Annotated in this window: 53 protein-coding genes, 1 other RNA gene and 2 pseudogenes (1 of these 56 only partly in view); 39 read left to right on the plus strand and 17 right to left on the minus strand. The window is 73.6% G+C overall.

Annotation, left to right across the window (positions count from 1 at the left end; all coding sequences use genetic code 11):
• Positions 1 to 405: dihydrofolate reductase family protein (locus KBX43_RS21980; protein WP_210886916.1), on the minus strand; the 405-nt coding region annotated here is incomplete at its 3' end.
• A 92-nt stretch (positions 406 to 497) separates the two neighbouring features.
• On the opposite strand from KBX43_RS21980, the gene KBX43_RS21985 reads away from it, so the two are divergent.
• Complete coding sequence (locus KBX43_RS21985; protein WP_210886919.1) at positions 498 to 1,076, plus strand: TetR/AcrR family transcriptional regulator; 579 nt, start codon at positions 498 to 500, stop codon at positions 1,074 to 1,076.
• Between the two features lie 74 nt (positions 1,077 to 1,150).
• Positions 1,151 to 2,296: a polysaccharide pyruvyl transferase family protein gene (locus tag KBX43_RS21990; protein ID WP_064448255.1), complete on the plus strand. Its 1,146-nt coding sequence runs from the start codon at positions 1,151 to 1,153 to the stop codon at positions 2,294 to 2,296.
• A 9-nt stretch (positions 2,297 to 2,305) separates the two neighbouring features.
• Here the strand turns inward: KBX43_RS21990 and KBX43_RS21995 are convergent, their stop codons facing one another.
• Entirely contained in the window at positions 2,306 to 2,512 is a 207-nt protein-coding gene (locus KBX43_RS21995) for a hypothetical protein (protein WP_064448256.1), read from the minus strand.
• Positions 2,513 to 2,597: 85 nt separating this feature from the next.
• On the opposite strand from KBX43_RS21995, the gene KBX43_RS22000 reads away from it, so the two are divergent.
• Complete coding sequence (locus tag KBX43_RS22000; protein ID WP_069088939.1) at positions 2,598 to 3,119, plus strand: DinB family protein; 522 nt, start codon at positions 2,598 to 2,600, stop codon at positions 3,117 to 3,119.
• Positions 3,120 to 3,123: 4 nt separating this feature from the next.
• On the opposite strand, the gene KBX43_RS22005 is transcribed toward KBX43_RS22000, so the two are convergent.
• Positions 3,124 to 3,984 (minus strand): carbohydrate kinase family protein, encoded by an 861-nt coding sequence (locus tag KBX43_RS22005; protein ID WP_210886922.1) that lies wholly within the window; start codon positions 3,982 to 3,984, stop codon positions 3,124 to 3,126.
• Between the two features lie 83 nt (positions 3,985 to 4,067).
• Here KBX43_RS22005 and KBX43_RS22010 point away from each other — a divergent pair, with 83 nt between their 5' ends.
• Together KBX43_RS22010 and KBX43_RS22015 are read left to right on the plus strand one after the other, a co-directional pair.
• Entirely contained in the window at positions 4,068 to 7,409 is a 3,342-nt protein-coding gene (locus KBX43_RS22010; protein ID WP_210886925.1) for a DEAD/DEAH box helicase, read from the plus strand.
• Positions 7,406 to 8,350, plus strand: a complete 945-nt coding sequence (locus KBX43_RS22015) for an SWIM zinc finger family protein (protein ID WP_210886929.1) — start codon at positions 7,406 to 7,408, stop codon at positions 8,348 to 8,350. The genes KBX43_RS22010 and KBX43_RS22015 overlap by 4 nt, the downstream gene beginning before the upstream one ends.
• Before the next feature lie 51 nt (positions 8,351 to 8,401).
• Here the strand turns inward: KBX43_RS22015 and KBX43_RS22020 are convergent, their stop codons facing one another.
• A complete protein-coding gene (locus tag KBX43_RS22020; protein ID WP_043329246.1) occupies positions 8,402 to 8,659 on the minus strand; it encodes a DUF3040 domain-containing protein in 258 nt (85 codons plus the stop codon).
• 446 nt (positions 8,660 to 9,105) lie between these two features.
• Between KBX43_RS22020 and KBX43_RS22025 the strand changes: the two genes are divergently transcribed.
• From KBX43_RS22025 to KBX43_RS22045, 5 genes are read left to right on the plus strand one after another with little or no spacing between them, the layout of a single operon-like run.
• Entirely contained in the window at positions 9,106 to 11,172 is a 2,067-nt protein-coding gene (locus KBX43_RS22025; RefSeq protein ID WP_210886932.1) for a DUF1800 domain-containing protein, read from the plus strand.
• Between the two features lie 14 nt (positions 11,173 to 11,186).
• Complete coding sequence (locus tag KBX43_RS22030) at positions 11,187 to 12,560, plus strand: DUF1501 domain-containing protein (RefSeq protein WP_223201459.1); 1,374 nt, start codon at positions 11,187 to 11,189, stop codon at positions 12,558 to 12,560.
• Positions 12,557 to 13,972, plus strand: a complete 1,416-nt coding sequence (locus tag KBX43_RS22035; protein WP_210886934.1) for a ferric reductase-like transmembrane domain-containing protein — start codon at positions 12,557 to 12,559, stop codon at positions 13,970 to 13,972. Before KBX43_RS22030 ends, KBX43_RS22035 begins: the two co-directional genes overlap by 4 nt.
• 13 nt (positions 13,973 to 13,985) lie before the next feature.
• Complete coding sequence (locus KBX43_RS22040; RefSeq protein ID WP_209962785.1) at positions 13,986 to 14,582, plus strand: FMN-binding protein; 597 nt, start codon at positions 13,986 to 13,988, stop codon at positions 14,580 to 14,582.
• A 35-nt stretch (positions 14,583 to 14,617) separates the two neighbouring features.
• Entirely contained in the window at positions 14,618 to 15,346 is a 729-nt protein-coding gene (locus KBX43_RS22045; RefSeq protein ID WP_210887025.1) for an FAD:protein FMN transferase, read from the plus strand.
• A gap of 384 nt (positions 15,347 to 15,730) precedes the next feature.
• Here the strand turns inward: KBX43_RS22045 and KBX43_RS22050 are convergent, their stop codons facing one another.
• Positions 15,731 to 16,402, minus strand: coding sequence for a bifunctional DNA primase/polymerase (locus tag KBX43_RS22050; RefSeq protein WP_210886936.1), 672 nt, complete (start codon positions 16,400 to 16,402; stop codon positions 15,731 to 15,733).
• Positions 16,403 to 16,619: 217 nt separating this feature from the next.
• On the opposite strand from KBX43_RS22050, the gene KBX43_RS22055 reads away from it, so the two are divergent.
• The 7 genes from KBX43_RS22055 to mctP all read left to right on the plus strand — a co-directional run bounded on the left by KBX43_RS22055 (position 16,620) and on the right by mctP (position 23,265).
• Positions 16,620 to 17,849, plus strand: coding sequence for a helix-turn-helix domain-containing protein (locus KBX43_RS22055; protein WP_069088946.1), 1,230 nt, complete (start codon positions 16,620 to 16,622; stop codon positions 17,847 to 17,849).
• Positions 17,846 to 18,427 carry a flavoprotein gene (locus KBX43_RS22060; RefSeq protein ID WP_030504216.1) on the plus strand — a complete coding sequence of 194 codons (582 nt, stop codon included), beginning with the start codon at positions 17,846 to 17,848 and terminating at the stop codon, positions 18,425 to 18,427. The genes KBX43_RS22055 and KBX43_RS22060 overlap by 4 nt, the downstream gene beginning before the upstream one ends.
• 110 nt (positions 18,428 to 18,537) lie before the next feature.
• Positions 18,538 to 19,374 carry a Nif3-like dinuclear metal center hexameric protein gene (locus tag KBX43_RS22065; protein WP_064448321.1) on the plus strand — a complete coding sequence of 279 codons (837 nt, stop codon included), beginning with the start codon at positions 18,538 to 18,540 and terminating at the stop codon, positions 19,372 to 19,374.
• A complete protein-coding gene (locus tag KBX43_RS22070) occupies positions 19,364 to 20,101 on the plus strand; it encodes a zinc ribbon domain-containing protein (protein ID WP_064448265.1) in 738 nt (245 codons plus the stop codon). The genes KBX43_RS22065 and KBX43_RS22070 overlap by 11 nt, the downstream gene beginning before the upstream one ends.
• A 5-nt stretch (positions 20,102 to 20,106) precedes the next feature.
• Positions 20,107 to 21,252 (plus strand): bifunctional RNase H/acid phosphatase, encoded by a 1,146-nt coding sequence (locus tag KBX43_RS22075; RefSeq protein WP_210886939.1) that lies wholly within the window; start codon positions 20,107 to 20,109, stop codon positions 21,250 to 21,252.
• A 127-nt stretch (positions 21,253 to 21,379) separates the two neighbouring features.
• On the plus strand, positions 21,380 to 21,622 hold the full coding sequence (locus KBX43_RS22080; protein WP_043329258.1) for a DUF3311 domain-containing protein: 243 nt from the start codon (positions 21,380 to 21,382) through the stop codon (positions 21,620 to 21,622).
• Positions 21,622 to 23,265: a monocarboxylate uptake permease MctP gene (mctP, locus tag KBX43_RS22085; protein WP_069088949.1), complete on the plus strand. Its 1,644-nt coding sequence runs from the start codon at positions 21,622 to 21,624 to the stop codon at positions 23,263 to 23,265. Before KBX43_RS22080 ends, mctP begins: the two co-directional genes overlap by 1 nt.
• A 56-nt stretch (positions 23,266 to 23,321) precedes the next feature.
• Here mctP and KBX43_RS22090 read toward each other — a convergent pair whose 3' ends face one another.
• On the minus strand, positions 23,322 to 23,789 hold the full coding sequence (locus KBX43_RS22090; protein ID WP_064448268.1) for a MarR family winged helix-turn-helix transcriptional regulator: 468 nt from the start codon (positions 23,787 to 23,789) through the stop codon (positions 23,322 to 23,324).
• A 56-nt stretch (positions 23,790 to 23,845) separates the two neighbouring features.
• Here KBX43_RS22090 and KBX43_RS22095 point away from each other — a divergent pair, with 56 nt between their 5' ends.
• Positions 23,846 to 25,069, plus strand: coding sequence for an MFS transporter (locus KBX43_RS22095; RefSeq protein WP_210886942.1), 1,224 nt, complete (start codon positions 23,846 to 23,848; stop codon positions 25,067 to 25,069).
• Between the two features lie 24 nt (positions 25,070 to 25,093).
• Here KBX43_RS22095 and KBX43_RS22100 read toward each other — a convergent pair whose 3' ends face one another.
• A complete protein-coding gene (locus KBX43_RS22100) occupies positions 25,094 to 25,855 on the minus strand; it encodes a sulfite exporter TauE/SafE family protein (RefSeq protein WP_064448270.1) in 762 nt (253 codons plus the stop codon).
• A gap of 155 nt (positions 25,856 to 26,010) precedes the next feature.
• On the opposite strand from KBX43_RS22100, the gene rnpB reads away from it, so the two are divergent.
• The 3 genes from rnpB to KBX43_RS22115 all read left to right on the plus strand — a co-directional run bounded on the left by rnpB (position 26,011) and on the right by KBX43_RS22115 (position 27,767).
• Positions 26,011 to 26,419: RNase P RNA component class A (gene rnpB / locus KBX43_RS22105), an RNA gene on the plus strand.
• A 221-nt stretch (positions 26,420 to 26,640) separates the two neighbouring features.
• On the plus strand, positions 26,641 to 27,213 hold the full coding sequence (locus tag KBX43_RS22110; RefSeq protein WP_210886946.1) for a hypothetical protein: 573 nt from the start codon (positions 26,641 to 26,643) through the stop codon (positions 27,211 to 27,213).
• A gap of 119 nt (positions 27,214 to 27,332) precedes the next feature.
• Positions 27,333 to 27,767, plus strand: a complete 435-nt coding sequence (locus KBX43_RS22115; protein WP_124779027.1) for a hypothetical protein — start codon at positions 27,333 to 27,335, stop codon at positions 27,765 to 27,767.
• 64 nt (positions 27,768 to 27,831) lie between these two features.
• Here KBX43_RS22115 and KBX43_RS22120 read toward each other — a convergent pair whose 3' ends face one another.
• The gene (locus KBX43_RS22120) at positions 27,832 to 28,299 is read right to left on the minus strand and encodes a DUF3592 domain-containing protein (protein ID WP_043329270.1); all 468 of its coding nucleotides are present in this window, start codon (positions 28,297 to 28,299) and stop codon (positions 27,832 to 27,834) included.
• Positions 28,300 to 28,410: 111 nt separating this feature from the next.
• On the opposite strand from KBX43_RS22120, the gene KBX43_RS22125 reads away from it, so the two are divergent.
• Both KBX43_RS22125 and KBX43_RS22130 read left to right on the plus strand, forming a co-directional pair.
• Positions 28,411 to 28,806 (plus strand): VOC family protein, encoded by a 396-nt coding sequence (locus KBX43_RS22125; RefSeq protein WP_043329273.1) that lies wholly within the window; start codon positions 28,411 to 28,413, stop codon positions 28,804 to 28,806.
• Positions 28,807 to 29,007: 201 nt separating this feature from the next.
• On the plus strand, positions 29,008 to 29,964 hold the full coding sequence (locus KBX43_RS22130; protein ID WP_210886949.1) for a threonine/serine dehydratase: 957 nt from the start codon (positions 29,008 to 29,010) through the stop codon (positions 29,962 to 29,964).
• 131 nt (positions 29,965 to 30,095) lie between these two features.
• Here the strand turns inward: KBX43_RS22130 and KBX43_RS22135 are convergent, their stop codons facing one another.
• Together KBX43_RS22135 and KBX43_RS22140 are read right to left on the minus strand one after the other, a co-directional pair.
• On the minus strand, positions 30,096 to 30,581 hold the full coding sequence (locus KBX43_RS22135; protein ID WP_043329275.1) for a roadblock/LC7 domain-containing protein: 486 nt from the start codon (positions 30,579 to 30,581) through the stop codon (positions 30,096 to 30,098).
• Positions 30,578 to 30,949: a hypothetical protein gene (locus KBX43_RS22140; RefSeq protein ID WP_013287772.1), complete on the minus strand. Its 372-nt coding sequence runs from the start codon at positions 30,947 to 30,949 to the stop codon at positions 30,578 to 30,580. The genes KBX43_RS22135 and KBX43_RS22140 overlap by 4 nt, the downstream gene beginning before the upstream one ends.
• A 234-nt stretch (positions 30,950 to 31,183) precedes the next feature.
• On the opposite strand from KBX43_RS22140, the gene KBX43_RS22145 reads away from it, so the two are divergent.
• Positions 31,184 to 31,495, plus strand: a complete 312-nt coding sequence (locus tag KBX43_RS22145) for a PadR family transcriptional regulator (RefSeq protein ID WP_210886953.1) — start codon at positions 31,184 to 31,186, stop codon at positions 31,493 to 31,495.
• Positions 31,489 to 32,235 (plus strand): hypothetical protein, encoded by a 747-nt coding sequence (locus KBX43_RS22150; RefSeq protein WP_274479139.1) that lies wholly within the window; start codon positions 31,489 to 31,491, stop codon positions 32,233 to 32,235. Before KBX43_RS22145 ends, KBX43_RS22150 begins: the two co-directional genes overlap by 7 nt.
• A 4-nt stretch (positions 32,236 to 32,239) precedes the next feature.
• Here KBX43_RS22150 and KBX43_RS22155 read toward each other — a convergent pair whose 3' ends face one another.
• Positions 32,240 to 33,505, minus strand: coding sequence for a M48 family metallopeptidase (locus KBX43_RS22155; protein WP_210886957.1), 1,266 nt, complete (start codon positions 33,503 to 33,505; stop codon positions 32,240 to 32,242).
• A 178-nt stretch (positions 33,506 to 33,683) separates the two neighbouring features.
• Between KBX43_RS22155 and KBX43_RS22160 the strand changes: the two genes are divergently transcribed.
• The 4 genes from KBX43_RS22160 (at position 33,684) to npdG (ending at position 37,023) form a co-directional block, all read left to right on the plus strand.
• Complete coding sequence (locus tag KBX43_RS22160; RefSeq protein ID WP_018787041.1) at positions 33,684 to 33,887, plus strand: hypothetical protein; 204 nt, start codon at positions 33,684 to 33,686, stop codon at positions 33,885 to 33,887.
• Between the two features lie 78 nt (positions 33,888 to 33,965).
• Positions 33,966 to 34,736, plus strand: a complete 771-nt coding sequence (locus tag KBX43_RS22165) for a histone (RefSeq protein ID WP_083297053.1) — start codon at positions 33,966 to 33,968, stop codon at positions 34,734 to 34,736.
• A gap of 87 nt (positions 34,737 to 34,823) precedes the next feature.
• Entirely contained in the window at positions 34,824 to 36,260 is a 1,437-nt protein-coding gene (locus KBX43_RS22170; RefSeq protein WP_210886960.1) for an RNB domain-containing ribonuclease, read from the plus strand.
• Between the two features lie 64 nt (positions 36,261 to 36,324).
• The gene (npdG, locus tag KBX43_RS22175; protein WP_104114830.1) at positions 36,325 to 37,023 is read left to right on the plus strand and encodes an NADPH-dependent F420 reductase; all 699 of its coding nucleotides are present in this window, start codon (positions 36,325 to 36,327) and stop codon (positions 37,021 to 37,023) included.
• Positions 37,024 to 37,118: 95 nt separating this feature from the next.
• Here the strand turns inward: npdG and panB are convergent, their stop codons facing one another.
• Both panB and KBX43_RS22185 read right to left on the minus strand, forming a co-directional pair.
• Positions 37,119 to 37,964 (minus strand): 3-methyl-2-oxobutanoate hydroxymethyltransferase, encoded by an 846-nt coding sequence (gene panB / locus KBX43_RS22180; protein ID WP_043329285.1) that lies wholly within the window; start codon positions 37,962 to 37,964, stop codon positions 37,119 to 37,121.
• A gap of 119 nt (positions 37,965 to 38,083) precedes the next feature.
• Positions 38,084 to 39,844, minus strand: a complete 1,761-nt coding sequence (locus tag KBX43_RS22185; protein ID WP_210886963.1) for an NAD+ synthase — start codon at positions 39,842 to 39,844, stop codon at positions 38,084 to 38,086.
• A gap of 206 nt (positions 39,845 to 40,050) precedes the next feature.
• Here KBX43_RS22185 and glnA point away from each other — a divergent pair, with 206 nt between their 5' ends.
• From glnA to KBX43_RS22210, 5 genes are all read left to right on the plus strand, one after another.
• A complete protein-coding gene (gene glnA / locus KBX43_RS22190; RefSeq protein WP_036344036.1) occupies positions 40,051 to 41,400 on the plus strand; it encodes a type I glutamate--ammonia ligase in 1,350 nt (449 codons plus the stop codon).
• 80 nt (positions 41,401 to 41,480) lie between these two features.
• On the plus strand, positions 41,481 to 41,906 hold the full coding sequence (locus KBX43_RS22195; protein ID WP_043329290.1) for a DUF350 domain-containing protein: 426 nt from the start codon (positions 41,481 to 41,483) through the stop codon (positions 41,904 to 41,906).
• Between the two features lie 32 nt (positions 41,907 to 41,938).
• Positions 41,939 to 42,631, plus strand: coding sequence for a YafY family protein (locus tag KBX43_RS22200; RefSeq protein ID WP_113972568.1), 693 nt, complete (start codon positions 41,939 to 41,941; stop codon positions 42,629 to 42,631).
• Positions 42,632 to 42,728: 97 nt separating this feature from the next.
• Positions 42,729 to 43,094 carry a VOC family protein gene (locus KBX43_RS22205; RefSeq protein ID WP_064448280.1) on the plus strand — a complete coding sequence of 122 codons (366 nt, stop codon included), beginning with the start codon at positions 42,729 to 42,731 and terminating at the stop codon, positions 43,092 to 43,094.
• 251 nt (positions 43,095 to 43,345) lie between these two features.
• Positions 43,346 to 44,704 (plus strand): M28 family peptidase, encoded by a 1,359-nt coding sequence (locus KBX43_RS22210; RefSeq protein ID WP_245254797.1) that lies wholly within the window; start codon positions 43,346 to 43,348, stop codon positions 44,702 to 44,704.
• 171 nt (positions 44,705 to 44,875) lie between these two features.
• Here KBX43_RS22210 and KBX43_RS22215 read toward each other — a convergent pair whose 3' ends face one another.
• Entirely contained in the window at positions 44,876 to 45,367 is a 492-nt protein-coding gene (locus tag KBX43_RS22215) for a hypothetical protein (protein WP_043329298.1), read from the minus strand.
• A gap of 181 nt (positions 45,368 to 45,548) precedes the next feature.
• Here KBX43_RS22215 and KBX43_RS22220 point away from each other — a divergent pair, with 181 nt between their 5' ends.
• Entirely contained in the window at positions 45,549 to 46,445 is an 897-nt protein-coding gene (locus KBX43_RS22220) for a virginiamycin B lyase (RefSeq protein ID WP_210886966.1), read from the plus strand.
• Positions 46,446 to 46,524: 79 nt separating this feature from the next.
• Here KBX43_RS22220 and KBX43_RS22225 read toward each other — a convergent pair whose 3' ends face one another.
• On the minus strand, positions 46,525 to 47,400 hold the full coding sequence (locus KBX43_RS22225) for an LD-carboxypeptidase (protein WP_247677634.1): 876 nt from the start codon (positions 47,398 to 47,400) through the stop codon (positions 46,525 to 46,527).
• Between the two features lie 113 nt (positions 47,401 to 47,513).
• Between KBX43_RS22225 and KBX43_RS22230 the strand changes: the two genes are divergently transcribed.
• Complete coding sequence (locus tag KBX43_RS22230) at positions 47,514 to 48,281, plus strand: type 1 glutamine amidotransferase (RefSeq protein ID WP_210886969.1); 768 nt, start codon at positions 47,514 to 47,516, stop codon at positions 48,279 to 48,281.
• Positions 48,282 to 48,283: 2 nt separating this feature from the next.
• A complete protein-coding gene (locus tag KBX43_RS22235) occupies positions 48,284 to 51,307 on the plus strand; it encodes a bifunctional [glutamine synthetase] adenylyltransferase/[glutamine synthetase]-adenylyl-L-tyrosine phosphorylase (RefSeq protein WP_210886972.1) in 3,024 nt (1,007 codons plus the stop codon).
• A 111-nt stretch (positions 51,308 to 51,418) separates the two neighbouring features.
• On the opposite strand, the pseudogene KBX43_RS32255 reads toward KBX43_RS22235, so the two are convergent.
• Both KBX43_RS32255 and KBX43_RS32260 read right to left on the minus strand, forming a co-directional pair.
• Positions 51,419 to 52,093, minus strand: a pseudogene (locus KBX43_RS32255) (hypothetical protein); the annotation flags it as partial.
• Between the two features lie 57 nt (positions 52,094 to 52,150).
• Positions 52,151 to 53,089: pseudogene (locus KBX43_RS32260) on the minus strand (hypothetical protein); the annotation flags it as partial.
• Between the two features lie 36 nt (positions 53,090 to 53,125).
• On the opposite strand from KBX43_RS32260, the gene mptB (KBX43_RS22245) reads away from it, so the two are divergent.
• On the plus strand, positions 53,126 to 54,538 hold the full coding sequence (mptB, locus tag KBX43_RS22245; RefSeq protein ID WP_043329305.1) for a polyprenol phosphomannose-dependent alpha 1,6 mannosyltransferase MptB: 1,413 nt from the start codon (positions 53,126 to 53,128) through the stop codon (positions 54,536 to 54,538).
• Positions 54,539 to 54,549: 11 nt separating this feature from the next.
• Positions 54,550 to 55,596, plus strand: the 5' portion of a protein-coding gene (mptB, locus tag KBX43_RS22250) for a polyprenol phosphomannose-dependent alpha 1,6 mannosyltransferase MptB (protein WP_210886979.1). Its footprint extends 441 nt past the window's final position; the window shows 1,047 of its 1,488 coding nt (coding positions 1-1,047); the start codon lies at positions 54,550 to 54,552; its stop codon lies off the right edge, out of view.

Genomic DNA, 55,596 nt, shown 5'->3' on the forward strand with positions numbered 1-55,596 from the left:
GGCGAGCTGCCCGCCGCCGCAGAGCCAGATGTCGCGCCCGGGTTGTGTCTTCAGCTCGCGGACGAAGGCCACCGGGTCACCGGCGACGACGTTCACGTCCGGGTAGTCGGCAGGGGGCAGGGAGCGGCTGAACACGTACTGCTCCAGGTGGGCGTACGGGCTTGTCACGCCCATCTTCAGGCCGGGCTCGTAGCTGCCTCGGCCCATCAGCACTGTGTCGAAGCGGCCGGCGGGCGGGGAGTCGATGCCGAGCTGGGCGTGGGCGAACGTGGGCAGCGTCTGGGGCCACTCGGCCACCAGGTGGGGCGCCAGGTCGGGCGTCAGCGGGAGGAAGTCGAACGACCCGTCGGGCGCGGCGATGAAGCCGTCGAGGGTGCTGGCGACGAAATACACGAGCTTGCGCAAACCGGCTCCGATGTCCGAGGTGATCCACGACGGCTGTCGTGGTTCAGTGGCGAATCTACAACACCTGTCGTGGTTGTTGCTACTGTGTTCGCGTGGCCAGGAACCCGGAACGCCGTACCCTGCTCGCCGACGCCGGTCTGCGGGTGCTCGCCGACGCCGGCGCGCGCGGGCTGACCCACCGGGCGGTCGACGCCGAGGCGGGCGTGCCCTCCGGCACCACCTCGAACTACTTCCCGTCCCGCGCGGCGCTGCTGGCCGGCCTGGCCGAACGGATCTTCGACCGGATCGCGCCCGACCCGGCCGTGCTGGCCGACCTCGGCCGCCGCGAGCCGTCGCTCGCGCTGATGACCGACTACCTGCGCGACATCGTCGCGCGCACCACCCGCGAGCCGGGCCTCACCCGCGCGCTGTTCGAACTGCGGCTGGAGGCCGCCCGCCGCCCCGAGTTGCGGTCCGCGCTCGGCGGCGTGCTGCGCCGGGGGTACGCCGACGACGTCGCCCACCACCTCGCCGCCGGACTACCGGGCGGGGCGTACGAGGTGGCGCTGCTGCACTACGCCGTCGACGGGCTCCTGCTCGACCTGCTCACCACCTCGATCGACGCCGGGTTCGACACCGATCAGGTGGTCTCCGACCTCGTCTCCCGTCTGGTCGGCGACGCCACCCGTTGAGTCTCCTCGCCGTGCGTTAACCCGGGGCGGCCAGCGGGAACGCTGGCGCGGACACCCCTGGGAAGGAGCAACGGATGAGGGAACGCACCGGACTGACCATCGGCGTGCTCGGCTCCTACGGCGGTCGCAACCTCGGCGACGAGGCGATCCTCACGGGTCTCCTGGACGATCTGCGCCGACACGAGCCGAACGCCCGGATCATCGTCTTCTCCCGCAACCCCGCGCACACCGCGCTGGCCCACCCCGAGGTCGAGGCGGTGCCGTGGGAGGGCGTCAGCCGCGTCGACTCGTCCCCGGTGCTCAACCAGCTCGACCTGCTCATCCTCGGCGGCGGCGGGATCCTCTACGACAAGGAGGCCCGGCGCTACCTGCGGGTGGTCCGGGTCGCCCAGGAACGCGGGCTGCCGCTGCTCACGTACGCGGTGGGTGTCGGCCCGCTCAGCGACACGCTCGACAGCGGCATGGTGCGCGAGACGCTCGCGCAGGCGGTCGAGGTGACCGTCCGGGACCAGGAGTCGCGGATGGTGCTGGAGGAGGCCGGTCTGATCAATCCCATCACCGTCACCGCCGACCCGGCGTTCCTGCTGGAACCGGAGGAGTTCCCCGAGCAGTGGCTGCGTGAGGAGGGCGTGCCGGCCAACTCCCGGCTGGTCGGGCTGAGCGTGCGCGAGCCGGGCCGGGCGGCCGAACGGCTCGACGTGGACGGCTACCACCGCCTGCTCGCCCAGATCGGTGACTTCCTGGTGCACCGGATCGACGCGCACGTGCTGTTCGTGCCGATGGAACGCGACGACATCCGGCACTCGCACGGCGTGCTGTCGCACATGACCGCCGCCGACCGGGGCCGGATCCTGCACGGCGACTACCGTCCGGCGCAGATTCTCGGGTTGATGCGCCACTTCGACCTCGCGGTCGGCATGCGCCTGCACTTCCTGATCTTCGCGGCCATGATGGGCACACCGTTCCTGCCGCTGCCGTACGCCGGAAAGGTCTTCGACCTGGCCCAGCGGCTCGGCGTGCCGGCGCTGCGCGGCGTGGAACGGGAGGTCGAGGGCCCGCTGCTGGCCGAGGTGGACCGGCTGTGGGACGAGCGGGCGGCGCGGGCCGACGAGACCGCGCGCCGGGTGGCGGAGGTCTGCGAGCAGGCGCGGGGCACCTCGCAGGTGACCCGCAGCGTGCTGGACAGCATCCGGGCCCGGTCCCTGACCCCGGCGGTGTGAGCCGGGTCGTCAGACCGCCGGGCCACGCCAGGCGTAGACCCACTCCCGGCCCGGCTGGGCGTCCGACTCCAGCTCGTAGATCTGTGCCTCCGCGAGCCCGTTGGACCCGAGGTGGTGATGGGTCAGCGGGGGACGGCCGTTGCTGTCCAGCTCGACGGTGACGGTTTCGCCGTCGGCCGCGCCGCCCACCAGGGGGATCTGCACCGTGGAAGCCATGCGCCCATCCTGCCCCGGCCGGCCCGCCCGCGCAGGGGATCACGCGGGGCAGCGAACCGGGCACCGTGCGTACTAGGGTCCGGGGATGGCGCACCCGACGATCGATCCGACTCTCGGTCCGGTCCTCGCCCGTACGGGCGGCGAACGGGCGATCCTCGACGCGTTCCTCGACTTCCACCGGAGCACCGTGCTGCGCAAGGTGCGCGGCCTGACCGACGCCGACGCCGGCCGGCGTCTGGTGCCCTCGCTGACCACCCTGGCCGGGCTGCTCAAGCACCTGACGGTGGTCGAGGGGAACTGGTTCCGCCGCCTGTTCGCCCCCGAGCCGGGCGACGTCTACCTCACCTCCCAGGCCGACGCCGACGCCAGCTTCGCGCTGCGCCCCGGCGACACGGTCGAGACGCTCGCCGCCGCGTACGAGGCGGCCTGCGACGAATCCCGGCGGGTCGCCGCGCGGTTCGACCTCGATCACGTGGTGCCGCACCCGCAACTCGGCGAGGTGTCGCTGCGCTGGGTGCTGGTGCACCTGATCGAGGAGACCGCCCGGCACGCCGGGCACGCCGACATCCTGCGCGAGCTGACCGACGGCGAGACCGGCGCGATCTGACGCCTCAGGCCCGGGGGAGCAGCCCGTCCGGATACTCCATCCCGTCGTGCGTACAGGCCGCGGCGGCCACCCGGGCGGCGTACCGGGCCGCGTCGAGCACGTCCGCGCCGCGCAGCCGGGCGGCGATCACCCCGGCCGCGAACGCGTCCCCGGCGCCGTTGGTGTCCACCACCGGCCCCGGCGGGGTGGCGGCGGGCACGTGTGCGGGCGGCGCGCCGGGGGTGTGCAGCGTCGCGCCGGCCGCGCCGCCGGTGACCAGCACCGTGCGCGGCGCCAGCTCGGCCGCCTCCTTTGCGGCCCGCTCGCCGAGCCGGCTGTCGCTGACGAAGACCAGGTCCGCGATCCGGGCGAACGGACGGTGGTAGTCGTTCTCGCCGTCCCAGTCGTGCAGGTCGGTGGAGACCGACGTGGCGGCGCGCAGCACCGGCAGCGAGTCCCGGGCCCAATCCATGATCGACAGGTGGACGTGGGTCGCCTCGGCCACGAGCGCGGCCAGCTCCGCGTCGGCGAACGGCGCCGGCCCCGACCACGGGCGCGGGTCGTGCAGCGACATCCGCCGCCCGGCCGGGTCGACCAGGTTCACCGAGCGGCGGGTGCCGGCCGGCGCGTCCGCGAGCGTGGACCGCACCGAGGTACGCGCCAGCGCCGCCCGCACCACGTCACCTGCCGGGTCGGCGCCCAGCACGTCGACGAGCGCCACCCGCAGGCCGAGCGCGTGCGCGGCCAGCGCCACCCCGGCGCCGGTGTTGCCGATCCGCATGTCGATCGGCGGCACCAGCAGCGAGTCGGCGACGGGCGGCGGCAGCGCGGGCACCTGGACGCGGACGTCCACACCGAGCCCGCCGAGCACGAGAAGGTCGACCATGGCGCCGACGATAGCGACGCCCGGCGGCCTATCCTGACTCCCCGGGCGCCGTCTTCCGGCCCCGGCGTCGGCGAGGGGGAGCAGTGCTGGTCATCCACGGGCTGTGGCTGCCCGGTAGCGGGCTCGCCCTGTGGGCCGAGGACAGCACGCGCCCGGCGCGCGGGCCCCGCCGGCCCGGCCGCGTCCCGCGCGAGCGCCCGCACCCGTTCGCCGCCGACCACGCCACGCTCGCCGCCGCGCTCGACGGCATGCCGGGCGAGCCGGTCTCCGTCCTGCTGGACCTGCCGACCCGCGCCGGCTCGCCGGTGGACTCGCCGGAACTGATCCGGGCCACCGTCGGGGAACCGGTCCGCGGCCCGGTCACCCGCGCCGGATGGCGGGTCCCGGCCCTGGGGTACGCCCCGGACGCCGCGTACGAGCTGCTGCGCGTGCCGGCGCCGGGCCCGGTCGGGGCGAGCCTGCGTCACCTGTGCGAGCTGGCCGACTTCGCCACCGACCTGGTCGCACGCGGCCGGCTGCTGCCGGTCGCGCTCGACGCGTACCCCGGTGGTGGTGGACCCGACGGCGGGCCGGCCGCGACCGGCCGGCGTGCCTCGGCGCGGCGGTCACCGGCGGCCTCCGGCGCGAGGGCCGGGCGGCGGTTGCGGGCCGTCGGGGCGGACGACGTGGCGACCGGGTGGGCGCTCTGGCGGCCGCTGCTCACCGGCACCGACGCGGGCTGGGCGCGCGACCTGGCGACGGCGTTGCCGCCGGCGGCCCGCGCCGCCCGGGAATGGCGGCCCGAGCCGTGGGGCCCGGCAGCGGCGTCGGTCGGTGCGGGCGAAGGCCCTGGCGGGGCCGCCGCCCCGGCGTCGGCGGATGTGCGGACGGACGCCGCCGAGCCCATGCCGGGCGGGCGCTCGCCGAGCGGGTCCGTCCGGGACAGCAGCCGGGCGGGCGAACCGACGGGCGGCGCGTGGGCCGGGCGATCCGGCGACATCGGGGCCGGTGAGCTGGTCGCCGAGGCGCTGGACGCGCTGGTCGACGCCGCCGCCCGGGTGGCGCTGGCCGACACCCGGCTGCACCGGGGAATGCGCCCGGTCGGCGCGGTGCCGCGCTGGCTGGCCGCGCTGACCGGCCCGGAGCGGGCGTTCCCCGCCGAGCCGGACGCGCTGGCGACGCTGCGCGACGAACTGGACGCCTGGCAGCGCGACGCCGCGGGCGGCGCGGTACGGGCCACGTTCCGCCTGGTCGAGCCGGACGTCGACCCGGTCGCCGAGCTGGTCGAGGACGCCGTCTGGCGGGTCGAGTTCGGCCTGCACCCGGCCGACGAGCCGGGGCTCGTGGTGGACGCCGCGCACATCTGGCAGCGGCCCGCGCCGGCGCTGGCCGCCCGGGGCGTGGAGCCGCAGGAGACGCTCCTGGCCGAGCTGGGCCGGGCCAGCCGGCTGTGGCCCGAGGTGGACGCCGCGTTGCGTACCGCCGCGCCGGAAGGCATGGAACTGGACGCCGACGGCGCGCACCGGTTCCTGCGTGAGGGCGCGCCGGTGCTGCACGCGGCCGGGTTCGGGGTGCTGCTGCCGTCGTGGTGGCGGCGTTCCTCGTCGCGGCTCGGCGCGCGGCTGCGGGCGCGCAGCCGGAGCGCGCCGGGAGCGGTGGCCACAAGCGCCGGGAAGCTGGGGCTGGACGCACTCGTCGACTACCGCTGGGAGCTGGCGCTCGGCGACCAGCCGCTGACCGCCGAGGAACTGGCGTCGCTGGCCGACCTGAAGTCGCCGCTGGTCCGGCTGCGCGGCCGGTGGGTCGAGCTGGACCCGCAGCGGCTGGAGGCCGGGCTGAAGCTGCTGCGCTCCTCCGGCGAGCTGACGGTGGCCGACCTGCTGCGGATGGGACTGTCCGGTGACGACAGTGCCGGTGAGCTGCCGGTGCTGGACGTGGTCGCCGACGGCGCGCTCGGCGAACTGCTCGCCGGTGAGGCGGAACGGCGGCTCACCCCGGCCGACCCGCCGCCGGGTTTCACCGGGACGCTGCGGCCGTACCAGCGGCGCGGGCTGGCCTGGCTGGCGTTCCTCCAGTCGCTCGGGCTCGGCGGCATCCTCGCCGACGACATGGGGCTGGGGAAGACCGTCCAACTGCTCGCGCTGCTCGCCGGTGACCCGCCGGAGGCCGGGCCCACGCTGCTGGTCTGCCCGATGTCGCTCGTCGGCAACTGGCAGCGGGAGGCGGCGAAGTTCGCGCCCGGCCTGCGCGTACACGTGCACCACGGCGCCGAGCGCGCCCGGGGCGAGGGCTTCGCCACCGCGGTGGGCGAGGCGGACCTGGTGCTCACCACGTACTCGGTGGCTGCCCGGGACGCGTTCGAGCTGGCCGGTGTCGACTGGCACCGGGTGGTGGTGGACGAGGCGCAGGCGATCAAGAACGCCGCCACCCGGCAGGCCGAGGCGGTCCGGTCACTGCCCGCGCGGCACCGGGTCGCGGTCACCGGTACGCCGGTGGAGAACCGGCTCGCCGACCTCTGGTCGATCATGCAGTTCGCGAATCCGGGGCTGCTCGGCCCGGCCGCGACGTTCCGCAAGCGCTTCGCCGAACCGATCGAGCGGCACGGCGACGCCGAGGTCGCCGAGCGGCTGCGCCGGATCACCGGCCCGTTCGTGCTGCGCCGCCTCAAGACCGACCCGACGATCATCACCGACCTGCCGGAGAAGCTGGAGATGGAGGTGGTCTGCAACCTCACCGCCGAGCAGGCCGCGCTCTACCAGGCCGTGGTCGACGACATGATGGCGAAGATCGAGTCCAGCGACGGCATCGAACGACGCGGGCTGGTGCTGGCCACCATGACCCGCCTCAAGCAGGTCTGCAACCACCCCGCCCAGCTGCTGCACGACGGCTCCGCGCTGGACGGCCGCTCCGGCAAGCTGGAACGCCTCGACGAGATCGTCGACGAGGTGCTCGCCGCGGAGGAGAAGGCGCTGCTGTTCACCCAGTACGCCGAGTTCGGCGGCATGCTGCGCGGGCACCTGTCGGCGCGTACCGGCCGGGAGGTGCTGCTGCTGCACGGCGGCGTCGGCAAGGCCGACCGGGACGCCATGGTGACCCGCTTCCAGTCGCCGCAGGGGCCGCCGCTGTTCGTGCTGTCGCTCAAGGCTGGCGGCACCGGTCTCACGCTGACCGCCGCCAACCACGTGGTGCACGTGGACCGGTGGTGGAACCCGGCCGTCGAGGACCAGGCCACCGACCGGGCGTTCCGCATCGGACAGCGCCGCCGCGTGCAGGTACGCAAGTTCGTCTGCGCCGGCACCGTCGAGGAGAAGGTGGCCGCGATGATCGCGGACAAGCGCAGCCTGGCCCGGTCCGTGGTGGGCAGCGGCGAGCAGTGGATCACCGAGCTGTCCACCGACACGCTGCGGGACCTGTTCACGTTGGAGTCCGGGGCGGTGGTCGAGTGAGCCCCCGCTTTGACGACTACCGGCCGCCGCTGCGGGTCGAGGGTGGCCTGCGGGCGCGCAGCACCAGAGGCGCGATCGGGCAGTCCTGGTGGTCCCGGCGGTTCGTGGAGGTGCTGGAGTCGTTCGCGCTCGGCTCCCGGCTCACCCGCGGCCGGGCGTACGCGCGCCGGGGGCAGGTGCTCCGGCTGGACGTGTCGCCCGGCAAGGTCACCGCCGAGGTGCAGGGCTCCCGGCCGCGCCCCTACCCGGTGCGGATCGGGTTGGCCGCGTACCCGGAGAAGGTGTGGCGGCGGCTGGAGTCGGAGCTGGCCGGGCAGGCGTTCTTCAGCGCCCGGCTGCTCGCCGGTGACCTGCCGGCCGAACTGGAGGAGCTGTTCGCCGGGGCGGGCGCGCCGCTGTTCCCGGCCGAGATCGACGAGCTGGACCAGAGCTGCGGCTGCCCCGACTTCGCGGTGCCGTGCAAACACCTGGCGGCCACGTTCTACCTGCTCGCCGAGGCGTTCGACGCCGACCCGTTCCACCTGCTGCACTGGCGTGGCCGGTCCCGCGCCGAACTGCTCGACCGGCTGCGTACGCTGCGCGGCGCCGTGGCGGACGGCGGTGTGCTCGGCGCGGGCGCGGCATCGGTCCCGGGCGCCGGGCCGGACCCGGCGGCGACGACGGGTGTGCCGGTGGTCGGCGCGGCGCGGGCCCTGGCCGGGCTGCCGGCGGTCGAGCCGGACGAGGAGCTGGACCGGTTCTGGCTGGCGCCGGTGGCGCTGCCGGACCGGCCGCCCACGCTCGCCACCGGCCCGGAGCTGCTGCTGCGCCAGCTCGGGTCGCCCGGTGCCGCGATCGGCGGGCCTGGCCTGGCCGAGCGGCTGCGCCGGGCGTACCGGGAGTTCGGCAGCGCCGAGGGCGCGTCGCCCACGGAGTTCGGTCGCGCCGAAGGCGCGCGTTAAGAAGGGGCCCTTCCTCTACCGGAGGCGTTAAGAAGGGGCCCTTCCTTACGCCTACAGCAATCGGCGGCGGAAACGCCACATCACGGCGGCGTTGGCGACCAGCACCACCGCGCAGATCGCCCCGGCCAGCCGTCCGACCAGTACTGTCATCGCCGGTAGCGAGGCCCACAGCACGATCGTCAGCAGCATCATGTACCGGCCCCGGCGTCCCTTTATCCGGCTGTCCAACCGGGCGAAGAACCGAGGGTCGCTCTCCCGCAGACGGCGGGTGATCTGTTCGAACCTGCGCTGATCCTCTTGGCTGAGCATGGCGGTGCCTTCCCCTCACGGCTTCAGCGGTTCGGCGGCATACCCGGATCGGAGGGCGGTCACGCGCCGCCGCTGCTGCTGTTTCGCCGGACCGGACAGGCGGAACGAGGTTCTCAGCGCAGGCTTATCCGTACCTTAAGTTTCGGTGAGGCGGTGAACGCCCCCGGCGGCGTCGCCGGGCTGCGAAACCTCGCGTTCGGGCGGTGCGTGACCGGATCGGCCCTGCTCCGGACGTCGCCGCGCACTCGCCGCCCCGCCGGGTCCTCCGCGGCGGGCCTGAGCACCGTCTTAAGTGCGCTCACGGGCGCGTCCGGCGTGCCTTGAGCGGCCGGGACGGCCTGGCTACTTTCCCGTAGGCAACTTCTCCGGCAACCGTCGCCGCCCCTGCGCCACCCGACCCCCCGGGTGGCAGGCGTGCCGGCACTCGAAGAAAACGGGATAGGTACATGGCCGACCTGAACGTGCCACCGCGTCGACCCCGGGACGACCGCGGCTGGGACGGATACCAGCACCCCCATCCGGACGGGTACCGCGACCCGCACGCCGCGCCGTACGCCGGCGCTCACCCCGCCCCCGCGCCGGGCCCGCAGTGGGTCGGACCGGACGGCTTCGCCCCCGCCGCCGGTGGCTACCCGCCGCAGGGCGGCTTCCCCCAGCAGGGCGGCTACGCCCAGCCCGCCGGCGGGTACGGCCCGCCGCCCGGCCCGGGACTGCCCACGCTGGACGACGACGGCGACGAGCCGCCGAACCGGGGTCGCCGCCGCGCGCTGGCCACCCTCGGTGGGGCCGCGGTCGTCGCCGGTGGCGCCGCCTTCGCGCTGTCTCCGCAGGTACGCGGACTGTTCACCGGTGACGCAGCGGCCGGTGACGCCACCGGCACCGTCACCACCGACGGCAACGCGGCGCGGCCGAGCGGCCAGCAGCCCAGCACCGTGCGGACCTACACCGAGCAGAACGAGAGCTACATGGGCTCCCGGGCGGGCGAGGCGCTCAAGCGCAACGCGCCCACCGGCGGCCGGCTCTACGGCAGCCCGGCCGCCGCCGCCGAGGCGACCAAGGTGACTGTGAAGACGGTGCTCGCCAAGGATCCGATCCGGCACCTCGCCACCCGCACCACGTTCGGCGCGACCCCGAAGATGCTCGCCGACATCAAGCGGCTCGGCATCGACGACTGGCTGCGCCAGCAGCTCGAACCGGAGAAGATCGCCCCGACGAAGGCCGAGCTGAAGCTGGCCGAGCTGCAGTCACTCAAGCTCAGCCCGACGCAGCTGCGCGACCAGCGCGAGCAGCTCAACGAGAAGGGCGTCGACCCGGCCCGGGAGACGGTGGACGCCACCATCGCCCGGCAGATCTGGTCGGACCGGCAGCTGTTCGAGGTGATGGTCGACTTCTGGAACGACTTCCTGCACGTCGCCGCCGACTTCGACGGCGGGGAGAACTACCGCAACGCGTTCGACCGGGACGTCATCCGCAAGCACGCGCTCGGCAGCTACCCGGAGATGCTCGTCGCCGCGAACAAGCACCCGGCGCTGCTGCTCTACCTGAACCAGGTCGACTCGCGCAAGGACGCGGTCAACGAGAACCTGGCCCGGGAGAACCTGGAGCTGTACTCCGTCGGCGTCGACGGTGGCTACACCGAGAAGGACGTACGCCAGGCCGCGCTGCTGCAGACCGGACGCGGTGTCGCCGACGGCAAGTACAAGTTCTTCGCCGAGCGGCACTACCTCGGCAAGGTGAAGATCCTCGGGTTCAGCCACGCCAACAACTCCGACGATCCGGTGGCCGCCGACAAGGTCATCGACTCGTACATCCGTTACATCGCGACGCACCCGTCGACCGCCCGGTACGTGGCGCAGAACCTCGCCACCCGGTTCGTCTCCGACACCCCGCCGAAGTCCGTGGTGGACCGGCTCGCCAAGGCGTACACCACGAACAAGGGGCAGATCCGCCCGGTGCTGGCGACGCTGTTCAGCTCCTCGGAGTTCTGGGCCGCGGTCGGCCAGAAGGTACGCCGCCCGATGGAGTACCTGGTCGCCACGTACCGGGCGCTCGGCGTCTCGCCGGACGCGGCCCCCGGCTACTCCGGCGACAATCGGCGGACCCCGTTCGCGCAGGGCCTGCGGCAGATCCAGGACAAGATGCGCGAACTCGGCCAGTACCCGATGGGCAAGCCCACCCCGGACGGCTACGCCGACGTCTACCTGGCCTGGACCTCGGCCGGCACGATGATCGACGGCTGGAACGAGGCGGGCGACCTGATCGCCGGCTACCGCAAGCAGTTCACGTTCGCCAAGCCGGAGAAGCTGGTGGCGAAGCCGCCGACCACCGCCGGGGCGTACGTGGACGCGCTGGCCCAGCGGCTGGTGCACCAGAAGCTCAGCGCCAAGGAGAAGAAGCTCGTGCTCGCCGTGGCCGGGGTCGCCGAGAGCGCCAAGGTCGACGCCACCTTCAACGGGGCCATCGCCGCTGTCGCGCGGACGATCCTCGCGTCCCCCCAGCACCACCTCCGGTGAGGCATTCGATGGAGATGACCGTGAACCCGTACCCCCTGCACCCCGAATGCCCCGACCTGCGGCGGCTGGCCGACAACCCGGCCGAGGCGCTGCTGCGCGCGGAGGCGGACATCGTCGCGGCCGAGAGCGCGGCCGAGGCCGACCGGTACCGCCGGCTGGAGGAGATCGAGGAGGCACAGCAGGACGGCCGGGGCGTCACCCGCCGTACCTTCGTCGCGGGCGCCGCGGCCACCGCGACCGCGCTGGCGACGGCCCAGTTCGTCACCACGTCGGCGTCGTTCGCCGCGACCAAGACCGGCACGCTGATCCACGTCTTCCTCTACGGCGGGCTGGACGGGCTGAGCCTGGTCGCCCCGGCGAGCGACCCGGTGCTCACCAAGGCCCGCCCGGACCTGCTGCTCGGCGAGGACTCGCTGGCGCTGGCCCGCGGCTTCAAGCTGACCAGCGCGTTCGCGCCGCTGGAGAAGTGGCTCAAGGCCGGTCAGCTCGGCTTCGTGCCGGCCGCGTCCGACCCGCGGCTGTCCCGCAGCCACTTCCAGGCCGCCGACGCCTGCAACCTGGGCGGCCTGCCCGGCGAGACCGGCGGCCGGGGCTGGCTGGACAGCCTGGTCGACGCGCTCGGCAAGGGCACCGCGTTCCGCAGCGTCGGCATCGGCAGCACGCTGCCGCGCTCGCTCGTCGGCGTGAACGGCGCGATCTCCCTCAACAGCGTCGGCGACCTGCGGCTCAACGGCGACGACAAGTTCCGCGCGGCCACCGAGAAGGCGATCCGCGGCCTGTTCACCGGCATCAACCACCCGGTGGAGGAGGCGGTCATCGAGGGCATGGGCGCGCTCGCCACCGCCCAGAAGCTCGCTGCCAAGCCGTACGCCGCCGCCGAGGGCGTCGAGTACCGGGGCGTCGGCAACTCGTTCAAGCAGCTCGCCCAGCTCATCAAGGGCGGCGCGAACGTGCGGGTGGCCACCGTCGGCATGGGCGGCTACGACACCCACGAGAACCAGGGCACCCGCGAGGGCGGCCAGCTCTGGCGGCGGCTCAACGAGCTGGCCGCCGCGATGGCCGCGTTCTTCACCGACCTGGGCGACCAGGCGGCGGACGTGACGATCATGGTGTCCAGCGAGTTCGGCCGCCGGGTCGCCTCGAACGGCGGCGGCACCGACCACGGCCACGGCGGCGTGGTCACCGTGCTGTCCGGCCGCAAACTGGCCAGCTCGCTGCTCGGCACCTGGAACGGGCTGGACAAGTTGGACAGCGGCGACGTGCCGGAGTACAACAACATGTTCAACGTCTACGGATCGGTCGCGCAGGGCCGCTTCGGCCTGACAAACGCCGAGGTGGACAAGATCTTCCCCCGGCAGAAGTTCACCCCGGTCAAGATCTACGCGTGACGTACCAGGAAACCCGCGCCGCCGGCCGTCGTACCGGGCACTCCGCCCCGTACGGCGGCCGTCCGGCTGCTCCCGTACCCCCGGCTCGTCCGCGCCGCGGACCCGGCGCCCGGCGGACGCTCGCCGCGCTCTTCTGGCTCGGGCTGGTCGCCGCAGTGGTGCCGTGGTGGCTGGACACCCCGGCCGGGTCGCTCACCGACACCGCCGACCTGCTCACCGCGGGCGGCCGGATCACCGGCCTGATCGCCGGCTACCTGCTGCTGGTCCAGGTGCTGATGATGAGCCGGCTCGGCGTGCTGGAACGCGCGCTCGGCGGCGAGCGGATCTCCCGGCTGCACCGGGACCTCGGCGCGACGCTGCTGGTGGCGGTGCTCACGCACATGTCGCTGCTGGTGGTCGGCTACTCCCGGCAGGAGCGCAACTCGGTGCTCGCCGAGGTCGGCGTGCTGCTGACCGACTACGAGGACATGATCACCGCGTTCGCCGCGGCCGGCGTGCTGGTCACCGTCGCGGTCACCGCGGTACGCGCGGTGCGCCGCCGCCTGCCGTACGAGCTGTGGCACCTGCTGCACGCGGCCAGCTACCTCACGCTGCTGCTCGGCTACGCGCACCAGTTCAGCAACGGCGCGCAGCTGCACCAGCCGGGCCTGGTGCGTACCGGCTGGATCGCCGGATACGTGCTGGTGGTGGCCGCGCTGGTGTGGGGCCGGGTGCTCGCGCCGCTGGCGTTCAACCTGCGGCACCGGCTGCGCGTCGCCGACGTCGTGGCGGAGAGCCAGGACACCGTGTCGGTATACCTGACCGGGCAGCGGCTCAACCAGATCGACCTGCTCGGCGGGCAGTTCTTCCGCTGGAGGTTCCTCAACCCCGGCTGCTGGTGGCAGTCGCACCCGTTCTCCGTCTCCGCCGCCGGCAACGACAGGTGGCTGCGGATCACGGTGAAGGTCGTCGGCGGGTACACCGCCGAGCTGCGCGACCTGACGCCGGGCACCCGGGTCTGGGCGCAGGGTCCCTCCGGCACGTTCACGGCCGCGCACCGCACCCGGGAGCGGACGCTGCTCATCGCCGGCGGCAGCGGCATCGCCCCGCTGCGGGCCATGCTGGAGGAGCTGCCGCCCGGCGCGGCGCTGATCTACCGCGCGAGCACCCCGGCCGACGTGCTGCTGCACCAGGAGCTGGACTGGCTCGCGCAGGCCCGGCAGACCTCCGTCTGGTACGTCGTCGGCCGCCGTGACGACCCCGGCCCCCGCCAGGTGATGAACCCGGAGGGGCTGCGCCGCCTGGTGCCCGACCTGACCCGGCGCGACGTCTACCTGTGCGGCCCGGGCGGCCTGGTCGACGAGGCGGTCGCCGCGCTGCGCGCGGCCGGCGTGCCCCGCCGCCAGATCCACCTGACCGCGTTCGAGCTGTAGGAAAGGCACCACCATGCGTCGCGCGCTCCTCGCGATCACCGGACTGGCCGCCGGCACCACCGCGCTCGTGGTGCTCAAGGGCGCGCCGGGCAGTGGGCAGACCCTGCCGGACGCGCCGGTGGCGCTGGCTCCGGTCGCCCCGGGCGGCTCGGCCGCGCCCGAGCCGCCGTCGCCCACCGCCGCCGCGTCCGGCAGCGCCACGCCGTCGTCGCGCGCCTCGGCGAAGCCCACCCCGAAGGCGTCCGCCGACCGCAGCCCGGCCAGCCGGGGCGGCACCCGTACCAGCACCGCACCCGCCGCGCCGCGGACCACCACCAGCGCGCCGAAGGTCACCACCCGCACGGTGACCGGGCCGTCGGTCACCTACGAGTACGGCTCACTGCAGGTGCGGATCACGCTCAGCGGCAGCCGGATCGTCGACGCCACGGCGATCGGACTGCCGCTGGGCGGGCAGTCCGGGCAGCGCAGCGACGACGTGCAGGCCCGCTACAGCGGCACGTCCGGTGAGGTGGTGGCCCGGCAGAGCGCCAACCTGAGCACCGTCTCCGGGGCCACGTACACCAGCACCGCGTACAAGCAGTCGTTGCAGGCCGCGCTGGACAAGGCGTGACGGTTCGTTCCGGCCTGCGCCGGGTCGAGCACGTCATGGGTACGGCGATCAGCCTGGACCTGGCCGACGACCTGCCCCCGGGGACCCTGCACGAGCTGGCCGAGGACACGTTCGGCTGGCTGCGCGAGGTGGACGCGCGGTTCAGCACGTACCGGGACGACAGCGAGGTGTGCCGGGTCGACCGGGGCGAGCTGCGGCCCGCCGACGCCTCGGCCGACCTGCGTGCCGTGCTGGCGGCCTGCGCCGACCTGTGGACCGCCACCGACGGGTTCTTCGACGCGTACGCGACGGGCCGGCTCGACCCGTCCGGCTACGTGAAGGGCTGGGCGGCGCAGGTCGCCTCGGACCGGCTGGTGGCCGCCGGTGCCCCGAACCACTGTGTGAACGCGGGCGGCGACGTGCGGGTACGCGGCCACGACGCGGCGGGGGAGCCGTGGCGCATCGGGGTGCGGCATCCCTGGGACGCGGCGGCGACCTGTCTGGTGCTGACCGGCACCGACCTGGCGGTCGCCACCTCCGGCGTGTACGAGCGCGGGCACCACGTGCTGGACCCGCGCCGGGGCGTACCGGCGAAGGGCTTGCGGTCGGTCACGGTGGCGGGCCCGGACCTGGGCGTGGCGGACGCGTACGCGACAGCCGCGGTGGCCATGGGCGAGCCGGGCCTGGCCTGGCTGGACCACCTGCCGTCCCCCTGGCAGCACGCCGTGGTCACGGAGACCGCCCACCTCCACCACTCCCGAACCCTCCCCACCCTCCCCACCTGACCCCGCTCCTGACCCCGCCGATCATGAAGTTAGCGGCACCGGAGCCCGGCGTGTCGCACCGCTAACTTCATGATCAACGGTGCGTTGGAAAGGGTGCGTCCGTGCGGACGGGGCGTCGGGGGTCAGCGGAGGGGGCGGTGGAGGATGGCGGGGCGGGAGCCGGTGGGGCGGGGGCGGCCGGGGCGTACGCCCAGGGGGCGGGTGAAGGCCCACGGGTGCACACGGCGGCGGGGCCGTGCCGGCTCGGTGCCGCCGGTGTGGCGGGCAGCGTCGTCCCTGGACATCCTCAAACCCCCGCTCTGGCGCGCACGCGCCCTCGCCAGGTCCAACGACTCCGGTGCCGGGGAGGTCGCTGTCGGCCACCCGTCCGGGCGTAGCCGGGGGTCAGCGGCCCCGGCGGGGCAGCGGGAGGTGGCCGGGGAACAGGTCCGCGCCGAGCGTCACGCCCGCCGCCCGTAACGCGGCGATCAGCGCGTTCTGCACCAGGTAGGAGTCGGGCAGCTGCCAGCGGGCCTGTTCCGGGGCGACCACCCAGCGCACCGTGCCCTCGGGCAGCCGGGTCGGCGGCGCGGGGATCCACGAGCCGGGTCCGTGCCGCACCACGTGAAAACAGTGCTCCAGCTCCGGGCGCAGCGGGTCACCGGGGCGGACCAGGAACATCCAGCGACCGGTCGGGGTGACCAGCGCCGGTCCGCGTACGCCGAAGCCGGCGGGATGGGTGGCGACCGCGTCCAGCACCTGCCGGCCCAGGTGGGCGGCGACCTCCAGGACGTCGAACGCACGCCCGGTGGGCAGCAGGACCCCGTGCGGGCGGCTGCGCCACCAGGTGGCCACCCGGGCCGGGTCGGTGCTGGCGGCGTGCTCCCAGTCCTCCAGGGCGGGGTGGCAGCCCACCGTGGGGCAGCCGGCCCGGCCGCAGACGAAGCGGCTGTTGGCCAGGCAGGCGCCGGGCGTGACCGGCCAGCCGTGCAGCGCGTACCGCACCGCGACGCGGCGCAGGCGGACCCGTTCCAGCGGGGACAGATGAGCGACGCGCGGCCGGACATTCCTCCACATGTCTGACATCCCCTCTCGTCCCGCGAAACCGTCCACATGCCACACGTCGAAAGCCGTCACTGCCGAAACTCACGCTCGTTGTGGTGACTAACGGTCGGTGCAACTTGCACGAAAACTACGAGAACTGGCTGGTCGGTGGACGCACAACCTGTGCGATCGGGGCAAGCCTGGGGGACGTGGGGGGACCGGCCGGCGCCGTGAGGGGGAGGGAGCAGGGATGGACGAACTACCCATAGGCCGGCGGGTGGCGTACTGGCGGAGCCGGCGCAAGATGTCCCAGCAGGTCTTCGCCGACCGGCTCGGCAAGTCCAAGAGCTGGGTGGACAAGGTGGAGCGTGGCGTCCGCCGGCTGGACAAGTTCTCCGTCCTCTACGAGATCGCCGACATCCTCCAGATCGACGTGCAGCTGCTGCACGGCAAGGACCCGGAACGGCGTACCGACGCGCTCAACTGCATCGACCAGGTCGAGGTGGAGGAGATCCGCACCGCCCTGGAACGGTACGACTCGATGAGCGCCTACTTCGACGCGGCGCCCTTCCCGCCGCCACTGGCCGACATGCGCAAGGCCGTCAACCACGCCTGGCTGACCTACCAGTACGGCCGGTACGGCATGCTCACCCGCGCGCTGCCGAAGCTGCTGCGCGACGCCCAGGCGGCGGACGCCGGCTACGCCGCCGACGAGCAGGTACGCGAGGCCGCCCACCTGCTCGGGCAGGTCTACCAGATCGCCTCCTCGGTGCTGCGCAAGCTCGGCGAGTGCGACCTCGCCTGGCTGGCCGCCGACCGGTCGATGGCGGTGGCCCAGCGGGCCGACGACCCGCTGCTGGCCGGGATCGCCACCACGAGGGTCTGCAACGCGCTCGTCGCGATGGGCCGTCCCCGCCCCGCGCTGGAGCTCAACGTGCGCATCGCCGGCCGGCTCGCGCCCGGCGGCGACAACGACGTCCGGCCCGAACGGCTCTCCGTCTACGGCATGCTGCTGCTGCAGGGCGCGATGGCGGCCGCCCGGATCGGCGACTCGGCGACGGTGGACGACCTGCTCGCCGGCGCCGACGAGGCGGCCAAGCTGCTCGGCGGCGACCACAACCACTACTGGACCTCCTTCGGCCCGACCAACCTGGAGCTGCACCGCGCCGCCGCGGCCGTCGAGCTGGGTGACGGCGGCCGGGCGGTGGAGACGCACCTGCGGCTGTCCGAGCCCGCGTTCAACGCGCTGCTGCCGGAGCGGCGCGCGCACCACCTGCTCGACCTGGCCCGGGGCTACTCGCAGATCGGCGACGTGGCGAGCGCGGGGGACATGTTGCTGCGCGGCGACCGGCTCGCGCCGTCCGAGATCCGGTGCCGGCCGATAGCGCACGAATTGATGTCCGAGATTCTCCGTCGCACACGTGGTGCGCCGCCTCAGCCGATCGCGGAGTTGGCTGAGCACATGGGAGTCGGAGTATGAGCGGTCCGGAGACCGCGAGCGAGCACCGGCGGGTGCTCTACGTCATCGCCTGCGGTTCGCCGCTGGCCCGTCACGTCGGCCGGCTGGTCGACCTCGCCCAGCGGGAGGAGTGGACGGTCTGCGTGGTCACCACGCCCGACGGCGCGAAGTTCGTCGACCGGGCGGCCCTGGCCCGGCAGACCGGCCACCCGGTCCGTACGCACTACAAGAACCCGGGTGACCTGGACGTGCTGCCACCGGCGGACGCCATGCTGGTGTGCCCGGCGACGGTCAACACGATCAACAAGTGGGCGGTCGGCATCACCGACACCCTCGCGCTCGGCCTGCTGGTCGAGGCGCAGGGGATGGGGGTGCCGATCGCTGCCGTCCCGTACACGAACGAGGCGATGGCCGGGCACCCGGCGTTCCGGGCCAGCCTCGACCGGCTGGCCGGGTGGGGCGTCCGGGTGGTCTTCGGGGACCACGTCGTACGCCTGCATCCGCCCGGCACGGGGGAGCGGCGCGCAGACGCCTTCCCCTGGGACGCCGGCCTGGCCGCCCTGCGCGGCGCGGACCGGCCGGTCGCCCCGGTCGGCTGACGGTGTGAGCGTGGCTCCCGGCGCGCCCGGGAGCCACGCCCGACGGCGGTCGGCGTGTAGCGGCCCGGACGCCGGTAAGCTGGCCGCCCGTGAGCACAACCGTCGCCGACGTGGTGGCCGCCCTGGACCGCCGTTACCCGCCCGCCTGGGCCGAGGAGTGGGACCGGGTCGGCCTGGTGGTGGGTGAGCCCGACCACCCGGTACGCCGGATCGCCTGCGTGGTGGACGTGGTCCCGGAAACCGTGGACGAGGCCCTCGAAGCCGGCGCGGACATGATCGTCGCGCACCACCCGCTGCTGCTGCGGGGCGTCTCCTCGGTGGCCGCCACCACGTACAAGGGCCGGATCGTGCACCGGTTGATCAAGGCGGACGTCGCGCTGTACGTGGCGCACACGAACGCCGACGTGGCCGATCCCGGCGTGTCCGACGCGCTCGCCGCCCGGTTCGGGCTGACCGGGCTGCGCCCGTTGCACCCGCCCCGCCCCGGCTCGCCCGCCGCCGGGCCCGGCCGGGGCATCGGCCGCATCGGCGAGCTGCCCAGCCCGATGACGCTCGCCGAGCTGACCCGGCTGGCCGCCGCCGTGCTCCCGGTCACCGCCTGGGGAGTTCGCGCCGCCGGGGATCCCGGGCGTATGGTTCGTACCCTCGCCGTCAGCGGCGGCTCGGGGGACGGCTTCCTCGCCGAGGCGACCGCGGCCGGGGTGGACGCGTTCCTCACCGCGGACCTGCGTCACCACCCGGCCGGGGAACACCTCGCCGCGGGCGGCCCGGCGCTACTGGACGCCGCCCACTGGGCGACGGAGCGACCCTGGCTGGACGACCTGGCCGCCCACCTGGCCGGCGCGCTGGGCGTCGAGACCGTGGTGTCCGACCTGGACACCGACCCGTGGACCGTGCACGCCGCCGCGCCCCGGCCGGACGACAAGGAGCCCCGACGTGAAGGCTGACCCGAAGGTGCAGCGCCGCCTGCTCGACCTCCAGGCGATCGACACCGCGCTGGCGCAGCTCGCGCACCGCCGCCGCAGCCTGCCGGAACGCGCCGAGCTGGAGGCCCTGGCGCGTGAGCTGTCCGCGCTGGAGGACGAGCGGGTCCGCGCCCAGGTGGCGGTCGACGACCTGGACCGGGACATCGCCCGGATCGAGAAGGACGTCGACCAGGTGCGGGCGCGCAAGAGCAAGGACGAGGCCCGGCTGGCCTCGGGCAGCGGCCCGGCCCGCGAGCTGGAGGCCCTCCAGCACGAGCTGGTCTCGCTGAACCGCCGGCAGAGCGACCTGGAGGACGCCGAGCTGGAGCTGATGGAGCAGCGGGAGACCGCGCAGGGCGTGCTCGACGGCATCGAGAGCCGGCTCGCCGAGGCCCGCGAGCGCCGCGCCGCGACCGAGCAGCGCCGCGACGAGGCCCTGGCCGAGATCGCCAAGGAGGAGGAGTTCAAGCGCACCGCCCGCCAGCCGCTCGCCGGTGACCTCCCGGCGGACCTGGTCGGCCTCTACGACAAGATCCGTGAGGACACCGGGCTGGGCGCCGCGCTGCTGACCGGGGGCCGCTGCGGCGGCTGCCGGCTGGACCTGTCCGGCGCCGACCTGGCTCGTATCCGCAAGGCCGACCCGGACGACGTGGTCCGCTGCGAGGACTGCCGGCGGATCATGGTCCGGACCAACGAGTCGGGGCTGTAGCCGCCGTGGCGGTGCGCGCGGTAGTGATCGAGGCCGACGGCGGCTCCCGGGGCAACCCGGGCCCGGCCGGTTACGGCGCCGTGGTCCGGGACCCGGAGACCGGCGAGGTGCTGGCCGAGCGGTCCGAGTCGATCGGCACCGCCACGAACAACGTGGCCGAGTACCGGGGCCTGATCGCCGGGCTGGAGGCCGCCGCCGAACTGGGCGCGGCCGAGGTCGAGGCGCGGATGGACTCCAAGCTGGTGGTCGAGCAGATGTGCGGCCGCTGGCAGATCAAGCACCCCGGGCTGCGCCCGCTCGCCGCCCAGGCCGCCGGGCTGGTCGGCCGGTTCACCGCCGTACGCTTCACCTGGATCCCCCGGGAGCGCAACCGGCACGCCGACGCGCTCGCCAACGCGGCCATGGACGCCGCCGCGTCCGGCGCCGCGCCGGAAGCGGCGGCCGAGGCGCGGGAGGCGGCGCTCGTCCGGGCCACCGGCACCGACCCGGCCACCACGCCCGCCTCCTGGGAGCCGCGCCCGACCGAGGAGGCCACCCGGCTGATCCTGGTCCGGCACGGCGAGACCGAGCGCACCGTGCGCAAGCACTACTCCGGCCGGGGCGACGTGCCGCTGACCGAGCGGGGCCGGGCCCAGGCCCGGGCCACCGCAGCCCGGGTGGCCGCCCTGGCGCCGTCCGTCGCGGCGGTGGTCAGTTCCCCGCTGTCGAGGTGTACGGCCACCGCCGAGGCGATCGCCGCGCGGGTCGGCAACCCGCCGGTACGCACCGACGACGACCTGATCGAGTGCGACTTCGGCGTCTGGGAGGGGCACACGTTCGCCGAGGTACGCGAGCGCTGGGCGGCGGAACTGGACGCCTGGCTCGCCTCCACCCGGGTCGCCCCGCCGCAGGGCGAGTCGTTCGTGGCGGTCGCCGAGCGGACCGGGCGGGCCGTCGACCGGCTGCGGTCGGCGTACCCGGGGGAGACCGTCGTGGTGGTCTCCCACGTCTCGCCGATCAAGCTGGTGCTGCGCGACGCGCTCGCCGCCGGCGACGCGTTCCTGCACCGGCTCTACCTGGACACGGCGGGCATCTCGGTGCTGGACCTGTACCCGGACGGCGGCGTCGCGGTCCGCTCGGTGAACGACACCTCGCACCTCACGGACGTCTGACGGCCGTTCGGCGCATGCCGGCGGCCGTTTGGCGCATCGACATCACCCGATCGGACGTGACCCCCGTCACAGGGTCGTAGCCTCCGGCCGTCACATGGCCCGCTACGAATGCCCGGAGGGGTGTCACATGTCCGAACCGGAACCGGAGGCGCTCGACACGGCGCGATCCAGGGCGAAGGACAAGAGTCCCTGGAACTGGTTGCTCTTCATCCCGATCGTGGTGCCGCTGATCCCGGCGCTGTTCAACGCCGACTCACCCCGGCTGTTCGGGTTCCCGCGGTTCTACTGGCTGCAACTGGCCTGGATCCTGCTGGGCGTCGGCACCACCACGCTGGTCTACCAGATGACCAAGAAGCGGGGTGACCACTGATGTGGCGGGACCACCTCACCGAGATCATCGTCTTCACGCTTCTGTTCCTGCTGGTCAGCGCCATGGGTTTCGTGGCGGCCCGGTGGCGCAGACCGACCGACATGGCCCACCTCGACGAATGGGGGCTGGGCGGGCGCAGCTTCGGCGGCTGGATCACCTGGTTCCTGGTCGGCGGTGACCTCTACACCGCGTACACGTTCGTCGCCGTCCCGGCGCTGATCTTCGGGGCCGGGGCGGCCGGCTTCTTCGCGGTGCCCTACACGATCGTCATCTACCCGCTGGTGTTCCTGGTGCTGTGCCGGCTCTGGTCGGTCTCGCACCGGCACGGCTTCGTCACCCCCGCCGACTTCGTCCGCAACCGGTTCGGCTCGCCGATCCTGGCGCTGCTGGTCGCGATCACCGGCATCGTCGCCACCATGCCGTACATCGCGCTGCAACTGGTCGGCATCGAGGCGGTGCTCAAGACCATGGGCGTGACCGGGGACAGCGCGCTGGCCCGGCACCTGCCGATCATCATCGCGTTCGCGATCCTGGCCGCGTACACGTACCAGTCGGGGCTGCGCGCGCCGGCGCTGATCGCGTTCGTCAAGGACTCGCTGATCTACATCGTGATCCTGGTCGCGGTGATCTGGCTGCCGTACAAGCTCGGCGGCTGGGGCGCCATCTTCGACGCCGCCGACGCGAAGTTCCAGGCGTCACCAGCGCCCGGCGACGGCATCCTGCTCAACCAGAACAACCAGATCCAGTACGTGACGCTGGCGTTCGGCTCGGCGCTGGCGCTGTTCCTCTACCCGCACAGCATCACCGGTGTCCTGGCCAGCCGGAACCGCGACGTGATCAAGCGGAACATGTCCGCGCTGCCCGCGTACAGCCTGCTGCTGGGGTTGATCGCGCTGCTCGGCTACATGGCCATCGCGGCGAACGTGAAGCCGCTGCCGGGCGCGAAGGAGGGCACCACCGACGGCAACACAGTCGTGCCGCTGCTGTTCGACCAGCAGTTCCCGGACTGGTTCGCCGGGGTGGCGTACGCCGCCATCGGCATCGGCGCGCTGGTCCCGGCGGCGATCATGTCGATCGCGGCGGCGAACCTGTTCACCCGCAACATCTACAAGGAGTACCTGAAGCGCGACGCCACCCCGGCGCAGGAGGCGAACGTCTCGAAGATCACCTCGCTGGTGGTGAAGGTCGGCGCGGTGGCCTGCATCGTCTTCCTCGACCCGCAGTTCTCCATCGACCTGCAGCTCATCGGCGGCGTGATCATTCTGCAGACGCTGCCGGCGGTGGCGCTGGGCCTCTACACCCGCTGGTTCCACAGGGGCGCGCTGATCGCCGGCTGGGCCGCCGGCATGGGCCTGGGCATGTGGATGCTCTACCAGATCGGCAACCCGGCGACCGGCAAGAAGCACTTCGCCGGGTCGGCGTTCCCGCTGGAGAAGTTCGGCTTCGACACGCCGAAGACCATCTACGTGGGCATCGTGGCGGTGCTGGTGAACCTGGTGGTGGCCGCGCTGCTCACGCTGGTGCTGCGCGCCGCGAAGGTGGCCGACGGCCCCGACCACACCACGCCGGACGACTACTTCGCCGACGAGGATGACCCGCGCGTCACGCCCTCCGCCGACGCCGCCCGCGAGCCCGTGGCATGAAAGGAAGGGCCCCTTATTAACGCCTCGTGCATTGAAAGGGGCCCTTCCTAACACCCTCAGCGGCGGCGGGTGCGCGCGTCGAGCGCCTCGTTGAGGCGGTGCAACATGTCCGCGAGCGTCTCCCGGTCCGCCTCGGGCCAGGCGGCGAGGATGTCGCCGTACAGCCGGGTGCGGGCCGCCCGGACGGCGGCCATCCGCTGGAGCCCGGCCGCCGTCGCGGAGATCACCGTGCCGCGCCCGTCGGCCGGGTCGGGGGTACGCGAGATCAGGCCGTCGCGCTGGAGCGCGGAGACCTGCCGGGTGACTGTGGAGCCGTCCAGGCTCAGCCGTGCGGCGAGCGCCGAGACGTTCTGCGGGCCGGCCGCGTCCAGGTGGCGCAGGATCACGTACGCGGCGCGGTCGAGCAGCCGGTGCTCCATCGTGCCGGTGCCCCGGCGGGTGGCCTCGCCGAGCCGCATCAGCAACGCGACCTCGGTTTCGATCCGGCCGAGGGTGACTTCGGTGCCGTGGACGTCCTCGCTCATAGCTGTATGATACAAGAAAATTACCTGTACGATACAGCTATCTGGGAGGTTGCGGAGTGGATCGCCGATCCGAGCCCAACCGCAGTGCCATCTACGCCACCACGCTCGTCGCGTTCCTCGCCATCGCCGGCATCGCCGTCGTCGACCCGATCCTGCCCGCCATCGGCGAGGCGATCGGCGTCACCGCCTGGCAGGTCGAGCTGCTCTTCACCGCGTACATCGCGGTCATGGCCGTCGGCATGATCCCGGCTACGCTGGCCAGCGGGCGGTTCGGTTTCAAACCGGTGCTCGTCACCGGCGTCTCCGTCGTCGGCCTCGCCGCGATCCTCGCCTCCTTCAGCAACGACATCGTGCAGCTCTCAGTGCTGCGCGGCGTCTGGGGCCTGGGCAACGCGATGTTCTTCGCCACCGCCATGGTGGTGCTGGTCAACCTCGCCAACGACAGGGAATGGGTGGTCGGCCTGTTCGAGACCGCCCTCGGGCTCGGCTTCGCCGTCGGCCCGCTCATCGGCGGCCTGCTCGGCGAGGTGAGCTGGCGGCTGCCGTTCTTCGTCTGCGGCGTGTTCATGGTGCTGGCGCTCGGCGTAGCCGCCCGCAAGCTGCGCGAACCGGCGAACAAGCAACCACCGGTACGCGTCGGCCAGATCTTCGCCACCTACCGCAAACCCGCGTTCGTGACGCTGTGCGTGGTCACCGCCGCGTACAACTTCGTCTTCTTCGTCGTACTCGGCTACACGCCGCTGTTCCTGCGCCTCGACGTCATCCCGCTCGGCCTGGCGTTCACCGGCTGGGGCCTCGGCCTCGCCGCCGGCATCCTGCTCATCGGGCACCGGCTGGCCCACCGCATCGGCGCGGTGCAGACCGTCGGCGTCGCCCTGCTCGGCCTGCTGGCCTGCATGGTCGCGTTTGCCACCTCCACCGGCACCGCCATGTCGCTCGTCGTACTCGTCGTCGCCGGCCTGTTCATGGGCCTCGCCAACGCCAACCTGACCGACCTGGCACTCGGGCTCGGCTCCGCCGACCGGCGCGTCGCCACGGGGGCATTCAACCTGGTCCGCTGGGGCGCCGCCGCACCCGCGCCGATCATCTCCGGCAAGCTGGCCGAACACGGCCTCGCGCTGCCGTTCTGGGTCGGCTTCGCGGTGCTCGCCGCCGGTGTGCTGGTCTACCTGGCGTTCGGTCACCTGATGGCGGCCGGCTACGGCGAACGGGTCATCTGGAACCGGGCCGCCCGCCGTGCCGAGCACGCCCCGGAGGAGCCGGTGGGGGAGGCGTACTGACGCTCCGGTCTTGCCCGGGCGGCGTCAGGTCAACGCGCGCCACAGCAGGTAGCACCCGATGGCCGTGCCGAACACCACGATCACCGTCTTCAACACCACCTGCGGAAGCCGGCGGGCCAGCCGCGCGCCCGCGTACCCGCCGAACAGCGTGGCCGGCGCAACCACCGCGACCGCCGCCCAGTTCACCGGGCCGAACAGGGCGAACACCACCAGCGTGGTCAACCCCACCACGGCCGAGAGCAGGTTCTTCACCGCCGACACCCGGGCCAGCGTCGCGTCCAGCACCAGCGCCAGCCCGGCCACCAGCATCACCCCGAGGGCCGCGCCGAAGTAGCCTCCGTACACAGTGCCGAGCGCGACCATGGTCTGCACCGTGACGGTACGGCGGCGCGCGCCCAGCCGTTCCGGATGGCCGACCAGCCGGCGCAGCGGACCCTGGAACGCGAGTACGGCGGTAGCGCCGAGCACCAGGAACGGCACCACCAGCTCGAACGCCCGAGCCGGGGTGGCCAGCAGCAGCGCGCACCCGGCGATCGTGCCGAGCACGGCGGTCGGCAGCAGCGACCACAGCTGCCGCCCGCGCGGCAGGTCCATCCGGCTGCCCGCCACGCTTGCCACGTACCCGGGAAAGACCGACACCGAGTTGGAGACGTTCGCCGCCACCGGCGGCAGACCGGTGGCGATCATCGCCGGGAACGTGATCAGCGAGCCACCTCCGGCCACCGCGTTGACTGTGCCCGCGGCGAGACCGGCGGCGAGCAGGAGCGCGGCGTCGGAGAGATCCATGGTCCCCCGAGGCTAGTCGGTCGGGCGGGCGAACGCGCATCGCGCCGGTTCGGGGAGGTGGCTGTATCGAGAGCCGGTTGATGCCGGCACCTCCCCGAGGTGGTGGGCGGGAAATGGGCGCGGCGGGTGCGTCGTTAGGATGAGAGCGCGACGGACGAGTCGACCGGGCGGTCGCGTCGACGGGCTCCGGCCCGTCGCCGAGGAACGTCCGGACTCCACAGGGCAGGGTGGTTGCTAACGGCAACCCGGGGTGACCCGCGGGACAGTGCCACAGAAAACAGACCGCCGGCCCGTAACGGGACGGTAAGGGTGAAACGGTGGGGTAAGAGCCCACCAGCACCCCGGGTGACCGGGGTGGCTCGGTAAACCCCACCCGGAGCAAGGCCAAGAAAGGGCCGTCACCGCAAGATGACGACCCGCGCAGACGCTTGAGGGCTGCCCGCCCGATGTCTGCGGGTAGGCCGCTGGAGCCTGCCGGCAACGGCAGGCCGAGATGGATGGCCGCCGCCGGTGCGTCTACGGGCGTGCCGGGCACAGAATCCGGCGTACAGGTCGACTCGTCCGTCGCCCACCAGTTCGCAGCTTCGATTAAGGCTGCGACCTCGGCGTATGCCGGGATATCGATCGGTGTTGGTGATTGTCGTTGGTCCCGCGATGTCAGTCTGTCCGTCGTTTTCGGGCTTGATTGACGTCTGCGGATGGCCTTGGCTCTAGGGCGGCTCTACGGCCGGGCGACCTGCTGGCGTGAGGAGACCTAGGCTGACGTCCATGTCGCGGAGCATGCAGTGATCGACCTGGACGAGCACAATCACCAGTCGGCGGAGTCGGGTACCACCGTCCACGACCGTCTCGTGGTCAGACAGAAGATGACCCTGCGGCTCGTCGCCGCTTTCGTGGTCGGCGTTGTGCTTGGCGGCTTCGGTGTCAGCCAACTGCGGGACTCGCGTGATCAGCGGGAGCGGAACGCCGTGGTCGCATTCGTGGCCTTCCCTCAATCGGCCGACTCTGGAAGCGCGGCCTCCGCGGGACCCGTCCGACTGTCCGGGTATTTGGCGTTGGCCAACGCCGGCCCCGGGCCGATCACCGTTCGTCGGGTTCACGCAAAGAGGCCGGGCGTCGTGATACACAGCATCGGATCGCCCCGGTTGTTACCGCCTGGCAGCACCGGTCAGCTCGCGGTCGAGCTGTGGTTCGATTGCTCGGTCGCACGCCTCCAGCGAGAGCCGCTGCCGCTAGGGTTGTCGGTCGAGACCGATGACAAGCAAGGCAGAAGGGTCAGCTACCCCGTCGCTCTCGTAGGAAGCGACTGGGAGCGCGAGGCTCTGAGCAAGTGTTCACGCATAGGCACGGTGGGCTGACGCGTAACGAACCAAGGCCAAGCGCTGAAGCGGATCTCTGCGCGGCTGCCCCTCGTGCCCGCTGCGCACTCCGCTACTGCCCCTCACCGCCCCTGAAGTTCTCGCCTACAGTGCCGGCTGTGGATCTCGCTGACTGCGTGGGGCGTGTGCTCGAACTGCGGACGCTCGACCTCGCAACGCAACCTCCACCCAGTCCCGGGCCCGCTGCTCTACCCGTGGTGGGATACGACTTCCTGGCTCTGTATCTGAGTGTCACCGAAGAGTTCGACGACAACGTGCAGGTTCTTGAGGTCCTGGAGCGCTTCGAACAGGACTGCGCCTCTCTCGAAGAGGCGTTGAGCCGGCTGTGGGGACCAGCCGAGAGCGTGGACCTACGGCCGTACATGGATCTCATGGTGCGGGGAGAGAGCGTTCCGGAACTTCCCGGGTTCCTTCTCGGCGTCATGTCGGATGTGGCTGTGTGGCGCTTTGCAGATCGGAGCATCTGTGTCGGCGTCGGGGTGTCGGACACCCACGGCCCGGTGGTCCTGGTAGCCGCAGCGGGCGAGCTGTAGCGGGAGCGTGCTTCGGGGCGTTTGTGCTGGTAGTAGTTCCGGTTCCGCCCATCGGGATCCGTGCTCAGCGAGGATATTCGTGGGGTGGGGGATCTCTTCTGAGCAGCGCGAGCGAGATCGCGATCACGGCGAGGCCCAGGCCTGCCAGCACGGTCGGCGCCTGCAGGAGAAGATCCTCCGTCGCGTACCCGTCAGGCGTGGCAGCCCTGGTCGGATCCGTCCGGTCGACGCGTACATCGAGTACGTCCCCGACGTGGAACTCACTCTCGTCGAGTTCGCTGGAGAACCGCTTCCGGTGCCGTATGCCGTCGAACGTGTAGTCCACAGTCAGCCTCGTGGCGGCGAACGATCGGCTGATCTTGAACCGTTCGACGTGAACCACCTGGCCGGTCGTCTCGGCGCCGGCGAGTACCCGCTCGTCGATCGCCGTGCTCAGCCGATCGTGGAGCAGCATCCCGCCGCCGACCAGAAGGGTGCCCAGGACAACCGCCAGGACCAACTTGAGTTCCCGTCGGCCGAACGGGCTCGCCATTGCCGGTCCTCCCAGCATCCTCGGGATGAGTGCGTTGTAGCACGTCCTCGCTCGTCGCCAACCGCCATGGCCGCCAGTGCTGCAACCCGTGCCACTCTGCGATGATCAGGTGTGACCTCCTACGTGTCCCACACCACCGTGGACTGTGCCGACGCCTACGCCCTGTCCCGCTGGTGGGCATCGGTTCTGGACTACCGCGAGGACCCGGACGACCCGAACGAGCCGGGCCACGAGGAGTGCATGATCTACTCGCGGGGCGGGCGGCACCGCCTGCTGTTCATCGAGGTGCCGGACGCGAAGCAGGTCAAGAACCGCATCCACCTCGACCTGCGCCCGGTCGATGGGACGCGCGACGAGGAACTGGCCCGGCTGACCGGGCTGGGTGCGGCGGTGGTGGCCGACCGGCGGGAGACCGACGGCACCGGCTGGGTGGTGCTCGCCGACCCGGAGGGCAACGAGTTCTGCATCCTGCGCAGCGACGCCGAGGTGGCCGCCACCCGCCCGTGACAGTGATCGAGCCCAGGTGCTCGACCTGGCTCCCACCGATCTTGGAGTTGTGGCGCCCACAACGCCCCGTTTCGCGAAGTTCGGCAGGCACCACAACTCCAAGATCGACGGGGAGAGCGAGAGGTGGGGGGACGGGGAGGGCGGGGAGAGCGGGCAAGGGCGGGGGGAAAGCCGGCGGGTTGCTTGTGGCACGCTGCGGTGGTGATCGAGCTTGCGGACATCCAGGCGGCCGCCGACCGGATCGCCGACGTCGTGGTGCACACGCCGACCCTGCCCAGCCCGGGACTGACCGAGCTGCTCGGCGTACCTGTGACCGCCAAGCTGGAGCTGCTGCAACGTACCGGATCGTTCAAGGCCCGGGGCGCGGCGGCGAAGCTGCTCGCGCTCGACGACGCCGAACGGGCGGCCGGAGTGGTGGCGGTCAGCGGCGGCAACCATGGCATCGCGGTCGCGGTGATGGCCGGCGCCCTCGGGGTGGCGGCGACAGTGGTGATGCCGCGCAGCGCGCCTGCCCGCGCGGTCGAGATTGCCCGCGCGGCCGGGGCGGACGTGCGGCTGACCGAGGACATGGCCGGCGCGTTCGCGCTGATGAACCGGCTGCGGGACGAGGGTGTGACGCTGCTGCACCCGTTCGACGACCCGATCGTGCTGGCCGGGCAGGGCACTGTCGGGCTGGAGCTGGCCGAGGATGCCGGTGAGCTGACCGACGTGCTGGTCAGCATCGGCGGGGGCGCGCTGATCTCGGGCGTGGCGGCGGCGCTGCGGGCGCGCCGGCCGGGGGTACGCGTCTGGGGCGTGGAGACCGAGGGCGCGCAGGCGATGTCGCAGGCCCTGGCGAAGGGCGGCCCGGTCGAGGTGCCGTTGTCGTCGATCGTCACCACGCTCAGCGCGCCGACCGTCTCCCAGCTCACCTACGACCACGTGACCGCGCTGGTCAGCGACGTCCTCGTGGTCTCCGACGCCGAGGCGGTGCGGGGCACGCTGGAGTTGGCCGAGCACGCCAAGGTGTGGGCCGAGCCGGCCGCCGGTTGTCTGCTTCCTGCCGCCCGCCGGGTGGTCGAGCGGGTGGGCGGTGACGCCCGGCTGGGCCTGGTGGTCTGCGGCGGCAACGCCACGGTGGCCGACGTGACCACGTGGGCCGGCCGCTTCGGCGTCTGACCCGCCGAGCACGGGACCGCCGCGCACGGGACGGCCGCGCCGGAGCGGGCGACCACCGCGCACAAGCTACCGAACCTGGGGTACGCCGGCCGGCTCGGTTCGGACGGGTGGGACCGAGCGGCCGGCGTACGTCAGGACGTGGTCGGACTGACCCCGTCGAGCAGCTCGGCGAGCTTGGCCGCGGTGGTCGGGGCGTGCAGGTGCAGGCGCGCCACGTTGATGCTGTCCGTGCCGACCACGGCGAGCAGGGCCTGGCCGTTGATCGCGTACACGCTGAGGTAGCCGCCCGCGTTGCGGACCGTGGACTGCTGGAAGTCGCCCTGTCCGAGCCGGAGCCCGACCTGGCGGCCGAGCCCGTACGTGGTGGCGGCGAGCGCGGCCAGGTCGTCCGGGTCGGCGCCGTTCTGCAGGTTGTGCGTGACGAGCAGGCCGTCGACGCCGCCGAGGACGCACCCGTGCACGCCGGGGATCTGCAACCGCAGCGCGGACAGTTCCTGGGCGATGGCCGGGTACGGCAGGGTCGGGTTGCCGGCCAGCGAGGGCGGAAGCGCGCGTGGTGGCGGCAGGGTGCCGGTCTGGGGGCGCGTACGGCGGGGGAGGTCGTCCACCCGGCTCACAGTTCCAGGCTCTCCTCGATCGTGCGCAGTTGGTGCCGCGCCATCGCGAGGTTGGCCCGGCTCTTGCTGACCATCAGGTAGAGGAACAGGCCCTTGCCGGTGCGGTTGCTCAGCGGGCGGATCAGGTGGTACTGGCTGCCGAGCGTGATCAGGATGTCCTCGATCTCGTCGTCGAGCTTGAGCATCTCGATGGTGCGCAGCTTGGCGCGTACGACGTCGGTGTTGCCGGCGGCGGCGACGGTCAGGTCGATCTCGCCGGTGCCACCGGCGACGCCGAGGGTCATGCCACTGGTGTAGTCGACGAGCGCGGCGCCGATCGCGCCGTCGATGTTCATCGCGTTCTTCAGCGCGATGTCAAGGTTGCCCACGATTTCTCTCCCCAACTCGGGCCGCTGTCCGCTGGAAGCGCGACAGCGGATTCGTCCGTCGAGGCTCGCATATGGAGGCGCGAGGTGCACACGGACCACCGGTGATCCACCTGAGCGGGCCCTCCGGACGGGCCACCGGTCCCGCGGGAGGGACCACGCCGTCCATCGCCGATCGCCGTCCGTCCCGGCAAGACGGTGCATCCATGCTATGTAGAGTTCCGATAGAGTGCCGCTGTGCGACTGACCATCCCGGTGGCGAAGGTGCTCTCGGCGCTGCTCGCCGAACCCGAGGCGCCGCGCTACGGCCTCGACCTGATGCGGCTCACCGGCCTGCCCAGCGGGACGCTCTACCCGGTGCTGCACCGCCTCCAGGCGGCCGGCTGGCTCACCGCCGACTGGGAGGCCGTCGACCCGGTCGCCGCCGGCCGCCCGGCCCGCCGCTACTACCGCCTCACCAGGGAGGGCATCCGCTCGGCCCGGCTGGCGCTGGCCGAGCTGCGTGCCCTCGTACCCGCCGAACGTGCCGGCGCGGACCCGGCGTGGTGACCCGGCGGGTGGCGCGTACCGCCGGGGTGTTGCTGTTCGCGCCGCCGGCCTGCCTCGCGGTCCTCGTGGCCGCGGCCGCGGCGATGGCCCTGGCGCACGGGTGGCTGGAGATGCGCGCCGCCGCGCAACTGCCGGCCTGGTCGGCGCTCACCGCGCTGCTCGGCGTGGCGCTCGCGCTCGTCGTCGCCCGGGCCGCGCGCCGGACCGTACGCGTGGGGGCGCTGCCCACCGCGCTCGGCGTGGTGCTGCCGATCGCCGCGACGGTGACCGCCACGTCGGCGCTGCTCGCCGCCCGGGGCGAGAGCCGGGTGGGGGAGAAGGTGCCCGGGGTGCTGCTCTGGCTGGCGCTGCTGGTCGCGGCGCTGTGGGCCGCCGGGGCGCTGGCACGCCGGGGCCGGGTCCGGGCCGCGTGGCTGGCCGGGCTGCTCGGCGCGCTGGTGGCGGCCGACGCGGCGGTGGTGCTCGCGGTGGTCACCTCGATCCCGGCCGGCGCGCCTGTGGCGGACGGCCTGCCGCCGGACTCGGTGGACCGGATCTCCGCGCCGCTGTGGCTGTTCACCTGCTGGACCGACTCGTCGTTCGGGCTGCCCCGGCCGACCGGCTGGGAACGGTTCCTCATCACCGACCGGGTGCTCGTCGAGCCGATGTTCTACCTGGCGTGCACGCCCTACGTCCTGGCGTACGCGATCGCGGCGGCCCGGCCGGCGGCGGCCGCCGCGCCCGTCCCGGCTCTCGCCTGAAGGGTCAGGAGTTCCAGCTCAGCGCCCGGCCCGCCCGCTCGTAGTGCCGTGCCAGCTCGGCGTCGATCCGCGCGGCCCGTTCCTCGGTGAGCGTCACGGCCGGATCCTGCCAGGGCCGCGCGCCGAGCATCCGGTGCCGCAGGCCGTTCGGCGGGTGGGTGGCGAACAGCGAGGTGTCCTCCCGGACGGTGAGCTGGCGTTCCAGCGACAGCCGTTCGGTAGCGGCGTCCAGCGCGCGCCCCGTCTCCACCCGCCAGGTGTCCGGCCCGTGTCCGCCGCGTACCGCGTTGCGCACCACGGTGGCCACCGTGTCGGTACGCAGCAGCGTGTCCAGCAGGCGGGTCGCACCAGCGGTGCCACCGGCGCGGGCGGCCATCTCGTCGGCCAGGTACTCGGCCCGCTGGCTCTCCCGCAGCGCGGTGGCGACCAGCACGACGTGCCCGGCGAACAGCAGCCGGGACAGCGTCCAGGACGCCAGGCGCCCGAGCCATTCGCCGACCATCACCAGCAGCCCGCCGCCGTCGGAGCCGCCCCGGGGCCGGAACAGGTCGGCGGCGTTGCCCAGCATGGTCAGCGCCGGCTGGGTGACCGGCCCGCGCCGTACGTCGCCGTTGACGAAATGGCCCAGCTCGTGCCCCAACAGCGCCACCCGCGCGGGCCCGTCCAGGGCGCCCCACAACGGCAGCCCGAGGCCGAGCACGCGCCGCCGGCGCAGCCCGACCGCTGTCGCGTACGCGTTGATGCCGCCGTCGACGCCGATCACGTGCGGCATCGGCGCGCCCACCGCGGACGCCACCTCGCGGACCAGGGCGTGCAGCTCCGGCGCCTCCTGCGCGGTGAGCACGTCCAGGTCGCCGTCGGCCCGGCCGAAGCGCGGGCGCAGCGCCACCGCCAGCGCGATCAGCGCCACGCCGCCGACCACGGCGAGGTTCGGGAAGGGGTACGCGAACAGCAGCCACACGCCGGCCACCGCGAGCCCGGCCACACCGAGCAGGAGCAGCACCGAGATGCCGGTGACGAGGAGGCCGGCGAACCCCGGCCCGGTCGACTTCAGCGACCGGGCGACCAGGGTGGCGTACTGCTGACGGGTGAGCCGCGCGGCGAGCCGGTGGGTCCGCCGGTCGACAGGCGACCAGCCGAACTCGGGCGCCTGGCGGCGCGCGTCGTAGGTGTCGAGGTTCCAGTCGCATCCGGGGCACCACGGCAACGCCCCGTCCAGCGACACCGGCGTCGTGCCGCAGCGCGGACAGGCCCCCGTGCCCGTCGTCATGGTGATCACGAGCGCCGATCCTGTCCGGTTCGCACCACTGGCGGTACCCGCCGTTCGGACGAGGACGGGCTTGCGCGGTTCCCCACCGCAACCGTCCCGACCAGGTCTAATGTGGAGAAGCGTGACTATTTGGGCCGTTCCGGTGGCGGACGGGCGGTTACCAGTGCACAGTGATCGCATGAGCGACGACGGAAGTGGTGGGCACTACTACTGGTGCACGCGACACCACCGGGTCGAGACCGATGCCGACGTGTGTCCCGCACGGCACGTTCTCGGACCGTACGCCTCAGCCGCCGACGCGGACAACGCCCTGCAGACGGTGCGGGAGCGGAACGACGCGTGGGACGCCGAGGACGCCCGTTGGGCCGGGGAGGGCCGCTAGACGGCGCGGGAGGGCCCGCGTCGAGGTGATCCGTGCTCCCGCGAGGGCGGGAGCACGTCCCCAGGAAAGGGAACCGAGATGGCCGAAGCACAGCAGGCCACCCGCCCGGCCGCGAAACGGACGACCGCGAAGAGGACCGCCGCGGGCAGGTCGACGACGGTCACCAAGGCGTCGCCGAACGCCTCGGGCGCCGGCGCCGGACGGACGCCGGCGAAGAAGGCGGTGGCGAAGAAGGCGGCCGCCAAGAAGGTCGTGTCGGCGGTCCGCGGGGCGCCGGCCACGAAGGCCACCACCAGGACGACCGCCAAGAAGACGGCCGCGAAGAAGGCTGGTACCCGGACGGCGCCGGCCGGCCGGGCCACCGCCAAGAGCGCGCCCGCCAAGAAGGCCACCGCGAAGAAGACGACGGCGAAGAAGACCACCGCGGCGAAGAAGACGACGGCCGCGAAGAAGACCACCGCCGCCCGTAAGACCACGGCGGCGAAGTCGACTGTCACCGCGCGCAAGAGCACCACCGCGAAGAAGGCGCCGGCCCGCAAGACGACCGCGAAGAAGACGGCGGCGGCGACGAAGGCGACCGGAGCGCGGAAGGTCACCGCGGCGGCGAAGAAGACCACCGCCGCCAAGAAGACCACAGCGGCGAAGAAGGCTCCGGCGAAGAAGGCCACCGCCTCGACCCGCCCCACGGCGCGCAAGACGGCGGCGAAGAAGGCGCCCGCGCGCAAGACCACCACCGCGCGCAAGACCACCACCACGGCGAAGAAGACCACGGCGGCCAAGAAGGCGCCCGCCCGCAAGACCACCACCGCCAAGAGCACCGCCCGGAAGGCGCCGGCCCGCCGCGCCTGACCCCCGCCGCCCTCCCGCGGGGCGCCGCACGGACACGGCGCTCGCCCCGAAGGGCGGAACGAGCGGGGCGCTGTCAGGATTGACCACGTGGTGATCCGACGCGTACTGGCGCCCCGTATCGACTTCGGCGCGCTGCGCCGCGAGCTGGGACTGCCCGAGAGTTTCCCGGCCGCGGCGCAGCGCGAGGCCGACGCGGCCGCAGCCGCGCCGCCACCGGCCGTCGCCGACCGGACCGACGTCCCGTTCGTCACCGTCGACCCGGCGACCTCGCGCGACCTCGACCAGGCCATGCACCTCGCCCGCCGTCCCGGCGGCGGCTACCGCGTCCGGTACGCGATCGCGGACGTGCTGACCCACGTACGCCTCGGCGGTGACCTGGAGGCCGAGACGTGGCGCCGGGGGCAGACGGTCTACCTGCCCGACGGCAACGTGCCGCTGCACCCGCACACGCTCAGCGAAGGGGCGGCCAGCCTGCTGCCCGACGCCGACCGGGCCGCGGTGCTCTGGACCGTCGACCTGGACGCCGACGGCGCGACCGTCGCGGTCACGCTGGAGCGGGCGCTGGTGCGCAGCCGGGCCAAGCTCGACTACGGCGGCGTGCAGCGCGACGCCGACGCCGGCCGGCTGCCCGAGCCGATCGCCCTGCTGCCCGAGATCGGGGCGCTGCTCACCGCCCGTGGCCTGAGCCGGGGCGCGATCAACCTGCCGCTGCCGGAGCAGGACGTCGAGCCCGACGGCGACGGGTGGCGGCTGGTGCTGCGCGGCCCCGGCCCGATGGAGGAGCACAACGCCCAGATCTCGCTGCTGACCGGGATGGCGGCGGCCGACATCATGCTGGCCGGCCGGATCGGGCTGCTGCGCACCATGCCGCGTCCCCGCGCGGAGGCGGTGCAGCGGCTGCGGCTGGCCGCCGGACCGCTCGGCGTGCCCTGGCCGGACGGCACCCCCGTCGGTCAGGTGCTCGACGGGCTGGACACCTCCCAGCCCCGGGTGGCCGCCTTCGTCGACCAGGCCGCCGAGCTGATGCGCGGCGCCGCGTACACCGCGTTCGACGGTGAGCTGCCCGAGCAGCCCGAGCACGGCGGGGTGGCGGCCGCGTACGCGCACGTCACGGCGCCGCTGCGGCGGCTGGCCGACCGCTACGCCACCGAGGTCTGCCTGGCGCTGCACGAGGGCCGGGAGGTGCCCGAGCAGGTCCGGGCCGCGCTGCCGAAGCTGCCCGAGGTGATGGCCACGACCGACCGGACCGCCGGCGCGGCCAGCCGCGGCGCCGTGGAACTGGCCGAGGCGGTGCTGCTCGCGCACCGGGTGGGGGAGACGTTCGAGGCGGCCGTGCTCGACGTCGACGAGCCGCGCCCGGCGGGCAACGGCCGGCCCGGCCGACCGCCCGGCGGCACGATCGCGCTGGACGAGCCGCCGGTCCGCGCCCGCTGCACCGGCGAGCTGCCGCTGGGCGAGCGCGTCCGGGTACGCCTCACCGTCGCCGACCCGGCCCAGCGCCGGGTCGCCTTCGAACGGGCCTGACCAGCGGCCATTGTCACAGCACCGGGATGCACCGCACGCCGCCCCGCTTTGCGAGGATGAGCCCATGGCTTACGACGCGACCACGCTGCCCGACGTCTCCGGGCTGACCGTCGGCATCATCGGTGGCACCGGCGACCAGGGACGAGGTCTCGCCTACCGGTTGGCCCGCGCCGGGCAGAGCGTGCTGATCGGCTCCCGCACCGCGGAGCGGGCCTCCCAGGCCGCCGCCGAGATCGCCGCCCTGCCCGGAGTGCCCGAGGGCGCCGTCGTCTCCGGCGGCGACAACGAGGACGTGGCCCGGCGCAGCGACGTGGTGATCGTCGCGGTGCCGTGGGACGGGCACGCGGCCACCGTCGCCGCGCTCGCCGAGCCGCTGGCCGGCAAGATCGTGGTGGACTGCGTCAACCCGCTCGGCTTCGACAAGCAGGGCCCGTACGCACTCGACGTACCAGAGGGCAGCGCGGTGCAGCAGGCCGCCGGGCTGCTGCCCGAGTCCCGGGTGTGCGCCGCGTTCAACCACGTCAGCGCGCCGCTGCTGGCCGACCCGCAGATCGACCGGATCGACCTCGACGTGCTGATCTGCACCGAGGACCGGGAGGTGGCCGGCGTGGTGGCCGCGCTGGCCGCGCGGATCCCCGGGATGCGGGGCATCTACGCCGGCCGGCTGCGCAACGCCCACCAGATCGAGGCGTTCACCGCCAACCTGATCGCGATCAACAAGCGCTACAAGGCGCACGCCGGCATCCGCGTCACCGACCTCTGAACTGCCGCGCGCCGCGCGCCGCGCGGCGCGCGTGCGTGTTAAGAAGGGGCCCCTCCTCTACGCCAGGCGTTAAGAAGGGGCCCTTCCTTACACCCTCAGAAGGTGTGCTCGGCCGCGGGGAAATCGCCGCCGCGCACCTCGTCGGCGAAGCGGCGGGTGGCGTCGGTGAGCGCGCCCGCCAGGTCGGCGTAGCGCTTCACGAAGCGGGGCGCCCGGCCGGTCCGCAGCCCGGCCATGTCCTGCCACACCAGCACCTGCCCGTCGGTGTCCGGGCCGGCCCCGATGCCGACGGTGGGGATGGCCAGCTCGGCGGTGACCCGCTTGGCGACCTCGCCCGGCACCATCTCCAGCACCACCGCGAACGCGCCCGCCTCGGCCACCGCCCGCGCGTCGGCGAGCACCTCCTCGGCCGCCTCGCCCCGGCCCTGCACCCGGTAGCCGCCGAGCGTGTGCTCGCTCTGCGGGGTGAAGCCGATGTGTGCCATCACCGGGATGCCGGCGCCGGTGATGGCCTCGATCTGGGCCGCGCAGCGGCGTCCGCCCTCCAGCTTCACCGCGTGGCAGCCGCCCTCCTTCATGAACCGCACCGCGGTGCGCAGCGCCTGCGCCGGGCCTTCCTCGTACGAGCCGAACGGCAGGTCGCCGACGATCAGCGACTGCTTCGTGGCCCGCACCACGGCGCGGACCAGCGGCAGCAGCTCCTCGGCGGTCACCGGCAGCGTGGTCTCGTAGCCGAACACGTTGTTCGCCGCCGAGTCGCCGACCAGCAGCACCGGGATGCCCGCCTGGTCGAAGATCGAGGCGGTGTACTGGTCGTACGAGGTGAGCATCGCCCAGCGCTCGCCGCGCTCCTTGGCGGCGATCAGGTCGCGGGTGCGTACCCGCCGGGTGGCCGGGCCGCCGTAGAGCGCCGTCACCTCGGCCGGGGTGGACTCCACCATGACAATCTCCTTCCTCGAGGCCGCGCACGCGGTCCCCGGGTTCCCCGCGATCGTCGCACCGGGCGACGGCCCGCGGGCAGATCGGAGTGGAGGATGTCACTCCCCGGCCGGGGGAGCGGTCAGCCGTCCTCGCGCCACCGGTTGGTGATCGGCAGCCGCCGGTCCCGCCCGAACGCCTTCATGGAGATCTTGGTGCCGGGCGCGGACTGCCGCCGCTTGTACTCGGCGGTATCCACCATCCGCAGCACCTTGTCCACCACGGCCGGGTCGTGGCCGGACTCGACCAGGCCGTCGCGGCCCAGGTCGCCGTCGACGTAGCCGATGAGGATCGGGTCGAGCACGTCGTAGTCGGGCAGCGTGTCGCTGTCGAGCTGGCCGGGGCTCAGCTCGGCCGACGGCGGCTTGCCGATCGAGTTCTCCGGGATCGGCGGCGTCTGCCCGCGCCGTGCCGCGTCGGCGTTGCGCCACTTCGCCAGCCGCCACACCAGCGTCTTCCAGACGTCCTTGACCGGGTTGTAGCCGCCCACCGAGTCGCCGTACAGCGTCGAGTAGCCCACCGCCAGCTCGCTCTTGTTGCCGGTGGTGAGCACCAGGTGGCCCTCCTGGTTCGACAGCGCCATGAGGATCACGCCGCGTACCCGGGCCTGGAGGTTCTCCACCGCCACCCCGGACAGCGACATGTTCGCCAGGAACGTGTCCACCATCGGCTGGATCGGCTCGACCCGGTAGTCCAGGCCGGTGCGCTTGGCCAGGTCCTCGGCGTCGGTGCGGGAGTGCTCGGAGGAGTGCTGGCTGGGCATCGAGACGCCGACGACCCGCTCCGGGCCGACCGCGTCCACGGCGATGGCCGCCGCCACCGCCGAGTCGATGCCGCCGGACAGGCCGAGCACCACCGACGGGAAGCGGTTCTTGTCGACGTAGTCGCGCAGGCCCAGCACCAGCGCGTGCCACACCTCGGCCTCGTCGGCGACCGGCTCGATGATGCCGCCGTCCGCAGCCGGTCCGGGCGGCGTGGCCGGGATCGTCGCCACCTCGCCGCGGACCACCCGCATGCCGTCACTGAGCCCACCGGCCTCGCCGGGCGTCCCGGCCGCCGCCGGCAGCTCCAGGTCGTGCACCAGCAGGTGCTCGACGAACTGCGGCGCCCGGGCCAGCAGCGTGCCGTCCGCGGCGACGATCATCGAGTCGCCGTCGTAGACCAGTTCGTCCTGGCCGCCGACCATGTTCACGTACGCGATGGCGGCCCCGGCCTCGGCGGCGCGCCGGCGCACCAGCGGCAGCCGCACGTCGTCCTTGTTCAGCTCGTACGGCGAGCCGTTGATGCTCAGCACCAGCCCGACGCCGGCCTGCCGCGCCGCCGCGAACGGCCCACCGGCCTGCCACAGGTCCTCGCAGATGGTCAGCGCCACGTCCACCCCGCCGACGCGCACCACGGTGAGCGTGTCACCGGGGACGAAGTAGCGGTCCTCGTCGAACACGCCGTAGTTGGGCAGGTGGTGCTTGAAGTAGGTGGCGACGACCTCGCCCCGGTGCAGCAGCGCCGCCGCGTTGCGGGCGCCCTTGCCCGGCTCCGCGTCGGAGCTGACCTGCGGCGGGCCGTCGGCGTCCAGGTAGCCGACCAGGACCGGCAGGTCACCGTGGCCGTCGGCGGCGAGGTCGGCGGCGAGCCGGTGCAGCGCGGCCCGGGACGCGGCCACGAACGAGCGGCGGAAGACCAGGTCCTCGACCGGGTAGCCGGTCAGCATCAGCTCCGGGAACAGGACGAGCTGGGCGCCGGAGCCGGCCGCCTGGCGGGTCCACTCGCGGACCAGGCCGGCGTTGCCGGTGAGGTCGCCTACCGTCGGGTTGACCTGGCACAGGGCGAGACGCAGGGTGGGCATGTCCTCATCTTCCCCCAGCCCTCCCGGCCGAATCCGACCGGTTGGGGCAGACAGGCGTGCCGGCCCGTGCGTCCCAGCGCGGCGGACACGGCGGGACGGCCGGCCGGGGAGGGCGTAACGTCGGCGTAACGAGCCCGGTGGAGACTGGGCGGTCAGGCCGAGCCGGCCCGGCGCCGGTGCGGACGTACGTGTAACGAGGGGTGGAAGTGGACCGTCAGCAGGAGTTCGTCCTCCGTACGCTGGAAGAGCGGGACATCCGTTTCGTCCGGCTGTGGTTCACCGATGTGCTCGGCACGCTCAAGAGCGTCTCGGTGGCCCCGGCGGAGCTGGAGGCGGCCTTCGACGAGGGCATCGGTTTCGACGGCTCCGCGATCGAGGGCTTCGCCCGGGTCTTCGAGTCGGACATGGTCGCCATGCCGGACCCGACGACGTTCCAGGTCTTCCCGTTCGAGGGCGGCGTCAGCGGCGAGAGCGCCCGGATGTTCTGCGACATCTCGCTGCCCGACGGCAGCCCGTCCTGGGCCGACCCGAGGCACGTGCTGCGCCGCATGCTCTCCCGCGCCGCGGACAAGGGCTTCACGTTCTACACCCACCCGGAGATCGAGTTCTTCCTGCTGGAGAACGGCCCGCAGGACGGCTCGGTGCCGATCCCGGTGGACACCGGCGGCTACTTCGAGCACACCACGCACGCCGTCGCGCGGGACTTCCGCCGCCAGGCGGTGCTGGCGCTGGAGCGGATCGGCATCTCGGTGGAGTACAGCCACCACGAGGTCGCCCCCGGCCAGCAGGAGATCGACCTGCGCTACGCCGACGCGCTCACCACCGCCGACAACATCATGACCTTCCGGCACGTGGTGAAGGAGGTCGCGCTCTCCACCGGTGTGCAGGCCAGCTTCATGCCGAAGCCGTTCACCGACCAGCCCGGCAACGGCATGCACACCCACCTGTCGCTGTTCGAGGGGGAGCGCAACGCGTTCCACGACGCCGGTGACCCGATGAAGCTGTCGAAGGTCGCCAAGTCGTTCATCGCCGGGCTGCTCACCCACGCGCGGGAGTACACCGCGGTGACGAACCAGTGGGTCAACTCGTACAAGCGGCTGTTCCCGCAGGCGCTGCCGGACCGGATCACCGAGAGCCCCGCGTACGTCTGCTGGGGTCACCTGAACCGGTCCGCGCTGGTGCGGGTGCCCGCGTACGGCAAGCCGAACTCGGCCCGGGTCGAGGTCCGCTCGCTGGACTCCGCGACCAACCCCTACCTGGCGTTCGCGGTGATGCTCGGCGCCGGCCTCAAGGGCATCGAGGAGGGCTACGAGCTGCCGCCGGGCGCCGAGGACGACGTCTGGTCGCTGAGCAGCGCGGAGCGCCGCGCCATGGGCTACGAGGCGCTGCCGGAGAACCTGGCCGAGGCGATCGACGTGATGGCCGGCTCCGAGCTGGTCGCCGAGGTGCTCGGCGAGCACGTCTTCGACTTCTTCCTGCGCAACAAGCGGGCCGAGTGGGAGCAGTACCGCCGCGAGGTCACCCCGTACGAGCGGCAGCGCTACCTGTCTCTCTAGATCATCCTGGCGCGGTGCCGCTATCGTCTGCGGCACCGTCCCGGCACCTTCGCCGGGCGGGTGAGCCGGGGAGGCGTTGGGTGCTGGGAGACCTGCTCGACGGGGCGTGGCAGAGCATCGTGTTCGGGATCGTCGGGGTGGCGCTGATGGCCGCCGGATTCCTGCTCGTGGATGTGCTCACCCCGGGCAAGCTGCGGGAGCTGATCTGGGTACGCCGCAACGGCAACGCCGCGCTGCTGCTCGCCGCGAACCAGCTCGGCATCGCCGGCATCGTCTTCACCGCCGTGCTGACCAGCTACAGCTCGTTCACCAAGGGGCTCGCCTCCACTGTGGTCTTCGGGCTGGTCGGCCTGCTGGTGATGGCGCTGGCGTTCCTGGTGCTGGACCTGCTCACCCCGGGTCGGCTGGGCGACGTGATCGCCGCCGAGGAGCCGCACCCGGCCGCCAAGGTCAGCGCCGCCACCCACTTCGGCGCCGCGCTGATCGTCTGCGCCTGCATCGCCTGAGCGGTGTCGTACCCCCGGGTTAGCGTCCGGGGGTGAACCGCACCGATCGCCTCTACGCCCTGGTCGAGGAGCTGCGGGCGGTGTCGCCGCGCCCGCGCAGCGCGAGCTGGCTGGCCCGCCGCTTCGAGGTCAGCACCCGCACCGTCGAGCGGGACATCTCCGCGTTGCAGGGCGCGGGCGTGCCGATCTGGGCCGAGCCGGGCCGCACCGGCGGCTACGTCGTCGACCGGGCGCGCACGCTCCCGCCGGTCAACCTGACGGCGGCCGAGGCGGTGGCGATGGCCGTCGCGCTGCACCGGCTCGGCGGCTCCCCGTTCGCCGCGGCGGCCGGCGCCGCGCTGCGCAAGCTGGTCGCGGTGATGCCACCGGCCGCGGTGGCCGAGGCGCACCGGCTCGCCGGCCGGGTGCACCTGGTGGGCGACGGGCCGGGCACGCCCGTCCCGGCCGTCGTCGCCGACGCGGTCGCCGCCGGGCGGGTGCTGCGCCTGCGGTACGCCGACCGCGACGGCGCCGATTCGGCACGTGACGTGGAGCCGCTGGCCTACCTGGGCAACTCGGTGCACTGGTATCTGGTCGCCTGGTGCCGGCTGCGCGACGGTGTGCGCTGCTTTCGCACCGACCGGATCCGCTCGGTGCGCCCGCTCGCCGAGCCGGTGACCCGGGAGTGGTGTGCTGACGACCTCGATGTGCCGGTCGACCGGGTGCGCCCGCTCACGCTGGTCTGATCCCTGTGGAAACACCGACAGGACGCTGTCGTGTCCCGGTACCACGCTGATTCCTGACGACGCCGGCCGACCGCCGGCGCGAACCTCAGGAGGAAGCATGTCCAGCACGCCCGTGACCTGGTTCGAGATCAGCTCCGACCGCCCGGACGAGGCGCAGCGGTTCTACGCCGACCTGTTCGGCTGGAGTTTCGAGGAGCAGGGCGGCCCGGCCGGGTCGTACCGGCAGACGACCGCCGGCGGTGAGCGGGGGATCGGCGGCGCGATCCGGGGCACCGACGCCGGCAACTACGCGATCTTCTACGCCGAGGTGGCGGACGTCGCGGAGATCTGCCGCCGGGCCGAGGCGACCGGCGGCGTCGTGGTGACGGGGCCGGTGACCACGCCGGCCGGTCTGGTGCGGGCCCTGTTGCGCGACCCGTCGGGCAACCTGCTCGGCGTCTTCACCCCGCCGGCCGGCGGCTGACCCCGGTCCGTCCACCCGTGGCGGCCGGCCACCGTGGAGCGACGGCGGGCGAGAGACCGGTCGATGTCGGGTCCGGTGATCGCCGGAGAGGATCTTGGATGCGCCCCCTACCTCGGGTTATGTTCAAGATCCTCCGAGTCGGACGGCCAACGCCGGTCGGCTCGCACAGTCAGGAGAAGCGTATGACCAACGACGGCCACCCCTCTTCCCCCGCCACGGACATCACCGGATCCACTGTGAACCGACGCCGCATGCTGACCATCGCTCTCGGTGGCGCCGCCACCGTGGCCCTGCCCGCGCCGGCCTGGGCGGCCGACGACAAGCGCCCCGGATCCAGCCGGAAGCCGGCGCTCACGTCGGACGATCGCAAGATCATCGCCCAGGTCTCGGCCGAGCGGGCGCTGGCGCACCTGCGCGTCCTCAGCGAGGAGATCGGGCCGCGTATCGGCGGGACCGCCTCGGAGCGGCGTGCCGCCGACTACATCGCCAAGCAGCTCGACCGCCTCGGCTACCAGGTTCGGCTGGAGCCGTTCGCGGTGGCGGACAAGTTCCTCGCCCAGCTCGCCTCGCCGGCCGGGCTGCCCACCGACCTGAACTGGCAGGCCGGCGCCTCCCCGCAGGCCGCGCTGGACACCACAGTCCAGGGTGACGTGGTGGACGTGGGCGCGGGTGCTGAAGAGAACTACCCGGCGAGCGTCACCGGCCAGATCGTGCTCGTCGACTACGTGGCCGCCCGGCGCGAGCAGTTGGTCGCCACCGCTGTGGCGCGCGGCGCGGCCGCCGTGGTGTTCCTCGCCGCCGACGGGGTGCCGCCCCGGCGCAGCAGCGCGTTCTCGCCGACCCTGCCGGGCTCGGCGGGCACGCCGGTGCCGATCCCGGTGGTCGGCGTCGCGCAGGCGCAGAAGGAGCGGCTGCGTGCCCTGCTCGCGGCCGGGCGGCTCACGCTCACGATCTCCACCGTCGCGCACCGCAACCTGACGTCCCACAACGTCGTCGCGGAGCGGGTCGGGCGGTCCGGCGCGAACGGGCCGGTCGTCATGGTCAGCGCCCACTACGACACTGTCATCGGCGCCCCCGGCGCCAACGACGACGGTTCCGGCACGGTGCTCTGCCTCGAACTGGCCCGGGTGATGAAGGCGATCCCGGTCGACGCCACCCTGCGGTTCGCGCTGTGGGGCTCGGAGGAGCAGGGCCTGCTCGGCTCGCGTCACCACGTCCGGCAGCTCCCGCAGGCCGAGCGGGACCGCTTCCTGGCGGTGTACCAGAACGACATGGTCGCCACGAGCTGGGACCCGGCCACCCTCTACTGGCTGCTGTCCTTCACCGGCCAGTCCAACCGGGCCACCGACGAGGTGGCCGCCGCCGGTGTACGCCTGGGCTACGACCCGCGGATGTCGCCGGTGACGCAGCGCGGCTCCAGCGACCACCAGTCCTTCCAGGAGGTCGGCATCGCCAGCGCCAACTTCTCCTGGCGGGGTGAGACGAGCCCGGCGCTGCTGGAGCCGCCATACCACACCCCGGAGGACACCATCGCCAAGAACATCAGCCTCGAGCGACTCCAGGTCTCCCTCGAACTGATCGGTTGTGCGGCGTACGCGACCGCTCGCTGATTTACTGCCGTCCCCGTGCCGCCGGCCGCGGTGTCACGGGGACGGCGACCGGCGCCGCACCGGGGAGTCCCGGTGCGGCGCCTCTGTCCCGCCCGCCTGGTGTCAGGCGGTGGCCTCGCCGGCGCCGGTCACGAGGAGGGCCGGCCGGCGGGAAACGGCGTGGCCGTGCGGTCACTTGCCGTCCGGGCCGCCCTTGCCGCGCTCGCCGTGCGGGCCGCCCTTGCCGTCGTGGCCGGGGCCACCCGGGAACACGCCCGCCTCGGCGGCCTTGAGCACCGCGTCGGCCTGCTCCTGGGTGAGCTTGCCGTCGGTGACGGCCTGGTCCAGGCGCTCCTTCAGCGCGGCCTGCCGGTCCTCGGTCGACGGCCGCTCCGGCCGCTCCGGGCGGTCGCCCTGCCGCTGCTCGTGCAGCTTCTCCAGCGCCGCGGTGACCTTGTCGGTCGACACGCCCAGCTCCTTGGCGAGCGCCTCGGCGAACTCGGCCTGCCGGTCGGCGTGCTTCTGGCGGCGTTCGTCACCCTGGTCGGTGCTGCTGGCGCTCGAGGACGGCTTCGGGTTCTTGTCGTCGGCGAGCGCCACCGTCGGGGCGGCGATCCCGACGCCGAGCACGCCGGCAGCGGCCAGGCCGGCCAGCAGGTGCTTCTTCGACATCGTGCGGATCATGCGATTCTCCTGTTCGGTGGTGGTGCGATGACGTCACCGACAGTGAGCCCCGGAACTGAGGGCAACCCGTGGCGAACCTGTCAGCAGGCTGGCAATCCCGTCTGGAAGGCCCGTTTTATTCGTGTTGCAGGTGTGCCGGAGCGCCCGCGAGGCTGGGCGAAACCCGACGAAAGGCCACGCCATGACACAGCCTGCCATCCGCGAGATCCCGCTCACCGGGCCGGGCTCCGGCCCGTACTCGATCACGGTCGGGTCCGACGGCGCGCTCTGGCTGGCGCTGGCCGGCTCCGGCGGCGTCGCCCGGCTCGGCCCCGACGGTGAGGTGCGGACCTACCGCGACGACCCACCCGGCAGCCGCCCGCTGATCATCGTCGGCGGCCCCGACGGCGCGCTCTGGTACACCCGCTCGGGCGACGACCGGCTCGGCCGGATCGCCGTCGACGGCGAGACCGGCTCGGTGGCGCTGCCGCCCGGCTGCGGCCCGTGCGGGCTGGCGGTGGGCCCGGACGGCGCGTTCTGGTACGCCGGCATGAACGACGACACGGTCGGCCGGGTGAGCGTCGACGGGGAGGTGACGTCCGTCCCGCTGCCGGTCGAGAAGGGCTTCCCGTCGATGCTCGCGGCCGGGCCGGACGACGCGCTCTGGCTCACGCTCAACCAGGCGAACGCGATCGCCCGGATCGACCTGGACGGATCGGTGACGCTGCATCCGCTGCCCACCGAGGCGGCCGGGCCGGTCGGCATCACCCGGGGTGTCGACGGCGCGCTCTGGTTCGTCGAGATCGCGGCCGGGCAGGTCGGCCGGATCACGCCGGACGGGCGGATCGACGAGTTCCCGCTGCCGGACCGCGCGGCACGCCCGCACGCGATCGTCGCCGACCCGGCCGGCGGCTGCTGGTTCACCGAGTGGGGCGCCAACCGCATCGCCCACCTCGACCCCGACGGCCACATCACCGCCCACGATCTGCCCACCCCCGCGTCGGAGCCCCATGGCCTCACGGTCACCCCCGACGGCACGGTCTGGGCGGCCTTGGAGATCGGCGCGGTAGCCCACCTCACCCCGCCCGCGCCGCGTTGATCATGAGGTTGGCGGCAGTTGTGGATCTCTGAACTGCCGCTAACTTCATGATCGCCGGGCCTCGGCCTCGGCCTCGGCTTCAGCGGACGGCGGCGGTCACCGTCAGGGTGCCTGTGGTGGCGTCCAGGACCGCGGGGGTGTTCACCGGGACGGTGAGCTGGTCGGGGCCGTGGCCGATCGGCAGGCCGCCGAGCACCGGCACGCCCAGGTCGCCCAGGCGGTCGGTGAGCACGTCCACGACAGTGGTGTCCCAGCCGTCCGCGCACTCGGTGAACTGGCCCACCGCCACCCCGGCGATCCCGTCCAGCGCGCCGCAGCGACGCAGGTGGGTGAGCATCCGGTCGATCTTGTACGGCGGCTCCTGCACCTCCTCGACCAGCAGGATCGCACCGGTCAGGTCCGGCATGTCCGGCGTGCCGATCGACGCGGTGATCAGGCACAGGTTGCCGCCGATCAGCCGGCCCTCGGCCCGGCCGGGCACCCGCACCGGGTACGTCTCCTCCGCCTCGACCGCCGCCACCGTCACCGGCTCGGCGCTGGTCAGCGCGGCGTGCAGCGACTCCGCCGAGCGGAGCGGGGTGCGCTCGTCCCGCCACGCCGCCCCCGGGCCGTGCACCCCGGCCAGGCGGGCGCCCCGCCAGAGCGCGAACTGCAACGCGGTGATGTCGGAGAACCCGGCCACCACCTTCGGGTCCCGGCGTACCGCCGCCATGTCGATCAGGTCCACCACCCGCTGCGCGCCGTAGCCGCCCCGCGTGCAGATCACCCCACGGATCTCCGGGTCGGCGAACGCCGCGTTCAGGTCCGCGGCCCGCAGCGCGTCGTCGCCGGCCAGGTAACCCCGCCGGGCGTACGCGTTCGGCGCGGGCACCGGACGCAGCCCCCAGCCGGTGAGCAGTTCGATGCCACGGGCCACCCGCTCGGGACGGGTCGGTCCGGACGGGGACACCAGCATCACCGCGTCGCCGGGACGCAGGGCCGGTGGGCGCAGGCAGTCGTCGGGCACGATCGCGAGCCTAGGGCCTGCCGGACCGTGCCCTGTCGGCCGCACCGGTTAGCCTCGACGTCGTGGCGACCGCGCTGGTGATCGAGAACGACCCGACCGACGACCTCCGCCGCCTGGGGGAGTGGCTCACCGAAGGGGGCCTGGAACTGCGCGTGCTGCGTCCGCACGCCGGTGACGCGCTCCCCGCCGACCTGGGGGGATACGCCGCGCTGGTGGTGCTCGGCGGCGACCAGCAGGCGTACCCGGGGTCCGACGGCGCCCCCGGCGCGCCCTGGTTCCCGGCGCTGGAGGGGCTGCTGCGCAAGGCGGTCCGCCAGCGGGTGCCCACGCTCGCGATCTGTCTCGGCGCGCAACTGCTCGCCACCGCGCACGCCGGCCTGGTCGAGCGCAGCCCGTCCGGGCCGGAGATCGGCCCGGCGCTGGTGGGCCGGCGCGACGCCGCCGAGGACGATCCGCTGTTCCGGTACGTGCCGCTGATGCCCGACGTGCTCCAGTGGCACGCCGACGAGATCACCGAGCTGCCGCACGGCGCGACGCTGCTGGCCGCGTCCACCCGCTACCCGCACCAGGCGTTCCGCCTCGGTGACCGGGCCTGGGGCCTGCAGTTCCACATCGAGTGCGACACCGCGATGATCGCCGAGTGGTCCCGCGACTCGGCGGTGCTGGCCGAGCTGGACTACGACCCGGAACTGGTGGTGGCCGCCTGCGACCGGGTGATGGCCGACGTCGAGGAGGCGTGGCAGCCGTTCGCGATCCGGTTCGCCGCGCTCGCGCTCGGCGAACTGGGCGACGACAACCCGCGCCGCAGCCTGCCGCTGCTCGGGGCCTGACGGTGACCCGGCCGGCCCGCGGGCGCCTGGCCCGCTACGGATTCGCCGAGGGGGACGGCGCCACGCGCGCCGCCGACCTGCTCGGCCCGGACGGGCTCGACCTGTGGCGGCCCGAGACGCAGGAGCCGGCCGACGAACGCGCCGCCGAACTGCTCGCCGCGCTGTCCCGCGCCGCCGACCCGGACCTGGCGCTGCGTCAGCTGCACCGGCTGGTCGAGTCCGAGCGGCGCTCCGGCGACGAGGTGGCCGTACGCGACGCGCTGGCCGCCGACCCCGGGCTGCGCCGCCGCCTGATCGCGGTGCTCGGCGCCTCCTCCGCGCTCGGCGACCACCTGGTCGCCAACCCGGGGCAGTGGGCGGTGCTGGCCACCGAGCCGGACGGGCTCGCCCCCACCGCGGACGGGCGGCTCGACCTGAGCGTGGCCGCCCGGCTCACCACCATGACCGGCGCGGTCCCGCTGCTGCGGCAGGCGTACCGGCTCGCGCTGCTACGGATCGCGGCGGCCGACCTGACCGGCGGGCGCGGCCTGGAGCAGACCATGGCGGCGCTGTCCGGGCTGGCCGACGCCACGCTGGCCGCCGCCTACGACATCGCCGCCGACGAGCTGCCCGAGGGCACGCCGCGCCCCCGCCTGGCAGTGGTGGCGATGGGCAAGTGCGGTGGCGACGAGCTGAACTACGTCTCCGACGTCGACGTCATCTTCGTCTCCGCCACCGACGACGACCTGCCCGCCGCCACCCAGATCGCCACCCGGCTGATCCAGATCTGCGGGCTGGTGGCCTGGCCGGTCGACGCGGCGCTGCGCCCCGAGGGCAACCGGGGCCCGCTGGTCCGCACGCTTGCCAGCCACCTCGCCTACTACAAGCGCTGGGCCCGCACCTGGGAGTTCCAGGCGCTGCTCAAGGCCCGCCCGGCCGCCGGTGACCTGGAGCTGGCCCGGGAGTGGATCGAGGCGCTCGCCCCGCTCGTCTGGACCGCCGCCGAACGCCCCGAGGCGGTCGAGGACGTCCGGTCCATGCGCCGCAAGATCCTCGACAACGTGCCGCCGAAGGAGCTGGAACGCGAGATCAAGCGCGGTCCGGGCGGGCTGCGCGACATCGAGTTCGCCGTCCAGCTGCTCCAGCTCGTACACGGCCGGGGCGACGAGTCGCTGCGGGTGCCGGGCACCGTGCCGGCGCTGCGCGCGCTCGTGGCCGGCGGCTACGTGGGCCGCGCCGACGGGGAGGCGCTGCTGCGCGGCTACCGCTTCCTGCGCGCCGTCGAGCACCGGCTCCAGCTCCAGGCCCTGCGCCGCACGCACACCGTGCCGACCGAACCGGCCGCGCTGCGCTGGCTCGCCGCCGCGCTCGGCTACGTGGCCACGCCGGGCCGCAGCGCCGTCGAGGAGTTCCGCGCCGAGTGGGTCACCCACGCCACCGAGGTACGCCGGCTGCACGCCAAACTGCTCTACCGGCCGCTGCTGGAATCCGTGGCCCGGGTCCCGGCCGAAGGGCTGCGGCTCACGCCCGAGGCGGCCCGGCACCGGCTGGAGGTGCTCGGCTTCGCCGACCCGGCCGGCGCGCTGCGGCACCTGCAGGCGCTCACCGGCGGCGTCAGCCGTACCGCCGCGATCCAGCGCACGCTGCTGCCGGTGCTGCTCGACGAGTTCGCCGACGCCCCCGAGCCGGACCGCGGCCTGCTCAACTACCGGCAGGTGTCCGACAAGCTCGGCAGCACCCCGTGGTACCTGCGCCTGCTGCGCGACTCCGGCCCGGTGGCGCGCCGCCTGGCCCGGGTGCTCTCCTCGTCCCGGTACGCGGCCGACATGCTGTCCCGCGAGCCGGAGGCGCTGCGGCTGCTCGCCGAGGACAGCGAACTGACCCCGCGCCCGCGCGAGACGCTCGTCGACGGGTTCGCCGCGGCCGCTGCCCGGCACGACGACCCGGTCGAGGCGATCCGGGCGGTCCGTGCGCTGCGCCGCCGGGAACTGGTCCGCATCGCCGCCGCCGACGTGCTCAGCCGCGCCGGCTCACTCGCGCCGCTCACCCCGCGCCCGGTCGGCGGCGGCGAGCGGCGGCCCACAGTGGTCGACGTGACGGCGGTGGGCACCGCGCTGTCCCACGTCACCGACGCCACGCTGGCCGCCGCGCTGCGCGCCGCCCGTACCGTCCATCCCGGACCGCCCGGCCTGCGCTTCGCGGTGATCGGCATGGGCCGGCTCGGGGGGTACGAGTCCAACTACCTCTCCGACGCCGACGTGCTGTTCGTCTACGACCCGCCGCCCGGCGTGGACGAGAGCACCGCGAGCGCGGCGGCGCAGGCCATCGCCGAGGAGCTGCGCCGGCTGCTGTCCGCGCCCGCCCCCGACCCGCCGCTCGGTGTGGACGCCGACCTGCGCCCCGAGGGCCGGCAGGGCCCGCTGGTACGCAGCCTCGCCGCGTACGCGCAGTACTACGCGCGCTGGTCGCGGGTGTGGGAGGCGCAGGCGCTGCTGCGGGCCCGGTTCGTCTGCGGCGACGCCGACCTGGGCGCCGAGTTCGAGGCGATGATCGAGCCGGTGCGCTACCCGGCCGACGGGCTGACCCGCGAGCAGGTCATCGAGATCCGCCGGATCAAGGCGCGGGTGGAAACCGAGCGGCTGCCCCGGGGCGCCGACCCGGCCACCCACACCAAGCTGGGCCGGGGCGGGCTCGCCGACGTCGAGTGGGCCGTGCAGCTGCTCCAGCTCCGGTACGCCGGCCGGATACCCGAGCTGCGCGGCACCCGTACGCTCGACGCCCTGACCGCCGCCCGCGACGCCGGCCTGCTCGACGCCACCGACGCCGCCGAGCTGGCTGCCGGCTGGACGCTCGCCGCCGAGGTGCGCGACGCGTTGATGCTGGTACGCGGCCGGGCGGGGGACCAGTTGCCCCGGCACGGGGTGGAGCTGGCCGGGGTGGTGCGGCTGCTGGGGCGCGAGGACCAGGGCGAGTTCCTCGACGAGTACCTGCGCACCGGCCGCCACTCCCGCACGGTCGTCCAGCGCATCCTGGAGTCCCCCCTCTAGCCCTCCCGTCCCACCTCCCCTGGGCGTTGATCTTGCACTTACGGCCCCGGCGAAAGGGGCATATCCGGCTCTTGAGGGGCCGTAACCGCAAGATCGACGGTGATCAAGGGGTCAGCTGGTGAGGGTGTAGGTGCCGGCTCGGGGGACCGTCACGGTGGTCCACTTGCCGTCTCGGGTGACTGTGGCGTTGTGGGAGGCGGTGAGCCAGGGAGTGTGGCGGACCCGGATCGGGATCGGGCCGGGGCCGGGGGCGCGGAACGTGATCGAGGCGCCGTCCTGGCTGATCAGCTCACCCGGCGCGCCGACGATCGGGGTGGGCTCGGCCACCGCGTACAGCTTCCAGTGCCGGTCCGACCAGACCTCGGTCAGGTACGGCAGGCCCGTCTCCACCAGCTCCGCCTCGGATCGCCCCACCCAGGAGAACTCGGCGTCGGGCACTGCCACGTACTGCACCGCGTTGTCGGCCAGCCAATCCCGGTAGGTGACGGGGGTCAGCGGAATGCCGGTGCCGTCCGCGCCGGGCACGGTGGTGAAGAACAGCGGATTGCGGTCGATGTCGGCCTGGCGTAGCCAGCCCCGGGCCAGCGGCACCTCGCCCATCCGGGCGGCTTCCCAGTAGTTGCGGGTCGGCGGCACCTCCACCCGTCCGGTGAGCCCGCGCCGGGCCAGTTCCGCGCGCAACGGCGCGAAGTACGCCGGCTCGGCCGTCGGATCGTCGGCGCTGCGCAGGTCGGCGGTGACCACCGGCGGCTGCCACCAGCAGACGACAGCGAGCAGCGCGGCCAGCCCGGCCGCACCGGCGGTCCGGGGCAACCGGGGGATGCCCAGCCTCGCCGGTGGCGTCGCCGCGGCGGCCAGCAGCGGCAGCGCGAACATCACCACCAGGCGGGTGGCGTTCAGCCCGACCGGGGTGGGCAGCAACGCCGACGCCAGCACCCCGGCCGCGGACAGCAGCGCGCCCACCCGCACCGGCCGGTACGTCACGAGCGCCGCGACCAGCAGGCTCGTCACCACGGCGTGCACGGTGTCGGTGCGGCTGATGTTCATCCAGCCACCCTCGCCGAACAGCAGCCCGGTCACGGCGAGCGGTCCGGCCGCGGGTACGGCGAGCAGCAGGCCGTCGGCGTACCGGCGGCTCAGGAGCAGCGCGACGCCGGCGAGCCCGACGAACAGCCCGGCCACCGGGCTGGCCGCGGAGGCGAGCAGCGCGGCGACAACGGCGGCGACGGCCGCCCAGACGCTCCGGCCCGCCCAGATGCCGACGGGGGAGGCCGGCGCGCCGGGGCCGGCAGGACCAGCAGCGGCATCGGCCGCACCGGCACCGGTGCCGGAGGCGTCGACGGCGGCAGCACGTCGGGCGGGCACGGTGAGCGCGAGCAGCGCGGCCAGGCCGAACGCGACGCCGAGGGCGTACGTGACCCGGCCGGAGACCAGGTTGCCGGCGATCGTGACCACGCCGACCAGGCTGCCGAGCAGCGGTCGGGGCACCCGGGTCCGCACCAGCAGGGCGGCGAACGCGGTGGCGGAGGCGAGCAGGGCCAGCGCGCCGGTGACGCGTACGCCGAGCAGCGCCATCAGCGGCGGCGAGACGAGGCTGTAGCCCCACGGGTGCACGCCGCCGTACCAGCGCAGGTCGACCAGGGCGGACGGGTGCGCGGCGAAGAAGTCGGCGCGGGCGACCTGGGCGGACAGGTCCGAGCCGGTGACCGGCAGCGTGAGGTGGAGCACGGCGAGGACGAGCGCGAACGCGGCGGACACCGCCACCACCCGACCACCCCGCATGCCCACCTCCTGATCGCGAACCACCGTACTGGCAGCATGTCGGGCGTGCCTCACCACCTCTCGCGTTGGATCGGCCTGGCGGGTTCGGTGCTGCTCGCCGTGGCCGCGTTCCTCGGCGGCGCCCTGCCCGACGGCGAGTTGCGTCCCACCCCGGTCAGCATCTGGCAGGGCCCGAACGGGCCGCTGATCATCGGGTTGTGGCTGGTCGGCACCGGGCTGCTGGCGTGGGCGTGGTGGTCGCTGCGGGACCGGGTGCCGTCTTCGCGCTGGGTGCTGGTCACAGTGGCGCTGTGGCTGCTGCCGATGCTCGTCGCGCCGCCGCTGGGCAGCCGGGACGTGTACGCGTACGCCTGCCAGGGCGCCAGTTTCTCGGCCGGGATCAACCCCTACGAGCAGGGCGTGTCGGCGCTGCCCTGCCCCTGGCTGGACACCATCTCCTACATCTGGCGGGACACCCCGGCGCCGTACGGGCCGCTGTTCGTGCTGCTCGCCGGTGCGGTGGTGGAGGCGACCGGGTCGCTGCTCGGCGCGGTCGCGCTGTTCCGGCTGCTCGCCGTGGCCGGGGTGGCGCTCACCGCGTGGGCGCTGCCGGTGCTGGCCCGCCGCTGCGGGGTGCCGCCGCGGCGGGCGCTGTGGCTGGCGCTGGCCAGCCCGCTGGTGCCCGTGCACCTGATATCCGGCGCGCACAACGACGCGCTGATGATCGGCCTGCTCGTGGCCGGGCTGGCAGTGGTGGCGGCCCGGCCGGGGCGGCCCTGGCCGCTGCTCGCCGGTGGGGCGCTGCTCGGACTCGCCGCCGCCGTCAAGGTCACCGCGCTGGTCGTGATGCCGTTCGCCGCGCTCGCCGCCATCGTCGGGGCGTACCGGATCAGGTCGCTGGTCCGCGACGGCGGGTGGGTGGTCGGCGGATCGCTCGTGGCGCTGGCCGGGGTGACGCTCGTCTCCGGCCTGGGGCTGGGGTTCATCAGCGGGCTGGAGCAAGGCAGCCTGGTGGTGGCCTGGACGTCGCCGCCGACAGCGGTGGGGCAGACCGTCGGCTATCTGCTGGCGCCGTTCGGGGTGCACGTCGACGCGCTGCCGGTGACCCGGGCGATCGGCATGGTCGTGCTGGTCGGGGTGCTGATCTGGCTGTGGTTCCGCTCGTTGCGTCGCGGTGAGCCGTTCTGGCACGCCGCGCTGGCGCTCACCGCCACCGTCGCGCTGTCCCCGCTGTTCCACCCCTGGTACTGGCTGTGGCCGCTGGCGGTGCTGGCCGCCACCGCGCACCGCACGCTCTGGTTCTCGATCGTCACCGTGGTGTCGTCGTTCCTGGTGCTCGCCGACGGAACCGGGCTGGCCCGGTACAGCAAGATGCCCGGTGCGCCGCTGATGACGCTGTTCGTGATCGGCGTGGTCGTCTGGTTGGTACGGTCGGCTCGCAAGGGCCGGCAGCCGGTTCCCGCGGACTGAGGAGTGTGCCGGTGAGCGAGGTCGACGGACCGGTCCGGCCGATCGCCGCCGCCGTCGCCCGCTACGCCGGTCTCGCCGGGGCGGTACTGCTCACCGTCGCCGGGTGGCTCGGCGGCGCGCTGCCCGGCCCGCCCCCGCGCAGCACGCTCGCCGCGATCTGGGCGGCCCCGAACGGGCCGCTGACGCTCGGCTGCTGGCTGGCCGGGACGCTGCTGCTGGTCGGCGCCTGGTGGTCGCTGCGGTGGGGCGCGCCGTCCGGCCGGTGGGCGTACGTGACCGCCGGGCTCTGGTCGCTGCCGCTGCTCGCCGCGCCGCCGATCGGCAGCCGCGACGTCTACTCGTACGCCTGCCAGGGCTGGACGTGGACGCAGGGCCTCAGCCCGTACCGGGTGGGGGTCGCTGCGGCCGGCTGCCCGTGGACCGACTCGGTGTCGCCGATCTGGCGGGACACCCCGGCGCCGTACGGGCCGTTCTTCGTGCTGCTGGCCGGGCTCGCCGTCCTCGCGGGCGGCGGCCTGATCGGGACCGTCGTGGCGCTGCGGCTGATAGCGGTGGCCGGGGTGCTTCTGGCCGCGCTGTGCCTGCCCGGGCTGGCCCGGGCCGCCGGGGTGCCCATCCGCCGGGCCGCCTGGCTGGTGCTCGCCTGCCCCCTGGTCGGCGTACACCTGGTGGCCGGCGCGCACAACGACGCGCTCGCGCTCGGCCTGCTCCTGCTCGGCCTGCTGGTGCTGGTCCGCCTGCCGGGCAAACCGCGCGCGCTGCTGGTCGCCGGGGTGCTGCTCGGCCTGGCCGTGGCGGTGAAGGCGGTGGCGGTCGTCGCGCTGCCGTTCGCGGCGCTCGCCGCCGTGCTCGGCCGCTACACCTGGCGGGCGCTGCTGCGCGACGGCGGGCAACTGGCCGCGTCGGTGCTCGGCACGCTGCTCGTCGTCTCACTCGCCACCGGCCTCGGGCTGGGCTGGATCGGCGGACTCGGCCACAGCGGCGACTCGCAGCAGTGGACCTCACCGCCCACCGCGATCGGGTTCGTCATCGACTACGCCGGCGAACTGGCCGGGCAG

Origin of the sequence: Micromonospora sp. C41, assembly GCF_018070485.1 — a bacterium.
GTDB classification, from domain to species: Bacteria; Actinomycetota; Actinomycetes; order Mycobacteriales; family Micromonosporaceae; genus Micromonospora; species Micromonospora chalcea.

Excerpts from the sequence above, each read along its gene's own strand:
- KBX43_RS21990 (WP_064448255.1), top strand. The coding sequence starts at position 1,151 with ATGAGGGAACGCACCGGACTGACCATCGGCGTGCTCGGCTCCTACGGC.
- KBX43_RS21995 (WP_064448256.1), bottom strand. The coding sequence starts at position 2,512 with ATGGCTTCCACGGTGCAGATCCCCCTGGTGGGCGGCGCGGCCGACGGC.
- KBX43_RS22000 (WP_069088939.1), top strand. The coding sequence starts at position 2,598 with ATGGCGCACCCGACGATCGATCCGACTCTCGGTCCGGTCCTCGCCCGT.
- KBX43_RS22005 (WP_210886922.1), bottom strand. The coding sequence starts at position 3,984 with ATGGTCGACCTTCTCGTGCTCGGCGGGCTCGGTGTGGACGTCCGCGTC.
- KBX43_RS22020 (WP_043329246.1), bottom strand. The coding sequence starts at position 8,659 with ATGCTCAGCCAAGAGGATCAGCGCAGGTTCGAACAGATCACCCGCCGT.
- KBX43_RS22025 (WP_210886932.1), top strand. The coding sequence starts at position 9,106 with ATGGCCGACCTGAACGTGCCACCGCGTCGACCCCGGGACGACCGCGGC.
- KBX43_RS22030 (WP_223201459.1), top strand. The coding sequence starts at position 11,187 with ATGACCGTGAACCCGTACCCCCTGCACCCCGAATGCCCCGACCTGCGG.
- KBX43_RS22040 (WP_209962785.1), top strand. The coding sequence starts at position 13,986 with ATGCGTCGCGCGCTCCTCGCGATCACCGGACTGGCCGCCGGCACCACC.
- KBX43_RS22045 (WP_210887025.1), top strand. The coding sequence starts at position 14,618 with ATGGGTACGGCGATCAGCCTGGACCTGGCCGACGACCTGCCCCCGGGG.
- KBX43_RS22050 (WP_210886936.1), bottom strand. The coding sequence starts at position 16,402 with ATGTGGAGGAATGTCCGGCCGCGCGTCGCTCATCTGTCCCCGCTGGAA.
- KBX43_RS22055 (WP_069088946.1), top strand. The coding sequence starts at position 16,620 with ATGGACGAACTACCCATAGGCCGGCGGGTGGCGTACTGGCGGAGCCGG.
- KBX43_RS22060 (WP_030504216.1), top strand. The coding sequence starts at position 17,846 with ATGAGCGGTCCGGAGACCGCGAGCGAGCACCGGCGGGTGCTCTACGTC.
- KBX43_RS22080 (WP_043329258.1), top strand. The coding sequence starts at position 21,380 with ATGTCCGAACCGGAACCGGAGGCGCTCGACACGGCGCGATCCAGGGCG.
- mctP (WP_069088949.1), top strand. The coding sequence starts at position 21,622 with ATGTGGCGGGACCACCTCACCGAGATCATCGTCTTCACGCTTCTGTTC.
- KBX43_RS22090 (WP_064448268.1), bottom strand. The coding sequence starts at position 23,789 with ATGAGCGAGGACGTCCACGGCACCGAAGTCACCCTCGGCCGGATCGAA.
- KBX43_RS22100 (WP_064448270.1), bottom strand. The coding sequence starts at position 25,855 with ATGGATCTCTCCGACGCCGCGCTCCTGCTCGCCGCCGGTCTCGCCGCG.
- KBX43_RS22120 (WP_043329270.1), bottom strand. The coding sequence starts at position 28,299 with ATGGCGAGCCCGTTCGGCCGACGGGAACTCAAGTTGGTCCTGGCGGTT.
- KBX43_RS22155 (WP_210886957.1), bottom strand. The coding sequence starts at position 33,505 with ATGACGACGGGCACGGGGGCCTGTCCGCGCTGCGGCACGACGCCGGTG.
- KBX43_RS22160 (WP_018787041.1), top strand. The coding sequence starts at position 33,684 with ATGAGCGACGACGGAAGTGGTGGGCACTACTACTGGTGCACGCGACAC.
- KBX43_RS22165 (WP_083297053.1), top strand. The coding sequence starts at position 33,966 with ATGGCCGAAGCACAGCAGGCCACCCGCCCGGCCGCGAAACGGACGACC.
- npdG (WP_104114830.1), top strand. The coding sequence starts at position 36,325 with ATGGCTTACGACGCGACCACGCTGCCCGACGTCTCCGGGCTGACCGTC.
- panB (WP_043329285.1), bottom strand. The coding sequence starts at position 37,964 with ATGGTGGAGTCCACCCCGGCCGAGGTGACGGCGCTCTACGGCGGCCCG.
- KBX43_RS22185 (WP_210886963.1), bottom strand. The coding sequence starts at position 39,844 with ATGCCCACCCTGCGTCTCGCCCTGTGCCAGGTCAACCCGACGGTAGGC.
- KBX43_RS22205 (WP_064448280.1), top strand. The coding sequence starts at position 42,729 with ATGTCCAGCACGCCCGTGACCTGGTTCGAGATCAGCTCCGACCGCCCG.
- KBX43_RS22210 (WP_245254797.1), top strand. The coding sequence starts at position 43,346 with ATGCTGACCATCGCTCTCGGTGGCGCCGCCACCGTGGCCCTGCCCGCG.
- KBX43_RS22215 (WP_043329298.1), bottom strand. The coding sequence starts at position 45,367 with ATGATCCGCACGATGTCGAAGAAGCACCTGCTGGCCGGCCTGGCCGCT.
- KBX43_RS22220 (WP_210886966.1), top strand. The coding sequence starts at position 45,549 with ATGACACAGCCTGCCATCCGCGAGATCCCGCTCACCGGGCCGGGCTCC.
- KBX43_RS22225 (WP_247677634.1), bottom strand. The coding sequence starts at position 47,400 with ATGCTGGTGTCCCCGTCCGGACCGACCCGTCCCGAGCGGGTGGCCCGT.
- mptB (WP_043329305.1), top strand. The coding sequence starts at position 53,126 with ATGTCGGGCGTGCCTCACCACCTCTCGCGTTGGATCGGCCTGGCGGGT.